Source organism: Pseudomonas sp. F01002 (assembly GCF_004402115.1).
GTDB lineage: Bacteria > Pseudomonadota > Gammaproteobacteria > Pseudomonadales > Pseudomonadaceae > Aquipseudomonas > Aquipseudomonas frigoris.
In genome coordinates this window covers 36684-94354 of the sequence record NZ_SOPU01000004.1, presented here as the reverse complement: position 1 = coordinate 94354, position 57671 = coordinate 36684, and the positions used below count along the sequence as shown (strand labels likewise).

The 57671-nt window shown below is 59.8% G+C and carries 43 protein-coding genes, 2 pseudogenes and 2 riboswitches (1 of these 47 only partly in view); of the genes and pseudogenes, 21 read left to right on the top strand and 24 right to left on the bottom strand.

Annotated features, from left to right (window positions below; translation table 11 throughout):
• The 6 genes from E3W21_RS03400 to E3W21_RS03375 all read right to left on the bottom strand — a co-directional run.
• Positions 1-219: the 5' end (the start) of an IclR family transcriptional regulator gene (locus E3W21_RS03400; protein WP_134418376.1), read on the bottom strand. It extends 546 nt beyond the left edge of the window; only the first 219 of its 765 coding nucleotides appear in the window; the start codon lies at positions 217-219; its stop codon lies beyond the left edge, outside the window.
• Between the two features lie 150 nt (positions 220-369).
• Complete coding sequence (locus E3W21_RS03395) at positions 370-759, bottom strand: RidA family protein (RefSeq protein WP_134418370.1); 390 nt, start codon at positions 757-759, stop codon at positions 370-372.
• Between the two features lie 30 nt (positions 760-789).
• Positions 790-1596 carry an amino acid ABC transporter ATP-binding protein gene (locus E3W21_RS03390; RefSeq protein ID WP_129443676.1) on the bottom strand — a complete coding sequence of 269 codons (807 nt, stop codon included), beginning with the start codon at positions 1594-1596 and terminating at the stop codon, positions 790-792.
• The gene (locus E3W21_RS03385; RefSeq protein WP_134418363.1) at positions 1593-2255 is read right to left on the bottom strand and encodes an amino acid ABC transporter permease; all 663 of its coding nucleotides are present in this window, start codon (positions 2253-2255) and stop codon (positions 1593-1595) included. Before E3W21_RS03385 ends, E3W21_RS03390 begins: the two co-directional genes overlap by 4 nt.
• Positions 2256-2263: 8 nt before the next feature.
• Positions 2264-2926 carry an amino acid ABC transporter permease gene (locus tag E3W21_RS03380; RefSeq protein WP_008015908.1) on the bottom strand — a complete coding sequence of 221 codons (663 nt, stop codon included), beginning with the start codon at positions 2924-2926 and terminating at the stop codon, positions 2264-2266.
• Between the two features lie 52 nt (positions 2927-2978).
• The gene (locus E3W21_RS03375; RefSeq protein ID WP_134418356.1) at positions 2979-3827 is read right to left on the bottom strand and encodes a transporter substrate-binding domain-containing protein; all 849 of its coding nucleotides are present in this window, start codon (positions 3825-3827) and stop codon (positions 2979-2981) included.
• Positions 3828-4275: 448 nt separating this feature from the next.
• Here E3W21_RS03375 and E3W21_RS03370 point away from each other — a divergent pair, with 448 nt between their 5' ends.
• Both E3W21_RS03370 and E3W21_RS03365 read left to right on the top strand, forming a co-directional pair.
• Complete coding sequence (locus E3W21_RS03370) at positions 4276-4689, top strand: hypothetical protein (protein WP_134418349.1); 414 nt, start codon at positions 4276-4278, stop codon at positions 4687-4689.
• An 84-nt stretch (positions 4690-4773) separates the two neighbouring features.
• Positions 4774-5205, top strand: coding sequence for a thioredoxin domain-containing protein (locus tag E3W21_RS03365; protein ID WP_134418341.1), 432 nt, complete (start codon positions 4774-4776; stop codon positions 5203-5205).
• Between the two features lie 149 nt (positions 5206-5354).
• On the opposite strand, the gene E3W21_RS03360 is transcribed toward E3W21_RS03365, so the two are convergent.
• Positions 5355-6224, bottom strand: coding sequence for a LysR family transcriptional regulator (locus tag E3W21_RS03360; RefSeq protein WP_134418334.1), 870 nt, complete (start codon positions 6222-6224; stop codon positions 5355-5357).
• A 103-nt stretch (positions 6225-6327) separates the two neighbouring features.
• Here E3W21_RS03360 and E3W21_RS03355 point away from each other — a divergent pair, with 103 nt between their 5' ends.
• The gene (locus E3W21_RS03355; RefSeq protein ID WP_134418327.1) at positions 6328-7890 is read left to right on the top strand and encodes an MFS transporter; all 1563 of its coding nucleotides are present in this window, start codon (positions 6328-6330) and stop codon (positions 7888-7890) included.
• Here E3W21_RS03355 and E3W21_RS03350 read toward each other — a convergent pair.
• Positions 7880-8284, bottom strand: a complete 405-nt coding sequence (locus E3W21_RS03350) for a MerR family transcriptional regulator (RefSeq protein ID WP_129443662.1) — start codon at positions 8282-8284, stop codon at positions 7880-7882. The two genes, E3W21_RS03355 and E3W21_RS03350, sit on opposite strands and share 11 nt — an antisense overlap.
• A gap of 77 nt (positions 8285-8361) precedes the next feature.
• Here E3W21_RS03350 and E3W21_RS03345 point away from each other — a divergent pair, with 77 nt between their 5' ends.
• On the top strand, positions 8362-9588 hold the full coding sequence (locus E3W21_RS03345) for an NADH:flavin oxidoreductase/NADH oxidase family protein (protein ID WP_134418320.1): 1227 nt from the start codon (positions 8362-8364) through the stop codon (positions 9586-9588).
• 152 nt (positions 9589-9740) lie between these two features.
• Here the strand turns inward: E3W21_RS03345 and E3W21_RS03335 are convergent, their stop codons facing one another.
• The 5 genes from E3W21_RS03335 to cobW all read right to left on the bottom strand — a co-directional run bounded on the left by E3W21_RS03335 (position 9741) and on the right by cobW (position 18241).
• The gene (locus tag E3W21_RS03335; protein WP_129443658.1) at positions 9741-11387 is read right to left on the bottom strand and encodes a phospholipase D-like domain-containing protein; all 1647 of its coding nucleotides are present in this window, start codon (positions 11385-11387) and stop codon (positions 9741-9743) included.
• A 97-nt stretch (positions 11388-11484) separates the two neighbouring features.
• Positions 11485-12024, bottom strand: coding sequence for a VWA domain-containing protein (locus E3W21_RS03330; RefSeq protein ID WP_305955664.1), 540 nt, complete (start codon positions 12022-12024; stop codon positions 11485-11487).
• Between the two features lie 119 nt (positions 12025-12143).
• Complete coding sequence (locus E3W21_RS03325; RefSeq protein ID WP_134418306.1) at positions 12144-13142, bottom strand: ATP-binding protein; 999 nt, start codon at positions 13140-13142, stop codon at positions 12144-12146.
• Between the two features lie 155 nt (positions 13143-13297).
• Entirely contained in the window at positions 13298-17164 is a 3867-nt protein-coding gene (gene cobN, locus E3W21_RS03320) for a cobaltochelatase subunit CobN (protein WP_134418300.1), read from the bottom strand.
• Between the two features lie 3 nt (positions 17165-17167).
• The gene (gene cobW, locus E3W21_RS03315; protein ID WP_134418293.1) at positions 17168-18241 is read right to left on the bottom strand and encodes a cobalamin biosynthesis protein CobW; all 1074 of its coding nucleotides are present in this window, start codon (positions 18239-18241) and stop codon (positions 17168-17170) included.
• Positions 18242-18340: 99 nt separating this feature from the next.
• Positions 18341-18556: riboswitch (cobalamin riboswitch) on the bottom strand.
• Between the two features lie 193 nt (positions 18557-18749).
• Positions 18750-18979: riboswitch (cobalamin riboswitch) on the top strand.
• A gap of 120 nt (positions 18980-19099) precedes the next feature.
• Between cobW and E3W21_RS03310 the strand changes: the two genes are divergently transcribed.
• The 4 genes from E3W21_RS03310 (at position 19100) to cobM (ending at position 21253) form a co-directional block, all read left to right on the top strand.
• Positions 19100-19294: a CbtB-domain containing protein gene (locus tag E3W21_RS03310; RefSeq protein ID WP_129443648.1), complete on the top strand. Its 195-nt coding sequence runs from the start codon at positions 19100-19102 to the stop codon at positions 19292-19294.
• An 11-nt stretch (positions 19295-19305) separates the two neighbouring features.
• Positions 19306-20013: a CbtA family protein gene (locus tag E3W21_RS03305; protein WP_129443646.1), complete on the top strand. Its 708-nt coding sequence runs from the start codon at positions 19306-19308 to the stop codon at positions 20011-20013.
• On the top strand, positions 20010-20423 hold the full coding sequence (locus E3W21_RS03300; RefSeq protein WP_134418286.1) for a cobalamin biosynthesis protein: 414 nt from the start codon (positions 20010-20012) through the stop codon (positions 20421-20423). Before E3W21_RS03305 ends, E3W21_RS03300 begins: the two co-directional genes overlap by 4 nt.
• Before the next feature lie 83 nt (positions 20424-20506).
• Positions 20507-21253 (top strand): precorrin-4 C(11)-methyltransferase, encoded by a 747-nt coding sequence (cobM, locus tag E3W21_RS03295; protein ID WP_129443642.1) that lies wholly within the window; start codon positions 20507-20509, stop codon positions 21251-21253.
• 147 nt (positions 21254-21400) lie between these two features.
• On the opposite strand, the gene nfuA is transcribed toward cobM, so the two are convergent.
• The 3 genes from nfuA to E3W21_RS03280 all read right to left on the bottom strand — a co-directional run bounded on the left by nfuA (position 21401) and on the right by E3W21_RS03280 (position 25497).
• Positions 21401-21985, bottom strand: coding sequence for a Fe-S biogenesis protein NfuA (gene nfuA / locus E3W21_RS03290; protein ID WP_008150988.1), 585 nt, complete (start codon positions 21983-21985; stop codon positions 21401-21403).
• Between the two features lie 57 nt (positions 21986-22042).
• Positions 22043-23077, bottom strand: coding sequence for an acyltransferase (locus E3W21_RS03285; protein WP_134418279.1), 1035 nt, complete (start codon positions 23075-23077; stop codon positions 22043-22045).
• Between the two features lie 125 nt (positions 23078-23202).
• Positions 23203-25497 carry a fatty acid cis/trans isomerase gene (locus E3W21_RS03280; protein WP_134418272.1) on the bottom strand — a complete coding sequence of 765 codons (2295 nt, stop codon included), beginning with the start codon at positions 25495-25497 and terminating at the stop codon, positions 23203-23205.
• 155 nt (positions 25498-25652) lie between these two features.
• Here E3W21_RS03280 and metH point away from each other — a divergent pair, with 155 nt between their 5' ends.
• Positions 25653-29363, top strand: a complete 3711-nt coding sequence (gene metH / locus E3W21_RS03275; RefSeq protein ID WP_134418265.1) for a methionine synthase — start codon at positions 25653-25655, stop codon at positions 29361-29363.
• Between the two features lie 139 nt (positions 29364-29502).
• On the opposite strand, the gene E3W21_RS03270 is transcribed toward metH, so the two are convergent.
• The gene (locus E3W21_RS03270) at positions 29503-36498 is read right to left on the bottom strand and encodes an NEL-type E3 ubiquitin ligase domain-containing protein (protein ID WP_134418258.1); all 6996 of its coding nucleotides are present in this window, start codon (positions 36496-36498) and stop codon (positions 29503-29505) included.
• Positions 36499-36650: 152 nt separating this feature from the next.
• Here E3W21_RS03270 and E3W21_RS03265 point away from each other — a divergent pair, with 152 nt between their 5' ends.
• Complete coding sequence (locus E3W21_RS03265; protein ID WP_129443632.1) at positions 36651-36869, top strand: DUF2970 domain-containing protein; 219 nt, start codon at positions 36651-36653, stop codon at positions 36867-36869.
• Here E3W21_RS03265 and E3W21_RS03260 read toward each other — a convergent pair.
• Positions 36866-37939: an ABC transporter substrate-binding protein gene (locus E3W21_RS03260; RefSeq protein WP_134418251.1), complete on the bottom strand. Its 1074-nt coding sequence runs from the start codon at positions 37937-37939 to the stop codon at positions 36866-36868. The two genes, E3W21_RS03265 and E3W21_RS03260, sit on opposite strands and share 4 nt — an antisense overlap.
• A gap of 525 nt (positions 37940-38464) precedes the next feature.
• Here E3W21_RS03260 and E3W21_RS03255 point away from each other — a divergent pair.
• On the top strand, positions 38465-40123 hold the full coding sequence (locus E3W21_RS03255; protein WP_134418244.1) for a nitrite/sulfite reductase: 1659 nt from the start codon (positions 38465-38467) through the stop codon (positions 40121-40123).
• Positions 40107-40601: a DUF934 domain-containing protein gene (locus E3W21_RS03250; protein WP_129443626.1), complete on the top strand. Its 495-nt coding sequence runs from the start codon at positions 40107-40109 to the stop codon at positions 40599-40601. The genes E3W21_RS03255 and E3W21_RS03250 overlap by 17 nt, the downstream gene beginning before the upstream one ends.
• Positions 40602-40684: 83 nt before the next feature.
• On the opposite strand, the gene sohB is transcribed toward E3W21_RS03250, so the two are convergent.
• The gene (gene sohB / locus E3W21_RS03245) at positions 40685-41707 is read right to left on the bottom strand and encodes a protease SohB (protein WP_134418237.1); all 1023 of its coding nucleotides are present in this window, start codon (positions 41705-41707) and stop codon (positions 40685-40687) included.
• A gap of 203 nt (positions 41708-41910) precedes the next feature.
• Here sohB and E3W21_RS03240 point away from each other — a divergent pair, with 203 nt between their 5' ends.
• The 6 genes from E3W21_RS03240 (at position 41911) to E3W21_RS03215 (ending at position 48607) form a co-directional block, all read left to right on the top strand.
• Positions 41911-42621, top strand: a complete 711-nt coding sequence (locus E3W21_RS03240) for a histidine phosphatase family protein (RefSeq protein ID WP_129443622.1) — start codon at positions 41911-41913, stop codon at positions 42619-42621.
• A 64-nt stretch (positions 42622-42685) separates the two neighbouring features.
• Positions 42686-43000: an SCP2 sterol-binding domain-containing protein gene (locus E3W21_RS03235; protein WP_008154977.1), complete on the top strand. Its 315-nt coding sequence runs from the start codon at positions 42686-42688 to the stop codon at positions 42998-43000.
• A gap of 306 nt (positions 43001-43306) precedes the next feature.
• The gene (locus tag E3W21_RS03230; protein WP_134418231.1) at positions 43307-45154 is read left to right on the top strand and encodes an amidohydrolase; all 1848 of its coding nucleotides are present in this window, start codon (positions 43307-43309) and stop codon (positions 45152-45154) included.
• A gap of 248 nt (positions 45155-45402) precedes the next feature.
• Entirely contained in the window at positions 45403-46266 is an 864-nt protein-coding gene (locus E3W21_RS03225) for a LysR family transcriptional regulator (protein ID WP_134418225.1), read from the top strand.
• 107 nt (positions 46267-46373) lie between these two features.
• Positions 46374-47519 carry an SRPBCC family protein gene (locus tag E3W21_RS03220; RefSeq protein ID WP_134418218.1) on the top strand — a complete coding sequence of 382 codons (1146 nt, stop codon included), beginning with the start codon at positions 46374-46376 and terminating at the stop codon, positions 47517-47519.
• Positions 47516-48607: an SMP-30/gluconolactonase/LRE family protein gene (locus E3W21_RS03215; protein WP_134418211.1), complete on the top strand. Its 1092-nt coding sequence runs from the start codon at positions 47516-47518 to the stop codon at positions 48605-48607. Before E3W21_RS03220 ends, E3W21_RS03215 begins: the two co-directional genes overlap by 4 nt.
• A gap of 161 nt (positions 48608-48768) precedes the next feature.
• On the opposite strand, the gene E3W21_RS03210 is transcribed toward E3W21_RS03215, so the two are convergent.
• Positions 48769-49026: a hypothetical protein gene (locus E3W21_RS03210; RefSeq protein WP_129443616.1), complete on the bottom strand. Its 258-nt coding sequence runs from the start codon at positions 49024-49026 to the stop codon at positions 48769-48771.
• 110 nt (positions 49027-49136) lie between these two features.
• The gene (locus E3W21_RS03205; protein ID WP_129443614.1) at positions 49137-49379 is read right to left on the bottom strand and encodes a hypothetical protein; all 243 of its coding nucleotides are present in this window, start codon (positions 49377-49379) and stop codon (positions 49137-49139) included.
• A gap of 217 nt (positions 49380-49596) precedes the next feature.
• Between E3W21_RS03205 and E3W21_RS03200 the strand changes: the two genes are divergently transcribed.
• Positions 49597-50118 carry a DUF4142 domain-containing protein gene (locus tag E3W21_RS03200; RefSeq protein ID WP_129443612.1) on the top strand — a complete coding sequence of 174 codons (522 nt, stop codon included), beginning with the start codon at positions 49597-49599 and terminating at the stop codon, positions 50116-50118.
• 48 nt (positions 50119-50166) lie between these two features.
• Here the strand turns inward: E3W21_RS03200 and E3W21_RS03195 are convergent, their stop codons facing one another.
• Positions 50167-50355 carry a hypothetical protein gene (locus tag E3W21_RS03195; RefSeq protein ID WP_129443610.1) on the bottom strand — a complete coding sequence of 63 codons (189 nt, stop codon included), beginning with the start codon at positions 50353-50355 and terminating at the stop codon, positions 50167-50169.
• Positions 50356-50516: 161 nt separating this feature from the next.
• Here E3W21_RS03195 and E3W21_RS31575 point away from each other — a divergent pair.
• Both E3W21_RS31575 and E3W21_RS03185 read left to right on the top strand, forming a co-directional pair.
• Positions 50517-50666 (top strand): annotated as a pseudogene (locus tag E3W21_RS31575) (ATP-binding protein); the annotation flags it as partial.
• A 37-nt stretch (positions 50667-50703) separates the two neighbouring features.
• On the top strand, positions 50704-52647 hold the full coding sequence (locus E3W21_RS03185) for a response regulator (RefSeq protein WP_129443608.1): 1944 nt from the start codon (positions 50704-50706) through the stop codon (positions 52645-52647).
• 84 nt (positions 52648-52731) lie between these two features.
• Here the strand turns inward: E3W21_RS03185 and uvrA are convergent, their stop codons facing one another.
• Together uvrA and E3W21_RS03175 are read right to left on the bottom strand one after the other, a co-directional pair.
• Positions 52732-55362 carry an excinuclease ABC subunit UvrA gene (gene uvrA / locus E3W21_RS03180; RefSeq protein ID WP_134418203.1) on the bottom strand — a complete coding sequence of 877 codons (2631 nt, stop codon included), beginning with the start codon at positions 55360-55362 and terminating at the stop codon, positions 52732-52734.
• Positions 55363-55512: 150 nt separating this feature from the next.
• Positions 55513-57613 (bottom strand): annotated as a pseudogene (locus E3W21_RS03175) (PAS domain-containing protein).
• Positions 57614-57671: the final 58 nt, after the last annotated feature.

Below are 57671 nucleotides of genomic sequence, written 5' to 3'. Positions count from 1 at the left end.
CTGACGGCCGAGGTAGACGTGACCGTCCTTGCCCACGGCCTCCAGAATCCGTCGCTCCAGCAGGGAGGCAACCAATTCGTAGACCGTGGATTTCGGGCTGCCGATGCCGCTGGCGATTTCGTTCGGGCGCAGGGGCTTGCCGACTTCCTTGAGGAAATCGAGGATATCGAACGCCCGGTCCAGACCGCGAGCCCGGCGCTTGATGGTGTCTTCGGTCATGTCTGTGTTCCCATTCAAAGTCGCCCCCGTAGGAGCTGCCGCAGGCTGCGATCTTTTGATCTTGATCCTGCTCTTGCGGCGCATCCAAAAACGCCAAAAGATCGCAGCCTTCGGCAGCTCCTACAAGGGCCAATCAGCCGCGCTCTCGGTTCAGGCCTTTTTCTTGTATGCGATGCAGTCGATCTCAACCTTGCAATCGACCATCATGTTCGCCTGCACACAGGCCCGGGCCGGTGCGTGCTCGCTTTTGAAGTATTCGGAAAACACCTTGTTGAAACTCCAGAAATCCCGCGGGTCTTCCAGCCACACACCGGTGCGCACCACATCTTCCAGGCCATAACCGGCCTCTTCGAGAATCGCGATCAGGTTTTTCATGGTCTGATGAGTCTGTTCGACGATGCCACCCACAATGATTTCGCCATCCAGCGCCGGTACTTGCCCGGACACGTGCAGCCAGCCATCGGCCTCAACGGCGCGGGCGAAAGGACGGGGCTGGCCGCCACCGGCGGAGCTACCGGTGCCGTAACGAGTAATGCTCATGAATAATTCTCCTGATTGAAAAGTGGATATTTAAAAACGCGTGTTCTTGAGAAATTCCGCCAGTCGTGGCGATTGCGGGCGTTCGAACAGTTCCTTGGGTGGCCCCTGCTCTTCGATCCGCCCCTGATTCATGAAAACGATTTTGTCCGAGACTTCAAACGCAAAACGCATTTCGTGGGTCACCAGCAGCATGGTCATGCCGTCCTCGGCCAGGCCTTTGATCACGCTCAGCACTTCGCCCACCAGTTCCGGATCGAGGGCCGAAGTGACTTCGTCGAACAGCATCAGGCTCGGGTTCATCGCAATCGCCCGGGCAATCGCCACGCGCTGCTGCTGACCACCGGACAACTGACCGGGGAAGTGATCGCGCCTTTCCAGCAAGCCAACCCGCTCCAGCCATTTTTCCGCCAGGGCCACCGCTTCATCCTTGTGCAGCTTTTTGACCTTGAGCAAACCGAGGGTGACGTTCTGCAACGCCGTGAGGTGCGGAAACAGGTTGAACTGCTGGAACGCCATGCCAGTCATGGCCCGATGCCGGGCGATGACTTTTTCCGGGTGCCGCACGCGCTTGCCGTTGACCTCGTCATAACCGATGGACTCGCCATCGAGCATGATCTGCCCGCCCTGAAACTCTTCGAGCATGTTCACGCAGCGCAGCAACGTGGTCTTGCCCGAACCGCTGGAACCGATCAGCGTCACGACGTTGCCGCGCTGCATGGTCAGGTCGACGCCCTTGAGTACTTCGAGCTGGCCGTACTTTTTGTGCAACCCGCGAATGTCCAGCAGGGGCTGACCGTTTTGAGCATCTTTTACGTTAGAGAGCGAAGATTGAGTCATGGCAAGGCCACCCGCTTTTCAATGTGCCGGCCGAGTAATTCGATGGCGTAGTTGATGACGAAAAACAGAAATCCGGCGAACAGGTAAAACTCGAGGGTCATGAAGGTCCGGGCGATGATCTGCTGGGTGCTGAGTAACAACTCGGCGACACCGATCACCGACAGCAGCGTGGAGGCCTTGACGATCTCAGTGGACGAGTTGACCCAGGTCGGCAAGATCTGCCGTAACGCCTGAGGCAACAACACGTAACCGAGCGCTTGATAAAACGTCAGGCCGATGGCCTTGCTCGCTTCCATCTGACCACTGGGCAACGCTTGCAACGCGCCGCGAACAATCTCGGCGACGTGAGAGCCGCAAAACAGCGTCAGCCCCAACGCACCGGCCTGAAAGGCACTGATCTGCCAACCTAGTGCGGGCGCCATGTAGAAGCAGGCGAGTACCAATACAAACACGGGAGTGCCGCGAATCAGGTCGACATAAAACCGAAACGGCGCGCGCATCCAGAACTTGCCGTACGTCAGCACCAGACCGGCGACGATGCCGACCATCGTACCTAACAGAATCGCCAGGGCCGAGACCTGCACACTCGTCAGAAAGCCTTGCCACAACACTTCACGGGCAACCCACAACTCATGCAACCAACTGGGGGATTCGTACATGTGGCCTCCTATCGGCGAATCGCCAGACGCTGCTCGAGGTAACGCAGCATCATGGCAATGAGGTAACAGGCCGCCACATAGAGCGCTGTGGTCACCAGCCAGGTTTCAATCACCCGGTAGCTCTCGACATTGATCTTGCGCGCGTAATAGGTCAGCTCCGGCACGGCAATCGCCGCAGCCAGCGAGGTGTCCTTGAACAGCGAGATGAAATTGTTCGACAGCGCCGGCAACACATTGCGCAGCATCACCGGCACCGTGACGTACGCCTTGACCTGCCACTCGCCCAGACCAATCGCCAACCCGGCTTCGCGCTGCCCCTTGGGAATACTCAACAGCCCGCCGCGGAACACTTCGGTCAGATAGGCCCCGGCATACAGCGACAGCGTGATGATGAACGACGGGATCTTGTCCAGACGGATCCCCAGGCTCGGTAAGGCGAAGTAGATCAACAGAATCAACACCAGAATCGGCGTGTTACGGATCACCGTCACATACACCGACGCCAGCACCCGCAACGCCCGGTGCTTTGACAACAAAGCAAACGCCATCATCAGGCCGATCACGCAACCGATGGCGATCGACACCAGCGCCAGTTCGAGGCCCAGACCGAGCCCCGCCAGCAAGGTGTCGAAATCGCGCCACACGGCGGCAAAGTTCAACTGATAGTTCATGGTCAGCAGTACCTTGAACGGGGCGATTTATGACCGCCCCGCTCTCACGGGATCATTTGAATTCGATGGGGAAACCGATGGCGGGCGACGGCAGATCGACACCGAACCACTGCTTGAAGGAGGCTGCGTACGTCGGGAATTCAACGCCGGTCATGGCTTCATGCAATGTGGTGTTGACGAAGTTCAACCAATCCTGATCGCCACGTTTGACGGCACAGGCGTAGGTTTGCGGACTCCAGGCGTAGGCCGGGCTGCGATAGCGCCCCTGGTTCTGCACCATCAGGTATTTCACCGACGACTGATCGGTGGCCGCGGCGTCGGCACGGCCAGAGTTCACTGCCTGATACATCAGGTCCACGCTGTCGTACTGATCGACCTTGGCCTTGGGCAACGCCTGATGCACCAGCTCTTCGGCGTACACGTTCTGCAACACCGCCACGGTGACGCTGTCGTTGGCGGCTTTGAGGTCTTCGATTTCCTTGTACTTGCTGTTGGCCGGCAGCAGCAGGCCAACACCTTCGCGGTAGTACGGCAGCGTGAATGCCACCTGCTGCGCACGACTGGCGGTGACGGTAATGAACTGACAGCTCATGTCAACCTTGTCGGTCAGCAGGTTAGGAATCCGCGCATCGGACGACTGCACCACGAACTCGACCTTGCTCGGGTCGTTGAACAACCCTTTGGCCACCATCCGCGCAATATCGATATCAAAACCCTGCAACTTGCCGTCCGCTCCCTGGAAGTGCCACGGCGCATTGGTACTGCCCGTGCCCACAATCAGTTTCCCGCGGGCCAGCACGCTATCGAGCTTGCTGTCCGCCGCCTGGGCCACGCCCATGGCAGCAGCCGAAGCCGCGAGAACAAAAACACACGCATTAAACAAGGAAGGTCGGCGATGCATGGCAAGCACTCCAGGGTGATGTTATTCCGTTATACCGGACGTAGGTATGTAACAACGGAATAGACAGCAGAAAGTGTGCCACAGGATTGACGGAAAATCTTCGTGGATCCGAAAAGGCTATTAATTCAAGGGGATAGAAAAATCTGACGTGAATACTGCGCACTATCTACCGCGGCGAGGCTGCTACCGCGGGCTACACCCATGAGTAGCAAGGCCACAAAAGGTGCGTGGCGCACCATAAAAACACGGCGCATGCCTGTCCGTTCGCACTAATGCGCCAGGCTATCAGTTTATGACCGTTCATCGGTTTTCAGGGTTGATCTGTCAGATCTGACAGTTGTGGACCGCAGGTTATGAGCGCTCAATCCGTGCAACCGCTCAAACCTTCCCTCACACACGATTGGCTGGGCTTGCGGCTTTTTGACAAACCACTTACAGGAGTTTTCACATGTCTCAACCATCCTCAACCGCCAATTTGCTGCTCAATGGTGATTTCTCAAATGGAGGCGAACATTGGAGCCCGACCAATGTGGACAAAGTTCGGTACGCAGATGGTTATTGCGCCCTTCAGACTCCAGGTTCGATCACTCAAGAGGTAAAACTCGACAAAGGTGGGGCGTTCCGATTTTCCGCAAAAATGCGTACTCACCAGGATGCTTACGGCAGAGTACGACTGATGATTGAACCCTCATGGTCAATCATTGATCTCGATTTGGGAAACGGCGAGGACTGGACTGTCGACTACAAAGATTTCTTCGTGGGGGATGACGCTACCAGTTTGAAAATCAAGCTCGAAGCGGCCGATGGCTCATTTGAGGATTTCGGGGTGTATGTCGACAACGTAGTTCTCGAACGGCGTTGAAATTTGACCAACTGGTAGCCAATCATCTGGCTACCAGTCCCTTTACCGCTACAACACGTGCCCATATTGAAGACGGATATTTCAATGAGCTCGATAAGCACTCATACAGCACTGGCCCCGGTCTACCAAAAGGCCCTGAGAACCTGGCGCCCGGTAATCCTGTACTTCGGCAATCAACACTGCCCGGCCTGCGAAACGGCCGGGCCGATTTTTCGTCAGATTGGCGAACGATATCGCCATCACGCGAACATCTACATGCTCAATACCAGCGAATCCCCCCGCCACCCGCACGTCACCGGCACTCCGACCGTGCTGTTTTACAAGGATGGGAAGCTGCTGAAGAAGCTCAAGGGAATTGGCACTGAGCAAACCCTGCAGGAAGACTTCGCCAGGTACATCGGCAAGGTGAATCCCCTATACGCAGCACGGAAACCAGGCCATGACCTGGCGTGGTTGCGTCGAACGCTACGGAACCTGTGCACTGTGCCTCGGGCACGCACGTTGATCAGGGTTTGAGAAGTCTGCCGTTTGACAGACAGCTATCGCGAGCAAGCTCGCTCCCACAATTGACCGAGTTGGCCGGACAGACACGATCTAATGTGGGAGCGAGCTTGCTCGCGATGGGCTCTTAAGGTCAGCGAAAACCAGAAGATCTATATTTCCATTCACTCACGATTTTTGACCTGTTCGATATACCGGACTACCGCCGCGGACTTCTCGAACCGACGATAAATCAACGACAACCACGAACTCGCCTCGCACCCTTTGATTGCCCGGTACAACACGCCGGGCAACCCCACATGACCGACCACTGATTCGGGCACGACGGCAACGCCCTGCCCCAACGACACCAACGCAATGACCGCCACCAACCCACCCGGTTGCGCACCCAGTTTTGGCGCAAACCCACCCTCGGCGGCGACTTGCAAGGTGCCGCTGATTTGCTCCGGCAGGATGAACGTCTCGTTCTGCAAGTTTTCCGGGGCAATTTCTGGCAGACGGCATAACCAGGACTCGGCCGACACCGCCAGCACAAAGCCTTCTGCATCCAGGCGAATGGCTTCCAGGCCTTCAGGCAAGGTCATGGGTGAGCGGACATAGCCAATATCGAAACGCCCCTCGACCACCATCATCGGCAATGACGCCATAGGACTTTCCCGTACGTTCAGGCTGACGTCAGGACACTCGCGGCCGAAGGCTTGCACCTGTTTCTGCAGCAAGCCCGAATACACCGCCGAAGCCACGTAACCCAGTTCGATATGGCCAATATCCCCGCGCCCGGCACGCTGGGCGTTGTACTGAGCGTATTCGAATTGTCGCACCGTCGCCTCGGCCTCGATCACCAGCGCGGCGCCGGCCTCGGTCAGGCTGACTTCACGTGTCTGGCGCACGAACAATCGCGTGCCGAGTTCGTTCTCCATGTCCTGGATCTGTCGAGTCAAGGTCGGCGGTGCGATACCGAGTTGTTCGGCGGCGCGGGTGAAGTTGCCTTGCCGGGCAACGGCGAGGAAATAGCGAAAATGGCGAATATCCATCGGTGCGTTAGCTCAAAGGTAATGAAGTGACAAGGCGTACCTAACAAGGAAAGTAGCGACCGGCGATATGCTGCACCGACGTCCACAGTAGAGAAACGCTGCCATGCCCGTCAAACCCAAGGTGAGCCCGCGACTGACATTACTCACAGCCTCAGGCGTTTGCTCGCTGATCGTCCTCGACACCAACATCGTTGCCGTGACGCTGCCCACGATCGCCCGCGACCTGGGCGCTAACTTTGCCGACATCGAATGGGTAGTCAGCGCTTACATGCTAGCCTTCGCCGCTCTTTTGTTACCGGCTGGCAGCATCGCCGACCGCTTCGGCCGGCAGAAAACCCTGCTCTGCGGGCTGGGCATTTTCATCCTCGCGTCCATCGGTTGCGGTGCCGCGCCCAACGCGCTGTTCCTCGACATCGCCCGGGCGATCAAGGGTGTCGGCGCGGCCTTGCTGCTGACCTCGGCCCTCGCCTCCATTGGCCACACCTTTCACGATGAAGTGGAACGGGCCAAGGCCTGGGCGTTCTGGGGCGCGTGCATGGGGGTGGCGATGACCGCCGCGCCGATGGTCGGCGGGCTGATCACCGAATACATGGGCTGGCGCTGGATTTTCTACCTTAACCTGCCCGTCGGATTGTTCCTGATGGTGATGGTCTGGCGCGCCGTGCCGGAGTCCCGCGACACTCAGTCCGCACGCCTCGACCCGTGGGGCAGCCTGGCGTTCAGTGCGAGTTTGCTGTGCCTGATCTGGGGCCTGATCGAGGCGAACCGGATCGGCTGGAGTAACCCGCTGACCTACGCCCGGCTGATCGGCGGCGCTCTGTTGCTGGGACTGTTCGTGGTGATTGAACGGATGCAGCGGCGGCCGATGGTTGACCTGCAACTGTTCAAGCATCCGCGTTTCATCGGTGCGCTGTTAGGCATGTTTGCCTACGCCGGTTGCGCCCAGGTGATGATGACCCTGCTGCCGTTTTACCTGCAAAACGGCCTGGGTTTCTCGGCCATCGATTCAGGTCTGGGGATGTTGCCGTTTGCCCTGACCATGCTGATTTGCCCGCGTATCGGCGTACGTCTGGCGAGTCGATTTGCCCCCGCCCCATTGATGGCCGCCGGTTTGACCCTGGTCGGCAGCGGCAATCTGCTCAGTGCCTGGGCGGTCAGCAGCGGCGGTTACCTGCCCTTCGCCCTGGCGATTGCCGTAACGGGTGCCGGTGCCGGGCTGCTCAACGGCGATACGCAAAAAAACATCATGGCCTGCGTGCCACGGGAGCGCACCGGCATGGCCTCAGGCATGAGCACCACCATGCGCTTCAGCGCAATCGTGCTGGCCATCGGCGTGTTCGGGGCGTTGTTGTCCAGTCATACCGAGCTGTTGTTGCGCACCAGTCTGTCGGACCATGGCGCGCAATGGCTCGGCCAAACTCAGGGTATCGCCTCGCGGGTGGTGGCTGGCGACATGACGGCGGCGATGAGCCTGCTGCCAGAAGCCGCTCGCCCGATGGTCGAGCCGTTGGCCCGGCAAGCCTTCGTCGGTGGTTTCAGCCTGCTGCTTTGGGTGGCGGGTTTGCTGGCCTTGTTGGGGGCGCTGGTGGTGGGCACGTTGATGCGTAGTCCGATCCCCACCGCGACAAGCCCTTCGGTGAAAGCGACCGACATGACTAATGCTTGAATGTCGCCAATACCCGCTGGGCATTAGCATCGCAACCCATGCCCTCGGGTCGTACCTGAATGGTGTCGATCACCTCCAACAAGCGCGCCTTGCTCTGCGCCAGGTGCAACTGCATCTCTTCGATCTGTTCGACTTTGCGCCCCAGGCCCGCCACCAGTTCTTCGTGCTTGAACTGACCGGTCGCGCTGTCCGGCAATAGCTGCTTCAACTCTTCCAGACTGAAACCAGCCTGTTGGGCGCACAGGATGATCTTCAGGGTTTGCAACGTTTGGTCGGGGTAATGCCGGTAACCGTTGGCCCGGCGTTCCACCTGACGAATCAAACCCTGAGCCTCGTAATACCGAATGCGCGACGCGTTCAACCCGCTCAATTGCGCCAATTCACCAATCTTCATCTCAGCCTCATTTGCCTGCTTGACATTAAAGTTAACTTTAAGCTTAGCCTCTGCTCATCACTGATGAGGAGTCAGGCATGTCGCCCTTCCAAGCATTGAATTTGCCCAACGGCCAGACCATCGGCAACCGCATCGCCAAAGCCGCGATGGAAGAGAACCTCGCCGATACCGAGCAGGCACCCGCGGATGCCTTGTTCCGGCTGTATCAGGCGTGGGCCGAAGGCGAAACCGGACTGTTGCTGACCGGCAACGTGATGATCGACCGCCGCGCCATGACTGGCCCCGGTGGCGTGGTGCTGGAAGATGAGCGGCACCTTGAACGCTTTCGCCAATGGGCAAGCATCGGCCGGGCCGGTGGCGCGCAGTTCTGGATGCAGCTCAATCATCCTGGCCGTCAAACCATGGCCAATCTCGGCCAGCAAGCGTTGGCGCCTTCGGCGGTGGCGCTGGACCTGGGTGGGTTCTCGAAGATGTTTGCCGAGCCCAAACCCATGAGCGAGGGTGACATCGAAGAGGTCATTCAACGCTTCGCCACCAGCGCCGCCCTGGCGGAAAAGGCCGGCTTCACCGGGGTGCAGATTCATGCCGCACACGGTTATCTGATCAGCCAGTTCCTCTCGCCGTTGACCAATCGCCGAACCGACCGCTGGGGTGGTTCCCTGAAGAATCGTGCGCGCCTGCTGATCAACGTGGTCAGCGCCGTGCGCAAGTCTGTGTCGCCGACATTTTGCGTGGCGGTGAAGCTCAACTCGGCGGACTTCCAGCGCGGCGGTTTCGACGCAGACGATGCCCGGCACGTCATCCAGTGGCTCAACGATCAACCGATCGATCTGCTGGAACTCTCCGGCGGCAGCTACGAAGCCCCGGCCATGCAAGGCGAGGCCCGGGATGGTCGGACCTTGGCGCGTGAAGCGTACTTTCTGGAAATGGCCGGTGAGCTGGCCAGCGTGGCGAACATGCCGGTGATGGTCACAGGCGGGATTCGACGTCTGGCGATCGTCGAACAGGTACTCGACAGCGCCATCGCCATGGCAGGAATCGGCACAGCACTGGCGATTGAACCTCGACTGGTCAAACGCTGGCGCGAAGGTCAGAACAGTCACCCGCAACTGCCGCCGATTCGCTGGAAGCGCAAACCCCTGGCGGCACTGGCGAGCATGGCCGTCGTGAAGTTCCAGCTCAATCGCCTGAGCCGTGGGCGCAAGACCCGTCCCGACGTTTCGGCGCTATGGGCGTTGATTCTCGACCGCGTGTACATCGCCCGGCGGACTCGACAGTACCGGCAGGCGATGGGAATGAAGTGATTAAGTTGTCGAAAATCCAATGTGGGAGCGGCGGTGCGGCGATCCGACTTGCTCGCGAAAGCGGCCTTCCAGTCAACAATGATGTTGTCTGACACTCCGCCTTCGCGAGCAAGCCCGCTCCCACAAGGAGTGCGTTTGCCCCCCGAGTGTGTTTACCGTCCGGAAAAATGCAATCTGGATAGCTGACGCAAATCCCCGTCGAGGTAATAGTCATCGGTCCAGCTGTCATCCGCTGCCAACGGCTGGACCTGCTTGAGCGCGAGTTTTTTGGCGAAGTATCGAAACCGGTAATGCTCGTAGAACCGCAGCAGCTCCAGGCCATAACGGTCCGCCAGATCGGTATTACCGCGAATGATCAGGTAGTTCTCGTCATTGCCATTGCTGGCCGCGGCACTGAGGTTATGGCTGCCGCTGATGATCGTCGGCGCATCGCTGGTGAAGTCCGTCACCACGGCTTTGGTGTGCACCAGCAGGTTGCCCTTCTGGCCTTTCATGTTCTCTCTGAGCCAGCCTTCCAGCCCGGTGTTGAGCAGCGCGGTGGTGGCGAATTCGGCGGTGCGGTCGGCGTGGAAACCGGTGATGCGGCTGGCGGTGTTTTGCAGGCCGTAACGCAAAATGTCGTCGTGGGGCTGGCCGAGCAAACCGTTCAGGATATCGTCGGGCAAGGCGAACGCGGTGACGAACAGCACGTCCTTTTTCGCGGCGTTGATGATCTCGACAAACTCATCCAGATCCCCTTTGCCCGAGCGCGGTGAGAACCCGGCGAACATCGGTTGCAGCGGATCCATCGGGTTGTTGTGCGTGAGCCAGTTTCTGGTGGCACCGACATCCGCAGGGTTAGCCCAGACCTGCTCGAAGGTGTGCAGATAGCTGGCGCTGACGCGTGTGTCGTCCAGCACATGCACCACGTTGGCCTGGCGATAAACGCCGTTGGGCGTGAAATTGGTGCTGCCGCACAGCACCGCTTCCGGTTGACGCTGCCCCGCGGCGTCGAGCCGGCTCAGGACGATGAATTTGTTGTGGAAGATGTTGTGGGTGACCCGCCCGCGTTTGTGCACCGCCGGGATTTTTTCCAGGCTGGCCTCGTTCAGGGTGGTGTCCTCATCGCCCGGTTGAGCGTGATACAGGACTCGAACGTTTACCCCACGCTCGAACGCGGCATTGACCGCATCGACAATGGCCTGCAATTCATACTCGTAGATGGCAATGTCCAGCGCCCACTGGCCATCCACCGCACGCTCGATAAACCCCAGCAGGCGCCCGAGCAAACCGTTTTCCAGCCATTGCCGCGGGGCATCCGGCCAGGCTTCGATGGGCAGGTTCTTGTTGGCGCTGATCAGCGCGTCGAGTTCGGGAAACTTGCGCTGGAACGCCTGGCTGGCAGCCACTGCGCGATTGAAGCTCACACTTTGGTTATTCGGCTGACCATTGTCGGAGGTGACCGTCACCTCCAGGTATTCGCCCAATTGCGGCGCATCAACGCTGCCGTAGGCCAGGTGGATTCGGTAATGGATCGTCATCCCCGGATTGACCGCGTAATCGGCCCAGCGAAATTTCTGCAACGGTGCGATATCGCTGGGGGTCGCGTGAAACTGGGGAAACGTATGCACCTTGCCGGGGAAGGTCAGGCTATTGAACAGGAACAGCCAGGGCTTGGGGCCTTGCTGTTTTTCGATGGCGAAACCCAAGAGGCCTTTGCGGCGGGGTTCGGCCAGGTCCATGGCCAATAGCACACCATTGGTGCCGGCGTAGGCTTTGACGCGGAAATCGTCCTGATTATTGACGGCTAGAACGCGCATGACTCACTCCTGTGAAGATCAAAAGATCGCAGCCTGCAGCTCCTACAGGTGTACGCCGTTCATTGTAGGAGCTGCCGCAGGCTGCGATCTTTTCGGCTCACTCCATATCATCGATATGCAGATACTCAGCCTGCAACTCGGTAGCCATCACCTTAGCCCGTCCAAGACGAATCGGCCCTCGTTCGATGTCGATCAGCAGCCCCGGACATTCAAGCGCCGGCAACGTCGACCAGTCCTTCAATCGGCCATCGGTCACCAGCAACAAGCGCTGCTGTTCCGCCGGAAAACGCTTCTGCCTGACCGCCAGCCAGCACCCCGCCTCACCCAGCGCCGCCAGCAACGGCGTACCACCGCCCGCTCCCAGCCCATCAAGCCAGTTGCGCAAACCCGCGGAGGCTTTCAACCCTTGTACCTGCCACTTCGGCACATGACCACTGGCGGTGAGCAACGCCAGGCGCGCGCGTTGGCGATAGGCATCGTCGAACAGTTGCGCCAGCAAGCCCTTGGCATCGCTCAACGCCTGATGGCGACGAGTCGAGGCCGAGGCGTCGACGATCACCAACCACAGTTCGTGAGGAGAACGGGTGCGCAGGTGAAACAAGACATCGTCGCGTTGACGCGGGCGGCCGTTCAACAATGTGCCGGGCCAATTGATCGAGCCGCTGCGCGCCGCGTGACGTTTACCCTGCTTGCCATTGTCCAGTCGTCCGGCGCGGGGTCTGGCATTCGCCCCCGCATCAGATCGAGGGCGAATGCCTAGGGCTTTTTTGGCCAGCTCGGCACTTCACGTCGTGCGCCGACCGGTAACGCTTGGGCGGGCATTTCACCCCATTGGCCCTGGCCTTCGCTCGAGTTGGAATGCTGGGTAGAAGGCGGCTGGCTTTGTTGCGGTGCCGGTGGTGATGGCTCGCGGCGGCGATGGCGCAGGGCAAATTCGGCGACGGCGTCGATGTCTTCCTCGGCGATGGCGCTCGCGCCACGCCACGCCCCGTGGGCACGCGCCGCGCGCAACCAGACCAGGTCGGCCCGCAAGCCATCGACACCGGCGGCAAAGCAGCGCTCGGTAATCTGCGCCAGCGCATGATCGTCGAGCGGGATGCTTGCCAGCGCGTTGCGCGCCTTCTGGCAACGTTCGCGCAGCGACTGCTGCTGGCTTTCCCATTCGGCGCAGAAGTTGTGGGGATCGCTGTCGAAATCCAGCCGTCGGCGGATGATCTGCCCGCGCTCGGTCGGTGCTGTGTGGCCACTGAGGGCGACGTTCAGGCCAAATCGGTCGAGCAGTTGCGGACGCAGCTCACCCTCTTCCGGGTTCATCGTGCCGATCAGCACGAACTTCGCCGAATGCCGATGGGAAATGCCGTCGCGTTCGATCAGATTGGTGCCGCTGGCGGCCACATCCAGCAGCAGGTCCACCAGGTGATCAGGCAGCAGGTTGACTTCATCGACGTAGAGCACGCCGCCGTCGGCCTTGGCCAGTACTCCGGGGGAAAACTGTGCGCGACCCTCGCTCAGGGCGGCGTCCAGGTCGAGCGTGCCCACCAGTCGTTCTTCGGTGGAGCCCAACGGCAAGGTCACGAATTGGCCGCTGGCGAGCAAGTCGGCCAGGCCTCGGGCCAGGGTCGACTTGGCCATGCCGCGAGGGCCTTCGATGAGAACGCCGCCGATTTTCGGATCGATGGCGGTCAGGTAGAGGGCGAGTTTGAGATCGTCGGCGCCGACCACGGCGGAGAGAGGGAAATGGGGGGTGTCGGTCATCTTTAATACTCGGTCATGGTCGGTAGCAGGCACACCTTGTACCTGTGGGAGCGTGGCTTGCCCGCTAAGGCGTCCGGTCAGTCAATATCAATGTTGAATGTGAGGGCCTCTTCGCGGGCAAGCCACGCTCCCACAGGGTTAGCGGTGCCGCAGAGTCAGCCATCTTCTTCTATGTCCAGCAACAAATTCTCCAATGCTTCGCGGTAGTCGCCCGGCTCCTTCCACATCCCCCGCTGCTGCGCCTCAAGCATCCGCTCAGTCATGTCGCGCAACGCATGCGGATTATGCTCGCGAACAAAATCCCGGGTCGCCGGATCCAGCAAATACGCATCCGCCAGCAATGCATACTGGTGATCGTCGATCAGCTGCGTTGTAGCATCGAACGCAAACAGGTTATCAACCGTCGCCGCCAGTTCAAACGCGCCTTTATAGCCGTGGCGCTTCACGCCGTCGATCCACTTCGGATTGGCTGCCCGGGAGCGAATCACCCGGTTCAGCTCTTCCTTCAACGTGCGGATCTTCGGCAAGTCCGGCTGACTGTGATCGCCATGGTAACTGGCCGCTGCTTCACCACTGAGGCTTTCCACGGCCGCGAGCATGCCGCCCTGGAACTGGTAATAGTCGTTGGAGTCGAGCAAGTCGTGCTCGCGATTGTCCTGGTTTTGCAGCACGGCTTGCACCTGGCTCAGGCGCTGAGCGAACTGCTCTCGCGCTACGGTGCCTTCGTCAGAACCGCCGTAAGCGTAGCCGCCCCAGTTCAGATAAACCTCGGCCAGGTCGTCGCGGCTTTGCCACAGACGACCGTCGATGGCGCCCTGCACGCCCGCGCCGTAAGCACCGGGTTTGGCGCCAAAGATGCGCCAACCGGCCTGACGCCTGGCTGCGTCTTCATCCAGCCCCGATTGCATCAATGCTTCGCGCTCGGCACGCACCTTGGCGGCCAAGGGGTTGAGGTCGTCCGGCTCGTCGAGGGCGGCGACCGCTTGCACGGCCGCGTCGAACAGGCGAATCAGATTGGCAAAGGCATCACGGAAGAATCCGGAGACGCGCAAGGTCACGTCCACGCGCGGACGGTCCAGCAGACTCAGCGGCAGAATTTCGAAGTCGTCGACCCGCTGACTGCCCGTCGCCCAGACCGGGCGCACGCCCATCAGCGCCATGGCCTGGGCGATGTCGTCGCCGCCGGTACGCATGGTCGCGGTGCCCCACACCGACAGGCCGAGCTGACGCAGATGATCGCCGTGGTCTTGCAGGTGCCGTTCAAGAATCAGGTTGGCCGACTGGAAACCGATACGCCACGCGGTGGTGGTCGGCAGGTTACGCACGTCCACCGAGTAGAAGTTGCGCCCGGTCGGCAGCACGTCGAGCCGTCCGCGACTCGGCGCACCGCTGGGGCCGGCCGGCACGAAGCGGCCGCTTAGGGCGTCGAGTAAACCGCGCATTTCCGCCGGACCGCAGGCGTCCAGCCTTGGCGCGACGACTTCGCGCAGGCTGTCGATGATCGCGCTGACGTCGGACCAAGTGGCCTCCTGTGGGAGCGAGCTTGCTCGCGATAGCGGTGGGTCAATCGACATCAATGTTGGATGCTCAACCGCTTCGCGAGCAAGCTCGCTCCCACAGGGGCCGGGGTTGGCTTGAGGTTGGTTTAGAGTTTGCGAGATCAGTTGCGTGGCGAACAGTTCCAGACGTTCACGGGTATCCCCGGCGGTGCGCCAGACTTCATCGGTGAGGGTTTGCAGTTCAATCGGACGTGGCCCGATCCAAGGTTCGGCAAGCGCACAATCCAGCGGATCGAAGCCCAACATAAACGCCTTGGCCAAGGCCCGCAGCAGACTCGATTGCGCACCACGCCCATCGCCACGCGGAATGCGCAACAACGCCAGCAAGGTGTCGATGCGCAAGCGCCCGGTCGGCGACTCGCCAAACACATGCAGACCGTCGCGGATCTGCGACTCTTTCAAGTCGCACAAATAGGTGTCCAAACGCGGCAACCAGATCGCCGCATCGGCACCACTGTCGAGTTTTTCGTCCAGTTGCAGTTCGCGGTCGATGTGCGTCTCGCGCACCAGTTGCAGGATGTCGCGCTGCAATTCCCGGGCACGGCGCGGATCGAGCAATTGCGCTTCGTAATACTCGTCGGCGAGTAATTCGAGGTTGCGCAACGGGCCGTAAGTTTCGGCGCGGGTCAACGGCGGCATCAAGTGATCGATTATCACCGCCTGCGTACGGCGCTTGGCCTGGGCGCCCTCGCCCGGATCGTTGACGATAAACGGATAGATGTTCGGCAGCGGCCCGAGCAGCGCATCCGGCCAGCAATTCTCAGAAAGCCCGACGCCTTTGCCCGGCAGCCATTCGAGGTTGCCGTGCTTGCCGACGTGGATCACGCCGTGGGCACCGTAGGTGTTGCGCAACCAGAAATAGAACGCCAAGTAACCGTGAGGCGGCACCAGGTCCGGATCGTGATACACCGCACTCGGGTCGACCTGATAACCGCGCGCCGGTTGAATGCCGACGAAGGTCAGGCCAAAGCGCAGTCCGGCGATCATCATTCGCCCGCCACGGCACATCGGATCGCTTTGCGGCGAGCCCCAACGTTCCAGCACGGCTTGGCGATTGGACTCGGGCAAGGCGTTGAACATCAGCAGGTAGTCGTCCATCGACAGACTTTGCTGACACGGACGCTGGTCGAGGGTGTCGAGGTCGTTGCTCACGCCACCGAGCAACTGCTGGATCAACGCGGTGCCAGTGTCGGGCAATTCGGCGGGTAGCGGATAACCTTCTGTATGCAACGCGCGCAGGATGTTCAGCGCGGCGGCCGGGGTGTCGAGGCCCACGCCATTGCCGATGCGACCATCGCGCGTCGGGTAGTTGGCGAGGATCAGGGCGATGCGTTTTTCAGCGTTGGGCACTCGCGCCAGATCAATCCAGCGCCGCGCCAGTTCGGCGACAAAATCCATGCGCTCCGGTTGTGGCCGATAGCAGACCACATCGGATTGGCTACGCTCGCTGCGCCAGGCCAGGTCCTTGAAGCTGATCGGTCGGCTGATGATCCGCCCGTCCAGTTCCGGCAATGCGATATGCATCGCCAGATCACGCGGACCAAGACCTTGTTCGCTGGCGCGCCAACCGGGTTCGTTGTCCTGGGCGCAGATCGCCTGGATCACTGGAATGTTGCGGCGAAACGGTCGCAAGTGCGGCGCTTCAGGGCTGGATTGCGCGAAACCGGTGGTATTGAGAATCACGCCGGCTTCGACTTCGTCCAACAGGTCCTCGACCACCGTCAGGCAGCCGGGCTCTTTCAGACTGGCCAGGGCAATCGGCAACGGGTTCAACCCTGCCGCCTGCAAACGCTGACAGAAAACATCGATGAATCCAGTGTTCGCCGCCTGCAAATGCGAGCGGTAGAACAGTACCGCCGCGACCGGTTGATCGGCCTGCCAATCGGCTTGCCAATCCTTCAGTTCAGCGGGGCTTTTGTGCGGGTGGTAAATCGCCGTGCGCGGCAGGGTTTGCGGCTCGGCCCAGGCGTAGTCGCGATCCAGCCAACGATTGGCGAGGCAACGGAAGAAATCCAGGGCATTGCTCATTCCGCCCTGACGCAGAAACTGCCAGAGGCGGTCGCGGTCGCAGGCAGCCACCGTGCTTAGCTCGCTGAGTTCCGGGTCCGGACGGTCATCGCCGGGCACCAGAATCAGTTGCACGCCGCGCTGTGACAATTCCACCAGACGCTCGACACCGTAACGCCAATAGGCGATGCCACCGTGGAGCGAGATCAGAATCACCTTGGCATGGCGCAGCACCTCGTCGACATACAGGTCGACCGAGGCGTGGTTCTGCACCTGCATCGGATTGGCCAGACGCACGCTGGGGTAATCGTCGGGCAACTGCTGCGCCGCTTCGGCGAGCAGCGCGAGGCTTGAGTCGCCGCTGCACAGGATCACCAACTCGGCGGGGGTTTGTCCAAGGTCGGCAATGTTGTCATCCGACACGAAACCGCCGGGCTGGGTCCTGAGCAGGTGCATGGCTTAAACGCTGAGCGCAGCGCGCAATTGCGCTTCAAGCAGAGTGGCGTCCAGCTCCTGACCGATCAACACCAGACGCGTGGTGCGCGCTTCGTCGGCGCCCCACTGACGGTCGAAGTGCTTGTCAAAACGAGTGCCCACGCCCTGGATCAGCAGGCGCATCGGCTTGTTCGGGATCGCCGCGAAACCCTTGACGCGCAGGATGCCGTGCTGGACCACCAGTTGGGTCAGCGCGTCCAGCAGCAGGCTTTCGTCGGCTTGCGGCAGTTCGATGGAGATGGAGTCGAAGGCATCGTGGTCATGCTCATCGTGATGGCCGTCTTCACCTTCATGGTGGTGATCGTGATGGCTGTGACGGTTGTCGATGTGTTCTTCAGAACCGGCGCCGAGGCCGATCAGCACGTCCAGTGGCACGCGACCGCTGCTGGCTTCGATGACTTTCACCGCTGGCGGCAGTTCTTCAGCGACTTCCAAGCGTACACGGGCCAGGTCTTCAGGGCTGATCAGGTCGGCCTTGTTGAGGATCACCAGGTCGGCGCTGGCCAGTTGGTCGGCGAACAGCTCGTGCAGCGGCGATTCGTGGTCCAGGTTCGGGTCGAGTTTACGCTGGGCATCAACCTGGTCCGGGAAAGCCGCGAAGGTACCGGCGGCGACCGCTGGGCTGTCGACCACGGTGATCACCGCGTCAACGGTGCAGGCGCTGCGGATTTCCGGCCATTGGAAGGCTTGTACCAGCGGTTTTGGCAGGGCCAGGCCCGAGGTTTCGATGAGGATGTGGTCAAGGTCGCCGCGACGGGCGACGAGTTCGCGCATCACCGGGAAGAACTCTTCCTGAACGGTGCAGCACAGGCAGCCGTTGGCCAGTTCGTAGACGCGGCCGTTGGCTTCCTCTTCAGTGCAGCCGATGGAGCACTGCTTGAGGATTTCACCGTCGATGCCCAGTTCGCCGAACTCGTTGACGATCACCGCAATGCGACGGCCCTGAGCGTTGTCGAGCATGTGCCGCAGCAAGGTGGTTTTGCCCGAGCCGAGGAAGCCGGTAACGATGGTGACGGGGAGTTTGGCCAGTGTTTTCATCGGATGCCCTTTGGCAAGGTGGCGGGCATACGGGACGACAATCGCTGCGACGGAGGCGCGCGCGTAAGAGTTCGCCACCGGATCACCCCGCCCGGTTGTAGTGAGAATCTGTGTCGAGGCAGGTCTCCTGGCTGACGGTTTGCCGGGCTTGTGGGCCTGGCATTCGCTGCGCCTTCCCGCGAACCCGTTGCACAGGGTTTGCAGTGGCGTGGCAGCGAACATCACCGTTCACAGTTGCGGGGGCAGCCGCGGCATCGACCGCGTTCCCTTCTTAGCTTCGACAGACGCCGAAGAACCTCGAAAGCGCAAGGCTACGCATCGTGTGGAGGCGGGTCAATGTTCACCTGACTTCTGTGGCGCTCCCTTCGCGAGCAAGTCGAATCGTCGCACCGCCGCTCCCACAGGGGAATGCATTTCAAATGTGGGAGCGGGCTTGCTCGCGAAGGGAGCGACTCGATATCCAAGTGAGAACCCTTGCCAATTGACGCCCAACCCCCGCCCATGCTCTCCTACACGCCTTGTTACGGGTGCCCTTCACAGGGTGAAACGGGAAACCGGTGAATCATGTGCTTTACTCTAAAGTCATGTCAGTCCGGTGCTGCCCCCGCAACGGTAAGCGAGCGAAGCGTCAGATCCACTGTGCCAGCAGTTCGGCATGGGAAGGTGATGCTTGCAGGTCAAGGCGAAAGCCAGCGCCCCTCGTGAGCCCGGAGACCGGCCCGCAACACAAAGTGACCATTACGATCACTGAATAACAAACCCGCGGTGGGCGGGCGCTGTTTGAACCTCTGCGTGCCCGACTCGCAGGGGTCTTCCATGCGCTCTATATCACCCGCTGACAGACCAGAGGGAAGCGCCATGTCGATCATCATCAGCAGCACCGGCCACACGACAGCCAGCACCACCAATACCCTGACTCAACGCCTGACCGCCGCCGTGTGTGCGTCGATCCTTGGCGCGTGCCTTGTGTATTTCGCCGGTTTCTCGCACATCGAAGCGGTGCACAACGCCGCGCACGATACCCGCCACAGCTCTGCATTCCCGTGCCATTGAGACCTGCCGACATGATCAAGCGTATTGCGCAAACCGCAGGGTTCACCGGGCTGCTGGCCGCCCTGCTGCTGACCCTGCTGCAAAGCTTCTGGGTGGCTCCGCTGATTTTGCAGGCCGAGACCTACGAAAAATCCGAGCCGGCGGCTGTTGAGGTTCACGAACACGCTGCGGGTGCTGTCGCCGCTCACACCCACGATGCCGAAGCCTGGGAACCGGAAGACGGCTGGCAGCGCGTACTGTCCACCACGGGCGGCAACCTGGTGGTAGCGGTCGGTTTCGCCTTGATGCTCGCTGGCCTCTATACCTTGCGCGCTCCGACCAAAACCTCCCAAGGCCTGCTTTGGGGCCTGGCTGGTTACGCCACGTTCGTGCTGGCACCGACCCTCGGTCTGCCGCCTGAGCTGCCGGGCACTGCCGCAGCTGATTTGGCGCAACGGCAGATCTGGTGGATCGGCACGGCGGCCTCCACCGCGGTCGGCATCGCATTGATCGTGTTCAGCCGTCACTGGCTGATGAAAGTGCTCGGCGTGGCCATTCTGGCCGTGCCTCACGTAATCGGCGCGCCGCAACCGGAGGTGCATTCGATGCTCGCTCCAGAAGCTCTGGAAGCCCAGTTCAAAATCGCTTCGCAGCTGACCAACATGGGATTCTGGCTGGCCTTGGGCCTGATCAGTGCCTGGTTGTTCCGCCGCAAAAGCGATGGTCAATACCACGCATGACTGAGATCAGCACAGCGCCGACTTTAGTGGTCGGCCTGGGCTGCCAGCGCGGCTGCCCTGCCAGCACGCTGCGGGCGCTGCTCGATCAGGCGTTACAGGCTCATAAAATCGCACTTCACCAGATCAAGGCCCTGGCCAGCATCGACCTGAAGCGCGAAGAACCTGGCCTGATCGAATTGGCCGAACAGCTTGCGTTACCATTGCAGTACTTCAGCTGCGAACAATTGGCCGTCTATCAAACGCAACTTAGCCATCGTTCAGACATCGCGTTCGAACGCACTGGCTGCTACGGCGTCGCGGAAAGTGCCGCCCTGGCCTTGGCCGAACAGTTGGCCCAGGCACCGGCAAAATTGCTGATTTCTCGACAAAAATATGCCCAGGCCACCTTGGCATTGGCCGGCGCCGCCTAAAATCCCCGATAATCCCCGTCTTTGCTCATGAGCAATCTTCATCTGAAGCCTTGCCCAGCCCCTTTTTCTCACAGGAACCGACGATGACCGTCTACTTCATTGGCGCAGGTCCCGGCGACCCGGAACTGATCACAGTCAAAGGCCAACGGCTGATTCGCAGCTGCCCGGTGATCATCTATGCCGGCTCCCTGGTGCCCGCCGCCGTGCTGGAAGGCCATCGCGCCGAACAGGTGGTCAACAGCGCCGAACTGCACCTGGAACAGATCATCGAGCTGATCAAATCCGCCCACGCCAAGGGCCAGGACGTGGCCCGGGTGCACTCCGGCGACCCGAGTCTTTACGGTGCTATTGGCGAGCAGATCCGCTACCTGCGCGAACTCGACATCCCGTTTGAAATCATTCCCGGCGTCACGGCCACGGCGGCCTGCGCGGCACTGTTGGGCGCGGAACTGACGTTACCGGACGTGTCGCAAAGCGTGATCCTGACCCGCTACGCAGACAAGACCGCGATGCCCGCCGGCGAAGGGCTCGGCAGCCTGGCGCAGCACGGGGCGACTATGGCGATTCATCTGGGGGTCAATCATCTGGAGAAAATCCTGGCCGAATTGCTGCCGCATTACGGCGCGGATTGCCCGATCGCGGTAATTCACCGGGCGACCTGGCCGGATCAGGACTGGGTGGTGGGGACGTTGGCGGATATTGCCGAGAAGGTTGAGGCCAAGGGATTTCGGCGCACGGCGTTGATTTTGGTGGGCCGGGTTTTGGGCAGTGATCACTTCAGTGAGTCATCGCTGTATCGTGCCGGACATGCACATCTGTATCGCCCATAAGATCAAAAGATCGCAGCCTTCGGCAGCTCCTACATGGGATGCGTACACCTGTAGAGCTGCCGAAGGCTGCGATCTTTAAAGACTTCACCCATAAAAAAACGGCGCTCACGGGGCGCCGTTTTTTTATGTTTGCAGCGAACACCTTACTTAGTAGTAGGCGTTTTCTTTCTGCGTGTGGTCGGTGACGTCACGAACGCCCTTGAGCTCGGGAATGCGCTCGAGCAAGGTGCGCTCGATGCCTTCGCGCAAGGTAACGTCTGCCTGGCCGCAGCCCTGGCAACCGCCGCCGAACTTCAGTACGGCGATGCCGTCTTCGACCACATCGATCAGGCTGACCTGACCGCCGTGGCTGGCCAGCCCCGGGTTGATCTCGGTTTGCAGGTAATAGTTGATACGCTCATTGACCGGACTGTCGGCGCTGACCATCGGTACTTTGGCGTTTGGCGCCTTGATGGTGAGCTGGCCGCCCATACGGTCGGTGGCGTAGTCGACTACCGCATCGTCCAGGAAAGCTTCGCTGAACGAGTCGATGTAAGCGGTGAAGCTTTTGAGCCCCAGCGCCGTGTCTTCAGGTTTTTCTTCGCCCGGCTTGCAGTAGGCAATGCAGGTTTCGGCGTACTGGGTGCCAGGCTGGGTGATAAAGACGCGGATGCCGATGCCTGGGGTGTTCTGCTTGGAGAGCAGATCAGCCAGATAATCGTGGGCGGCGTCGGTGATGGTAATAGCGGTCATGGAAACTCCTCGCAGGCTTGGGCGCAGTTTACGCCAATCATCGCGCCGTACAAAGTCCTAGTATTTTTGTCGGGAAAGAGCTGGGACTGCCTCGATAGCCAATTCGCCGTCAATTCGGCCTTTAAGCCACCGATAGCTGCATTTTTCCACCCATTCGTAACTTGCCCACGAGCCCAGACCGATTGTCGCGGCGCAAACGGCGAACATCACGTAGGGATTGATGCCATAAAGCTGTGCGACAAAACCACCCGCAGACAGCACCAACACATGCATCAGGTACACCGAGTAGGAGCAATCGCCCAGCAGTTTGAGCACCCGGCTGTTCTCGACAAAGCGCTCCAACGCCATGCACGCCATCACCAGCACCGCGCTCGGCAGGCCCCACGCCAGCAACCGTGGCTGCGGCGCCAGGTGATAAATCGCCAGCAACGCGCCGCCAATGCCCAGCAACGGTAGCCAGAATCCGGGCCTGATCCAGCCGCGACGGTAAATCATGCCGATGGCGATCCCCAGCAAGAATTCATAAACAATGTCCGAGCGGTAGAACTCGCTAATCCAGCCGTAGCCGGTCCAGGCCTGACACACCGCAAACAGCAGCGCCGCGACGATCAGCAGTCGAAACTGCAAGCGGAACAGCAGCGCCCAGGCAAACAGCACGTAGAAGAGCATTTCGTAGTTGAGGGTCCAGCCGACGTTGAGCGTCGGATAAATCCCGTAGCCGCCGGGGTTTTCAGTAGGAATGAACAACAGCGACAACAGGAAATGCGACCAGTCGACTGTCTGATCCGGCAGAACCGGCTGAGCGAACACCACCAGCAGCGCCATCAGCACCGTATACAGCCAGTACGCCGGAACGATGCGGAACAAGCGATACAGCAGAAAGCGCCCCGGCGGCAGTGATTTGCCCTCGGTGGACAGGAAAATCACCAGACCACTGATGACGAAGAAGATGTCGACACCCACCGCGCCCTTGTCGATGAACATCTGCCCCACCGGCCCACGGGCCTGGAAGTCGAAGAATATCTGCATGAAATGGTGGCAGACCACCGTCCAGGCCGCGAGCGCGCGCAGTGCCTGTATTGAAATCAACATCGACGGCCCTCCCGATCGCATTCCCCCAAATCACCACAGATCCCCTGTGGGAGCGAGCAAGCCCGCTCCCACATTGGATTGGCGGTGCCCTAAAGATCCGACACCAGCCAACAGTCAAAGGTCGATCAAAGATTCTCGTACCGGTTCATGTCCAGCACGCCCTCTTCCACCGGTTCGGTCTCATGGACGTACCGACTCAGGTCATGGAAGTAGAACCAGAACTGCGGATGGCTGCGACGAATCCCCCAGCGCTCGACGATTTTTTCAAACCGATTGGCGTCCTTGGCGTTTTCCATCTCGTCCACGAACTCAGGCACTTGCTCGGCCGGAATATTGAACATGAAGTTCGGATAGCTGCTGAGCACGCTCGGGAAAATGGTGATCGTGTCGAGCCCCGGTTGATAACGCAGGGATTCACCGAGCAGGAACGCGACGTTACTGTGCGCGCGATTGCGCAGCAGGCTGTAAACCTCGCGCTTGCCGCTCGCGGTTTCGATGCGCAGCAGGGTCGCTTCCGGCAACTGATCGATAACCTTCAGCCCGGCTGCTGGACGCGAAGTCAGGCGACTCAACGCCTGCTCGGCGCTCTGCAAGGCCGGGTCGATGTTCGGCCGCGAGCAATAAGCGCCGTCACAGCGGTTGATCGGATCAGGCTTGGCGTTGAGGTCGCCGTAACGGGTGAGCAACTGCATGGCGAAATCGCGTTTCGGGTCCTTTTCGTCCAGTACCAGCGCCGTCTCTTTGTCGTTATCGATGGACTCGTAGTCCAGCCACATCTTGAATTTGCCGCTGCTCTGGTACCAATCGTCGAGGTAATCGTCCCGCGAATCGGCCGGCATCAGGCGCAGGACGTTCTGCTCGGCACCGTTGCGGATCAGGTCGAAGTACAACCGGGTTTGCGCCTGATGGGAAACATTGCCGAACACGTCGAAGTTGACTGCCAACTGATAATACGTGCGTTCCAGCAACGGGAAGTCGAACAGCCACATCGTTTGCGGCACGTCACCGATCAGGCCTTTGTTCACCGAGGCACTGTCGAAATGCCGGAAGATCGTCAGCAAGGCGTTATCGTTGCCGGCCCATAAAGTCGACCAGCTCGGGGCTGGCGCATCGGCGTAACTGTCACGGCGCAGCGCTTCGTACTGGTTACGCTTGTTGCGGTAGTCATGCCACAGGCTCAGGACACTGCCGACATCGTCGTTCTGCCCCGGCATCGCCAGCAATGGCGTGGCCTGGCCGCGATACTTCGGATCGATGATGTAGAGATCGTGCTCAGGCGCCTGGAACATTGCCCAGAAGTTATCGCGGATCACGTCGGTGGCGATCTGGCCGCGGCACACCGGGCCGCGAATAAACGTACGGACGAAGTATTCGGCGTTATCGAGCATGAACTGATAACGCGCCTGGGCCGGGATCGCCTCGAACGTGGTGAACGGATTGGCCCGACGCTCCGGCCCGTAGCCCGGCAAGGCGTGGACCTGCCAGTTGCCGTTATAGAAGAGGCTTTTGATCCGTGCCATTTTCGCCGCGCTCAACGGGTAGGTGATGTGGGTCTTCTGCACAATCACGCCTTGCACCGGCCACAAGCGGTAATACACCTGAGTGCCCGGATCGTCATTCGGGCGGCGTGTGTTGATCAGATCTATCGGCTGGCCGGTCGGTGTGCGCGAACGCACCCACTGAAAGAAATGCCCCGGCTCGCCGTCCTTGAAATAGAGATGAGCGAGAAACCAATGCTCGAACAACCAGCGCCCCACCAGACTTTGCCGTGCGCCCGGTGCGTTGAGCAGGTTTTCCCACTGCACCACCTGCAACGCTTCTTTGGCGCTCGGCACAAGACCTTGCTCGTCAATCGGCGCGCCGGACGCCAGCCAGCGTTGCAGCGTCTGGTACTGCTGATCGGTCAGGCCGGTGACCGCGAGCGGCATGCCCTCTTTGGGATGCAAATTGGCGTAGCCGTCGAACTCGGCCGGCAGGGCGCACATGTTTTCCCGGTTCAGTCCAAGGACGATGTCCTCCGGCAGCTTGGCGTTGGGTTGCAAGGGGGTTTTGTGGCCCAACTCAAGCATCCGCGCCATCAACGCGGCCTGACTGCCCTGAGCGTCGAGTACCGAATAGAAGTCCTTTTGCTGCCAGGCGCGTCTGCCGAAGGCGTCATAAAACAGCCGGGTCGGCGCGGCAGCCTGGCGGCGTTCGCCGTCGTAGACCGGGATCTTGGTTGCGCCACGGGCAGCCCCTTCGCCACTGCCCAGGTTGAGCTGACAGGCGGCGTGGTAGCAGGCATGGCAGGCCACACACTTTTCGGTGAAGATCGGTTGTATGTCGCGGCTGTAGGAAATGGCAGAGGAAATGGCCGGATCCTGCGCGGCGGCGCCCCAGCTTAAAAACAGCAAAACCATGCTGATGACGCGATAAGACATATCCCTGGTCCCGATCTTGAAAAAACGCCGCGATTCTACCGGTCTGCACCCCACTCCAACATGAGCGATATTCATGCAAAACCGGGACATGCTCTAAAACCGCACAGGTTTGCTATTATCCCGCCCCTTCGTCATGGTCTTTCCGAGTAGTCCAAATGTCCGATCGCAGTGTTCGCCTTCAAGCTCTCAAGCACGCCCTCAAAGAGCGCATCCTGATTCTCGATGGCGGCATGGGCACGATGATCCAGAGCTACAAGCTCGAAGAGCAGGATTACCGCGGCAAACGCTTCGCCGACTGGCCAAGTGACGTCAAGGGCAACAACGACCTGTTGATCCTGACGCGCCCGGACGTGATTGGCGCCATCGAGAAAGCCTACCTGGATGCCGGCGCCGACATTCTGGAAACCAACACCTTCAATGCCACTCAGGTATCCCAGGCCGACTACGGCATGCAGGGCCTGGCGTACGAGCTAAACGTAGAAGGCGCACGTCTGGCGCGCAAGGTTGCAGACGCCAAGACCCTGGAAACCCCGGACAAGCCGCGCTTCGTCGCCGGCGTCCTCGGTCCTACAAGTCGCACCTGCTCGCTGTCGCCTGACGTGAACAACCCCGGCTACCGCAACGTGACCTTCGATGAACTGGTGGAAAACTACACCGAGGCCACCAAAGGCCTGATCGAAGGCGGCGCCGACCTGATCCTGATCGAAACCATTTTCGACACCCTGAACGCCAAAGCGGCGATCTTCGCGGTGCAAGGGGTTTACGAAGAACTCGGCGTCGAGTTGCCGATCATGATCTCCGGCACCATCACCGATGCCTCCGGCCGTACCCTCTCCGGCCAGACCACCGAAGCCTTCTGGAACTCCGTGGCCCACGCCAAGCCGATTTCGGTCGGTCTGAACTGCGCCCTCGGCGCCAGCGAATTGCGCCCGTACCTGGAAGAGTTGTCGAACAAGGCCAGCACCCACGTTTCCGCGCACCCAAACGCCGGCCTGCCGAACGAATTCGGCGAGTACGACGAACTGCCGTCGGAAACCGCAAAAGTCATCGAAGAATTCGCCCAAAGCGGCTTCCTGAACATCGTCGGCGGCTGCTGCGGCACCACGCCGGGCCATATCGAAGCCATCGCCAAAGCGGTGGCCGGTTATGCGCCACGTGAAATCCCGGACATTCCAAAGGCCTGCCGCCTGTCGGGCCTGGAACCGTTCACCATCGATCGCAATTCGTTGTTCATCAACGTCGGCGAGCGCACCAACATCACCGGTTCAGCCAAGTTCGCCCGCCTGATCCGTGAAGACAACTACACCGAAGCCCTGGAAGTCGCCCTGCAACAGGTCGAAGCCGGCGCCCAGGTGATCGACATCAACATGGACGAAGGGATGCTCGATTCGAAGAAGGCCATGGTGACCTTCCTCAACCTGATTGCCGGTGAGCCGGACATCTCCCGCGTCCCGATCATGATCGACTCCTCCAAGTGGGAAGTGATCGAAGCCGGCCTCAAGTGCATCCAGGGCAAGGGCATCGTCAACTCCATCAGCATGAAGGAAGGCGTCGAGCAGTTCATTCATCACGCCAAATTGTGCAAACGCTACGGTGCCGCCGTGGTCGTGATGGCCTTCGACGAAGCCGGCCAGGCCGACACCGAAGCGCGCAAGAAAGAAATCTGCAAACGCTCCTACGACATTCTGGTCAACGAAGTCGGCTTCCCGCCGGAAGACATCATCTTCGACCCGAACATCTTCGCCATCGCCACCGGCATCGAAGAACACAACAACTACGCTGTGGACTTCATCAACGCCTGTGCCTACATCCGTGACGAACTGCCGTATGCGCTGACCTCCGGTGGTGTGTCCAACGTGTCGTTCTCGTTCCGCGGCAACAACCCGGTGCGCGAGGCGATCCACTCGGTGTTCCTGCTATATGCGATCCGCAACGGCCTGACCATGGGTATCGTCAACGCCGGCCAGCTGGAGATCTACGACCAGATCCCGGCCGAACTGCGTGACGCCGTTGAAGACGTAGTGCTCAACCGCACCCCGGAAGGCACTGACGCCCTCCTCGCCATTGCCGACAAGTACAAGGGTGACGGCAGCGTCAAGGAAGCCGAGACCGAAGAATGGCGCGGCTGGGACGTCAACAAGCGTCTGGAGCATGCGCTGGTCAAAGGCATCACCACGCACATTGTTGAAGACACTGAAGAATCCCGTCAGTCGTTCGCTCGCCCGATCGAAGTGATCGAAGGCCCGCTGATGTCCGGCATGAACATCGTCGGCGACCTGTTCGGCGCCGGCAAAATGTTCCTGCCGCAAGTGGTGAAATCCGCCCGCGTGATGAAGCAGGCCGTGGCCCACTTGATCCCGTTCATCGAACTGGAAAAAGGCGACAAGCCGGAAGCCAAGGGCAAGATCCTCATGGCCACGGTAAAAGGCGACGTGCACGACATCGGCAAGAACATCGTTGGCGTAGTGCTGGGCTGTAACGGCTACGACATCGTCGACCTCGGCGTGATGGTCCCGGCGGAGAAAATCCTGCAAGTGGCCAAGGAGCAGAAGTGCGACATCATCGGCTTGTCCGGCCTGATCACACCTTCGCTGGATGAAATGGTCCACGTCGCACGTGAGATGCAGCGTCAGGACTTCCATCTGCCGCTGATGATCGGTGGCGCGACCACCTCCAAGGCCCACACGGCGGTGAAGATCGAGCCGAAATACAGCAACGACGCAGTGATCTACGTCACCGACGCTTCCCGCGCCGTGGGCGTGGCGACGCAGTTGTTGTCCAAGGAATTGAAGCCCGCGTTCATCGAGAAGACTCGCCTGGAATACATCGAAGTCCGCGAGCGCACCGCCAACCGCAGCGCCCGTACCGAACGCCTGAGCTATCCGGCGGCCATTGCCAAGAAGCCGCAGTTCGACTGGAGCACTTACGAGCCGGTCAAACCGACGTTCACCGGTGCCAAGGTGCTGGACAACATCGACCTGAAAGTCCTGGCCGAATACATCGACTGGACGCCGTTCTTCATCTCCTGGGACCTGGCCGGCAAATTCCCGCGCATCCTCACGGATGAAGTGGTCGGTGAAGCCGCCACCTCGCTGTACGCCGATGCCCGGGAAATGCTCGCCAAGCTGATCGACGAGAAACTCATCAGCGCCCGTGCGGTGTTCGGCTTCTGGCCGGCCAACCAGGTGCGTGAGGATGACATTGAAGTCTACGGCAATGACGGCAAGCCGATTGCCAAGCTGCATCACCTGCGTCAGCAGATCATCAAGACCGACGGCAAACCGAACTTCTCCCTGGCTGACTTCGTTGCACCGAAGGACAGCGAAGTGACCGACTACGTGGGTGGTTTCATCACCACCGCCGGTATCGGTGCCGAAGAAGTGGCCAAGGCCTATCAGGATGCCGGCGACGACTACAACTCGATCATGGTCAAGGCACTGGCCGACCGTTTGGCCGAGGCGTGCGCCGAGTGGCTGCACCAGCAGGTCCGTAAAGACTACTGGGGTTATGCCAAGGACGAGACGCTCGACAACGAGGCGCTGATCAAAGAGCTATACACCGGTATCCGCCCTGCCCCGGGCTACCCGGCCTGCCCGGATCACACCGAGAAATCCACGCTGTTCAAGTTGCTGGACCCTGAGGCCTCGGAAATGAAAGCCGGCCGCAGCGGCGTGTTCCTCACCGAGCACTACGCCATGTTCCCGGCAGCAGCGGTCAGCGGTTGGTACTTTGCTCACCCGCAGGCGCAGTATTTTGCCGTGGGCAAGATCGACAAGGATCAGGTGCAGAGCTACACGTCACGCAAGGGTCAGGAGTTGAGTGTGACCGAGCGGTGGTTGGCGCCGAACCTGGGTTACGACAACTGATGGTGGTCCCGGGAGTCGACTGGTGCGACTCCCGGGGTTCTTATGAAAGCTGCAGGTAAACGCTACAACCCCACCAGCGTCCGTTCTTTTTCAGACAATTCGCGCACCAACTTCCCTTGCTCGAAGAGAAGGTCTGCCTCTATCGCTGCATGGCGGTTTTGTACTGCTCCTGCGCGCCTTCGCCGTAATTTGGATACGCCTCGTCTACATCATGCTCTCTGCCTGCGAAACCCTCTCGCACCTGGGCGAACCGTTCAGGGTATTTGTCCTTCAAATAGTCGCTCCAGTACTTGCGGCCGACCAAATCATCAAGAAATGCCGATGATTGTTCTGCCGCGATCACTTCAGCATGGGCCGCATCCAGCATGGCAGACGAAACGTTGCCGCTGTAGCGCATACCTCTTGGTTGCCCCGGCAACTCAAGTCGCTCGGCAAGGCCGATGCGATAGGCTAACCGCACTTCCGCCGGATCAGTTGAACGGCGCTGTGCCTGTCGCTGGACAATGTCACGGCTAGCGATTTCCTCGACTTTCCCCAGGCGAAACAGGCTCCTGCCAAGTCTGAACAAGACGTTGCCTTGTTGGCCCGGGGAAATTGACTTCGCGGTCTCAAATTCGAAAGCCTTCACTTCGATATCGCTGAACAACAGGATTTGACCATCAACGCAGGTTGCGCCAGACCTCGCCATTTCGAATATCGTATCCCTCAGACCTGCGTCGCTATCGGCCACCCTCAGTACGGTATGGACCCGCCGCACAAGATCAGAACGTCCCGTCAGGAAGTCTGTCGTACCTTCCATTTTGGTCAGCAGATTGAAGAAGAACCGATTGTTTTGCGCTTGCTCGAAGTCATTCCATATCCGTATCAATTCCTCTGAGTCGGCTGCTGATGGAACGATCCATCGCTCACGGGCGCCGGTACCTGTCACCTCATCCATATCCACCTCTACGTCACTTGCGATCGAGTCATCACTATCGCTGTCGGTAAAGCCGCCGCTGTCGCTACTGCGGTTAAACGGCTCCAACGCCTCGTCAATCTCTTCAGGCGTCCATCCCACTATCTGCTCGCCCGCCTGCACCTGATTACGCAGCATTAGCAGGCTCGCGGCATCCAGAGTTTCGTTGCTCGCCAGATTCGTGCCCGCACGCAATACCCTGCGCTCGTCGGCCATCAGGAGCGGCGGAATGGACTCGATCATGTTGTCGCGCAAATCCAGTGCGCTGAGCGAGGGGAGCTGAAGCGCTCCCGGCGGCCACATGACCAGGCGATTGCCACTCAGATCGAGGGCCTGCAAACGGGTAAGAGGGCTGACATCCAGCGACTCAAGCCAGTTTTCCGCCAGGTTCAATGACTCCAGGTTGCTCAATCCTGCAAGCTGACGCTGGAGCTGAGGCGCATTGGACAAACGGTTATTGACCGCAGAAAGTCGCTTGAGGCTGTTCAATGAGGTCACGGACTCTGGCAAGGCACTCAATGCGTTGGCATTCAGCGCCAGGGTATGAACATGAGTAAATGCGCCGAGGAAATCGCTTAGCCCCTCTTCTCTCAGATACACGTTGTTCAGGTTCAACGCACCGACATGAGCGAAGTCGGCGGGTAGAGCCGGGAGATTGCCCAAGGGGTTATCGGACAGATCAAGGATATAACCTCCCGATGCGCTCTCCACGGCCTGCGCCCCGCGGAGGTTCTGCCTCCAGCACGCCATTATCCGGTCAGCCGCCTGACGACGCTCGGTGGCTGCAATCCACACAGAGGATTCACCCATCTGCTGTGGTGGGGTTTCGATCCATGTGTTCAGGGTCTTCGTCAATGCCTGATGTTGTCTGTCCCATTTGGCCAGTTGCTCATACAGGGGGCCAGCGCCGCCATGGCGTAACGTCAGTTCATCAATCATCTGTATCGCCTCGGCGCCTGGCAGATCCGGGTCAAGCCTTTTCAAGCGGGCTTGCGGGGTCAAGCGTGTCAGGTCATTGCCAGGTACAACGGGCAGCGGCAGTAACAAGTCCGGATTTTGCGCGACCAGAACCGGAAAATACTCTGGTTCACCCATGGTAATGCCCGCCTGCAAGCTGGCTCTGGAGATACCCATGGGATTTTCGGAAGAAGTACTCGCCAGCAAATCGGTGCGGGCCTTGGCCGTCAACCGACAGCCAATCATATCGATCCTTAGAGCGTCATGGCCGGTCAGGGCAGCCTCAGGAATCGTCGTGATCGCGCTGTTGTTCAGCTCGAGCCTGCCGAGGCCGGACAAGTCCAACGCACCTTTTGGCCAGTCTTTAATGGCGGTATGACCCACCCGCAGGGATTTCAAGCGGGTCATGGCGCTGACATCCAGCGAATCGAGCCGGTTATAGCGCAAGTCCAGGCTTTCAAGGGCTGACAACCGGTTCAAGCGTTGCTGCATACTCGGGGTAATTGTCAGGTGATTTCGGCTCAGCTTCAGATCACTGAGTTTTTCGAGGTTGCCCAATGCCGACGGAAGATCCTGCAGTTGATTGCCACTCAGATCCAACCCGCGAATGTCGGTGAAGCCACTCAAAAAACGACTGAAATCCTCGGATGAGGCCACCACACCCGACATTTGCAGGGTTTGCACATGGGCAAAATTCGTTGCTGACAGCGCTGGCAGTTCAGGCAGATCGCCCAGCGTCCAGCCGGACAAATCAAGATTCGATGAAATGATTTGTCGCGGCATGACAGGCCATGGCCGCACCGTTGAAGGTCCGGCCTGAGGTTGCGAAGATTGTGCCTCCTCCGTACCGCCATAGCGTTTACGCAGACCATCACGCCAGCACTCACGGATTCGCCGGGCAACGGATTCTCGTTCCCGAATGTTGACTTGCCGGCCATTGGCTCTTGGTGTTCGCTGTTGCCACGCCTCCAGTTGCTGTCGCAATGCCTGTCCATCCTGGCGCAGTGCATTGATCCGTGCCAGCAACGCCCGCCCTGCAAACCCCTCAGCCTTCATTTGCCCAAGGGCAATCTTCGAAAGCTCGTCGCTTGTCTCCAGGGCGCTGTGTAGCGTGCCTTGGCAATAACGATCCAGCATTTGCCCGGCATCCTGCAAATGCGCAGGATTGTCGTGCACATACTCGTATGCCTTCACGAAGTCCTCAGTGCTCAGCCTGGCCCAGTTGAGTTTCATGCCAGGCCACAGTGATTCATGACCGGATAGCCATTCAGGGGGAAGTGTCTTGACGTTTGAGTGGGTGAGATCCAGCGACCTGAGCTGCGGCAATTGCAGAGCGCCCGTCGGCCAGGCCTCTGTCGTTCCGTACACGCTCAACGAATGCAGTTGAGTCAGGCGACTGACATCCAGCTCGTCCGCCATGCCGATCACGTCCAATCGTTGCAGTTGTGGCATCGCGTCTATCACCGATTGGGCAGCTTCGGTGAATTGCGGACCCAGCGGCCCTGCCATCCGCAGTTCACGAATACTCGGCAGTGTCTTTAGCCTCTCGGCCAGTTGAACCCTATCGACGCCATCCTGGATCCCCAACCTTAGCGACCGGGCGTTGGGGAACTGGCGCACAAAGGCTTGCGGTGTCTGACTCAATACTCCACCAACGCTCATATTCAGACGACTTACGTGGGGAAAGTTGCCGGTCAGTTCCGGCAAGCTGTCTACAGCGCCCACGTCCAGATAAACACTGGCATCGCCATCGTAAATACCCCTCTGCTGCCAGACGTCTTTAATGTTTTGTGCGACTTGATGGCGGACAGTATTCTGGCCGCCGCTGTGTACCCATTGTTCGAGCTGCGCCGTCAGCGCCTCGTATTCCCGGCCCCGCATGTTCAGAAAATTGGCGATCTGCGTTTCGGTCATGCCATCCAGCGCAAGCTGGATGACCATCGATTCCGCCATCTCATCGGAGAAGTTCGGATAGACATCCCGCAACCTGGAGACCAACGAGGAATTCACCGTTGCCCCGGCACCTCGCCCACACAATGGGTAGCCGACCCTGCCGTCGGCCAGTCGCACCGGCGGACGGAATCGTGGCGTGGCGGCGTTGGGCACGAGGGTTTCCATCATCTGGTCACGGTGGCCCATGGCATAGGTGGTCAATGTCTTTTGTAACTTGGCACCCTGCGCCACATTGGGCATGCCCAACTGAGTGCGGACGTCGTCCGGCAACGCATGCATGACCGAAGAGAAAAAGTTGTCGCCTTCTTTGGGCACGCTGTTCAACGAGATTGTTTGCTGGTCGAAGGCCTGGAACTGGTTGGCTTGATGATGCTGATAGCCGTCCTTGACCAGGTATTTGACTTGCTCGGCCGTCTCGCTACCGATGCTGTCGAGCAGTTTTCCACCGCAATCGCCCTGACGAACTTCCAGGCGCAGGTTTTTCGGCCAGCCGGGGAGTTTTTCCAGGCTGTGCAGCGCCAGGCGCTGGCTGTCGGATGACGCCATGCTCTCCAGCTGCAATCCGGCCAGGGCCTTGTTCAGCCGAGTCACCCGGGCGCGCGCACGCCCCTTGAGCAACAGACTGCTCGGGAGTCGGCCGGTTTGTTTGATGTGCAGCCGCTCCTTGGCTGTGGCATTGGCCAGGACTTCTTGCGCCGCGTCCGTCGATAGACTGGGGAAAGTACGTTGCAGCGCCTGAATTTCACGCGATGTTGCCTTGGAGTCCTGGCTGAGTTTGTCGAACAATGAGGTTTTGTTGCCCGAAAGCTGGGCGCCAAGCTGTTGTCGAAAAACCGCTTCACGCTCTGCCTCGACCCGCGCACCTTCCCCCCCTAGCAAGCGAACAATTTCTTCCTCATCCAGTGCCGCAAGCACTCGTTCGGGCAATTTCCCGGCAGACACATCCTCACGGGAAATCCTGATGTTCGGCTTCACGGGCGTCGACGCCTCACCGTAGCGGGACGAAGCACCGCTCAGGCTTGCATTGTCGAACACGTCGATCACCCGCCCCTGCGGCCAGCGCGGCATATTGATCACTTGCGGCAAGACGTCGTTGTAGCGGCTGTCCGGCACCGACTGATCGAGACGAATCTGTTCAATCATGTCATTAAGCTGACGGTCGATTTGAAACTGCCGCAACGTGTCGGATAACGCTGATGGCAAGCGCAGGTTATCCGTATGGATCTTGCGCAGCACGCCGTCGTTAACGCCGCTGATATCGGCGATTTTCTCCAGCGTCGCCGCGTCAATACCGTCGGTGACCGGCCCAAGACGTCGTAACAAGGTGGCACGATCCCACTCCAGCGGGCGCTCGAAACGATGACGCCACGCGCCCTCACCATTGTGTTCAAGAACGGGGGAGTAAGCGTCCGGGGCCGTCGGGTGTTTGAGACGCCATTTGTTCAGCTTGGGGTCGAAGGTTTTTTCGTAGACATTACCTTCGAGCCTGATATAGGTCTTGCCGCCCACTTCATACTGCCCAAGCGTGTCGGGCTTGAGCCCCGCCGGCAAGACCCTGTCGCTCAGGTAAGGCGTCAAGCCAGGCCGCCACAACTGTTCGCTGCCAAACGGCAATTTGACCTTGACCAGGCCATCGACGATGGGTGTGGACAGCACTTTCGGCGCTTTACTGGCAACCGCGCCGACAGCCGCCATGAATGCGATGTTCACGGCCACTGACTTCAAATAGCTCCAGGCCTGATCCGTGTCCCCGATGCTCCAGGCTTCAACCCCGTGATAAATGTCTGTGGTCAGTTGCACAGCCATCACGGCCATCATTACCTCGCCCAGGCCGGGCACAAAAAATGCGGCCACGTTGAGTATGTTCAGTCCCCACTCGGCATAGCGGGCGAGTCGTTCATACCAGGCGTCATGATCGACCTTGGCCGTCGGCACCGCCAGTTGCTCGGCAGTCTCCTTGAGGCGCGTCTGGTGCCGCGTGTACAGCTCGCCGAACAGCTGCGTGTCAAAAAATTCTTCACTGATATCAAGAGCCGGCTCGTCCCGGTAAACATTTTCGTAGATTCCGTCCATGTGCCCCAAGAGGGTCTCTTTACGGTATGGGAAATCCGGGTTCCATTTGAGTGTTTGCAGAGCAGTCTTGATCTTGCCGAGGAACTTGCCCGCATCACCGTGGGGGATGAGCCTGAGGAAAGAGCGCTGGTAATTCACATCGCGCAGCCTGTAGCTCAGGTCATTTTCAAAGGACTTGAGCGAGGCATATTCCATGACCGGCGCCACCGGATCACCCGGAATACAGACGATGATCCGCGAGTCCTGGTAACCGAGTACGTCAAACAGGTTTACACCGGGATTGGTCCAGCTGAAGTTGACCTTTTTACCTTTGCGCCGGCTTGCGCCAATGACAAACAGCTCACTGACAGGCGACCCCAGCACATGTAACTGACTGAAAGTGACGCGCTCACCGTCCAGTGCTGCCGATTGGTCGCCGTTGAGCACGGCCAGCAATGTGCTGTAGGCCGATGGCGTGATCAGCGATTTGAGGCGGGCGATATGGGCATGCACCCGCAGACTGTCCTTCCACGCGTCGACCGTTTGGGTACGCACGGTGGCCGCCCTGTCCGCGGCGTCAAACATCGCCGTCAGGTGTTCCTGATACTGCTTGCCGATATCCAGTTCACGGCATAGCGAGGCGAAATCGGCGGGTTTTATCGGTAGCTTCTTGATCCTGTAGCGCGTTGAAGGGCCCTTTTCCGGATAGTCCCAACCGTAAGGTCCTCCTTGAGTTTCCAGATAGGCAGCCCTTATACCTCGTTCAGCAATGACGTCACCTTCATCAAACGCCTGGTCTTCTTCAAAATTGCGCAGTGCCAATTGCAGCAGGGTCTGGCGAGTGATCAGCGAGCCTGCAAAGGGCTCGTAGAGCCAGGTCTGCGCAACATCAACTTTCAACCCGAACTTTTTTTGCAACGCCGCTTCGAGCAACGGTTGCGCGAATTCGGTGACCCCTTTGAGCCCGGCGAGTGTTTTGGCCAGGGTTTCGTTGGAGGTTCGACTGCGCTTCTGGTCGTCCCGTACAGTTTGCCGTTGGTCGCTGGGGGCCTTCTGAAACCAGTCCGGCATGGCATTTTCGGCCAGGCCTCCTGGTGTTCTCGCCCGATCCAGGGCCCGGATGTTTGCCGGGGTCAGGTGGCGTATCCGATGGTGCAGTTTTTTTTTGATGAAATGGTTGTGAAGGCCCTTTTCCTGGGCCGATGGGACTCCACTCATGTGGCAATACCTGATGCTGTTAAATGAAGCACCAGTCAATCAGCAGGCTTGTCGTCCAGGGCGGTACATATTTATACCGGGTGGCGCCGGAGGCGATCTTCTTTCCGTGGGTTGTCTATGCTTGTCTTACTCAAACGGGAGACTAGGGGTTTATGGACGATCCAGGCGACAACAAGCCGCCCACTTTCTGGCAGATGCTGCACAGCGTCATAGCGGCAGCGTTCGGGGTGCAGAGCGGGAAGAACCGGGCGCGGGACTTCACTCACGGCAAGCCCAGTCATTTCGTGATTCTGGGGATTTTGTTCACCGCGGTGTTCGCATTGACGCTGTATGGCATCGTGCAACTGGTGGTGCACCTGGCCGGGGTTTAGCGCATCAAGGTTTGCAGGTTGAACGGATAGCGATACGACGTCGGCCGGCCCTTGGCTGAAAGACGGCGGAAGTTCACGCCGTAATCCGGTGATTCTCCCATGGCCAGCAATCGCTTGGCCTGGGCCTTGTCGATCAGTTGCAACAACGGGATTCGCCGGTCTCGGCCGCCGTAATGGGTGAGATCCACGCCCTGCTCAAGATCATGTAACTCCACCAGCGCCCAGCCGCCCAATGTGAAGTGCCCGCCCAACAGCACGCTGATGCGTCCGTCGACCGTCGCCTGCAACGCCGCCGGCGAGGTGTTGACCGCACTGAACAACGCATCCTTGCCGGGTAGCCCACCCGCCTCCGAGTACGCCTGCATGGCGCCAAACGCCATTTCGTCATTGGCTGACCACACCAGCGAGACCTTCGGGTAACGCTTGAACAGCAGTTTGGCCTGTTCATACGCCCGTTCCCGGGTCCAGCCACTGTAAACCAGTTGGCGCAAGTGCACTTCCGGGTGTTCGGCCAAGGCCCGCATCATGCCTTGCTCGCGCAGTTGCGCCGAAGGGGTGATCTTCAGGCCGGAAAACGCCAGCAACTCGATGACCTGACCGGGCGCCGCGGGCGGATGCTGGCGAATCAGTTCCTTGAGCATCAGGTAGCCACCCTCCTCGTCGTTGGGCACCAGGCTGCCCAAGCGCTCAGGGCGCTCACCCAGCAGGCTCATTTGATTGGCCGTCAGGGACGCGTTGACCATAAACAGCTTCACCCCGCTGCCCTGGGCCAGGCGAATGATCTGTGGGGCGACGTACTGTTCGTTGACGAAAACCAGATAGTCCGGACGCTCGGGGCCTTGCAGCGCCTGACGGGCTTGCGCCAGCGTGAGCTCCGGCATGCGCCGGGAATAGAGAATTCGCAGATCAATGCCCAGATCCGTGGCTGCCGCCTGCATGAATTGCGAGTAACTGACCCAGAAGGCTTCCTGAGTGGCTCCGGGATTCAGGAACAACACCGATTCCGCGCGCGCACCGGGTCCATAAACCGCGCCGCACATCAGCAGGAATGAGTAGAAAAACTTCAACATTGATCGTCCGAGCCCCCCGGCAATTCGCCGCGCATTATAGCCAGCGAAGTCCCGGAAAACGGCGTTTATTCGGGTTATTGTCCGACAATCGTCGGAATGGGGCCCGGACGGGGTCGGTTATTGATGGCTGACCCAAAATACCGCTGTGCTCACGACCAGGATGATCAGGAACAGAATGGCCCAAGCATCGACCGTGCTATCGGGTTTTGACGTTTTGGTAGGGTTGCTCATTGCATCGCCTCTTGTCGGTTTTATCGGTGATTGCATAAAGACTCGAGCACAGTTAAGACGATGATTGCCCGCACCACAAATGTGGGTTTTACCTCATTGGCCTTCATTAGTCGTTTTGGTTCTTTACATATACTCAAACATCACTTTTGCGCATAACTGCAAACTGGTATCTTGCCCCGGCTCCGTTGGGAGTGCGCGGCCGTGCGCGCAGAATTGCCGAGGCAGTATCGGAGACTTCAGCTAGCGAAAAACGCAACTGGATCCGACCGGCCCAAGCCTGAGAACAGGACTTATATGTACGTATACGACGAGTACGATCAGCGGATCATCGAGGACCGCGTCAAGCAGTTCCGTGATCAGACCCGACGCTATCTGGCAGGCGAGCTGAGCGAAGAAGAATTCCGCCCTCTGCGCCTGCAAAATGGCCTTTATATCCAGCGCTTCGCGCCGATGTTGCGGGTGGCGGTGCCTTACGGCCAACTGACTTCGCGCCAGACGCGAATGATGGCCAGGATTGCCCGTGACTTCGACAAGGGCTATGCCCACATCAGCACCCGGCAGAACGTACAGTTCAACTGGCCGGCGCTGGAAGACATCCCGGACATCCTTGCAGAGCTGGCGACCGTGCAAATGCACGCTATCCAGACCAGCGGCAACTGCTTGCGCAACGTCACCACTGACCAGTTCGCCGGTGTCGCTGCCGACGAGCTGATCGATCCGCGCCCGTGGTGCGAGATCGTCCGCCAATGGACCACGTTCCACCCTGAATTCGCTTACTTGCCGCGCAAGTTCAAGATCGCCATCAACGGTTCGACTTCCGACCGTGCGGCCATCGAAGTCCATGACATCGGCCTTGAGCCGGTGCACAACGCTGCCGGCGAGCTGGGCTTCCGTGTGCTGGTGGGTGGTGGTCTCGGCCGTACCCCGGTGGTGGGCGCGTTCATCAATGAATTCCTGCCGTGGCAAGACCTGTTGAGCTACCTCGACGCCATCCTGCGGGTCTACAACCGCTACGGCCGTCGTGACAACAAGTACAAGGCGCGGATCAAGATTCTGGTCAAGGCTTTGACCCCTGAAGTCTTCGCGCAAAAAGTCGACGCAGAGATGGAACACCTTCGCGGTGGCCAGACCACGCTGACCGAAGCCGAAGTGCATCGCGTGGCCAAACACTTCGTCGACCCCGAGTACAAGGCGCTGGACAACCAGCCCCTGGCGTTGGCCGAACTCGATAAAGAACACCCGGGCTTCGCGCGCTGGCGCACCCGCAATACCCTGGCTCACAAGAAGCCCGGTTATGTAGCCGTGACCCTGTCCCTGAAGCCGACCGGCGTTGCACCGGGCGACATCACCGACAAGCAGCTCGATGCCGTTGCCGACCTCGCCGACCGTTACAGCTTCGGTCAGTTGCGCACCTCCCACGAGCAGAACATCATTCTGGCCGACGTTGAGCAGACTCAACTGTTCGCAATGTGGGGCGAGTTGCGCGAGCAGGGTTTCGCCACGCCGAACATCGGCTTGCTGACCGACATCATCTGCTGCCCGGGCGGCGACTTCTGCTCCCTGGCAAACGCCAAGTCGATCCCGATCGCCGAGTCGATCCAGCGTCGCTTCGAAGACCTGGATTACCTGTTCGATATCGGCGAACTGGACCTGAACATCTCCGGCTGCATGAACGCCTGTGGTCACCACCACGTCGGCCACATCGGCATCCTCGGGGTGGACAAAAAAGGCGAAGAGTTCTATCAGGTGTCCCTCGGTGGCAGCGCCAGTCGCGATGCGAGCCTGGGCAAGATCCTCGGCCCATCCTTCGCCCAGGAAGCCATGCCTGATGTGATTGAAAAGCTGATCGACGTGTACATCGAACAACGTACCGAAGACGAGCGTTTCATCGACACCTATCAGCGTATTGGCATCGACCTCTTCAAGGAGCGCGTCTATGCAGCGAATAATTAAGAACAACGAAGTCGTCGACGAAACCTGGCACTTGCTGCCCAAGGACTTCAACATCGACGAGGTCAGCAACTGCGACGACCTGATCGTCCCGTTGCAGCTGTGGCGCGAACACAGCCGCATGCTCAAGGCCCGCGATGGCGGCCTGGGCGTATGGCTGGATGCCGATGAAGAAGCGGAAGAAATCGGTGACGACGTGGAAAATTTCCAGGTGATCGCCCTGAATTTCCCAGCCTTCACTGATGGCCGCAACTACTCCAACGCCCGCCTGCTGCGTGACCGTTACGGGTTCAAAGGTGAACTGCGGGCAATCGGCGATGTGCTGCGCGACCAGCTGTTCTACCTGCACCGCTGCGGTTTCGACGCCTTTGCGATTCGCGCCGATAAAGACCCCTATGAAGCCCTGGAAGGTCTCAAGGACTTCTCGGTGACCTATCAGGCTGCTACCGACGAACCGCTGCCGCTGTTCCGTCGCCGCTAAGTACGCGTAAAACAAAAAGCCCTGAATCGGAAATCCGGTTCAGGGCTTTTTTGTGTCCGGCGTAAACGATTACACGACGGTGCTTACCAGAAGCGTTGCTGGGTCAACCGACTCCACCAGCTCAGCAGCACACGATCGACCGAGCTGCTGGCCGCCATGCCGATGCGTTCCTGCAGGCTTTTACGTTCGGCGTAGTGCAAGTGGTACAGCTCGGACTTCTTGGCACGTTCGGCGAGGTATTCATCGCTGGTTTTCAGCTCGTCCACCAGTTGTTTATCCAGCGCCGCGATGCCGAGCCAGATTTCACCGGTGGCCACTTCGTCGATGGCCAATTGTGGGCGATAGCGGGAAACGAAGTTCTTGAACAACTGGTGAGTGATGTCCAGGTCTTCCTGGAACTTCTCACGGCCCTTCTCGGTGTTTTCGCCAAACACCGTCAGGGTGCGCTTGTACTCGCCCGCGGTCAGCACTTCGAAGTCGATGTCGTGCTTTTTCAGCAGGCGGTTGACGTTAGGCAGCTGCGCCACGACACCGATCGAGCCGAGGATCGCGAACGGCGCGCTGATGATCTTCTCGCCGATGCACGCCATCATGTAGCCGCCGCTGGCCGCGACCTTGTCGATGCACACGGTCAACGGCACACCGGCATCACGGATACGCGCCAGTTGCGAGGACGCCAGGCCGTAGCTGTGAACCATGCCACCGCCGCTTTCCAGACGCAGCACCACTTCATCCTTGGGCGTGGCGAGGGTCAGCAGCGCGGTGATTTCATGGCGCAGGCTTTCAGTGGCCGAGGCCTTGATGTCGCCGTCGAAATCCAGCACGAACACCCGTGGCTTGGCCTCGGTTTTCTTCTTTTGCTTTTTCTCGGTTTTAGCTTCGACCTTGCGCAAGGCCTTGAGCTGGTCCTTGTCGAGCAAAGTTTGCTCCAGGCGTTCGCGCAGCCCTTTGTAGAAATCATTGAGTTTGCTGACTTGCAACTGGCCGACCGACTTGCGTCGACCTTTGCTGCGCAACGCCGCGAAACTGGCCAGGACCACCAGAATGGCGATCACCAGTGTCACGGTCTTAGCCAGAAAAACTGCGTACTCCGCAAAAAACTCCACAGGGACTCCTTTAATACGATGCGCTGCAAAAATGCGCGCGGGATACGTCCAGCATACCCATGCGCCGCCCCGGCGACCAGCCGTGAAACCTCTGGCAACAGCCCTGTAACGGGCATTTCAAACAAGCGTATGTTTTTTCATTGACAGCTCACCCTCATCCTCATAACCTCGCCGAACCTTCAACGTACCGGGATGACGCGGACGTGGGCAGTATCTATTTGATTCGACATGGCCAGGCCTCCTTTGGTGCAGACGACTATGACGTCCTGTCGCCGACCGGTATTCGCCAGGCAGAAGTCCTCGGCCAGCACCTCGCCGAGCTGGGTATCAGCTTCGATCGCTGCCTCTCGGGCGATCTGCGCCGCCAGCAGCACACGGCCAACAGCGCACTGGAACAGTTCGCTGCGGCAGGCCTGCCGGTTCCCGCGCTGGAAATCGATTCCGCTTTCAATGAGTTCGACGCCGACGCGGTGATCCGCGCGCTGCTGCCGGCCATGTTACCGGACGAACCCGAAGCGCTGCACATCCTGCGTAACGCCGCGCAAAACCGCGGCGAGTTCCAGCGCATCTTCGCCCTGATCATCGAACGCTGGCTCGCCGGCACCTATGACACACCGGGCCTGGAAAGCTGGCTGGGGTTTGTCGAACGGGTGCAGGCCGGTCTGCAGCGAATCCTCGAAAGCGCCGACAACACCCAGAAAATCGCCGTGTTCACCTCCGGCGGCACTATCACGGCCCTGCTCCACCTCATTACGCAAATGCCTGCCAGGCAGGCGTTTGAACTGAACTGGCAAATCGTCAACACCTCGCTCAACCTGCTGAAGTTTCGCGGTCGCGAGGTGGCTCTGTCTTCTTTCAACAGTCATGCGCACCTGCAACTGTTGAAGACCCCGGAACTCATCACGTTTCGCTGAGTCCGGACTATTGTGACCCTGGCTGTATTCACCCAGCTCTAATTACCCAAGAAAGGATCGAACCATGACCTCCGTAGCTGATGCCGTACAAGCAATGAAAGCCAAGTTCAACCCAGCCGCTGCTGCCGGTCTGGACCTGGTATTCGGTTTCCGCATCGACGACACCAAGAACTTCTCGCTGATCGTCAAGGACAGCACCTGCGAGCTCCAGGAAGGCGAAAACCCGGACGCCCAGGTGACTCTGGTCATGGACGGCGAAACCCTGGAAGGCATCGTCAGCGGCGAAACTGACGGCATGCAAGCCTTCATGGGCGGCAAACTGCGCGCCGAAGGCGACATGATGCTGGCCATGAAACTGTCCGAACTGTTCCCGGCCTAAGCGCGCCGCTCCCGACCTTCGGGGGCACGCCTGGCTGCAAACGAATCCCGCCCTCGTGGCGGGATTCGTCGTTTTTCGCCATTGGAAAACGGCTACCTGTGGATTTGCCGTCTATATTCCTTCTGGCCGCATGCGTCAGACATCGGCTGTTTGCCCTCGCTTTTTTATGAAGATCCTTTGCGCGGAGCACTGCCCATGAGCCCACCTGACGACCACGACGGATTTAACCGCCGACGTGTACTGCAAGGCCTTTCGGCAGGCGCCGTCGGTGCCTGGATCAGCCCGCTAATCGCAGGGAGTAAAACCATGCCCGACGCCCCCGCCGACCTCATCCTGTACAACGGACGCCTGCACACTGTCGACCGCAAAAAACCTCAGGCCAGCGCCGTCGCGATCAAGGACGGACGCTTCGTGGTGGTCGGCAGCGATGCCCAGGCCATGGCCCTGCAAGGTCCCGGCAGCCAAATTATCGACCTGCACGGTCGCACGGTGATTCCCGGCCTTAACGACTCGCACCTGCACCTGATCCGTGGTGGCCTGAACTACAACCTCGAACTGCGCTGGGAAGGCGTCCCTTCACTGGTCGACGCTCTGCGCATGCTCAAGGATCAGGCAGACCGCACACCCACGCCGCAATGGGTGCGAGTGGTCGGTGGCTGGAACGAATTCCAGTTCGCCGAAAAACGCCTGCCGACGATTGATGAACTGAACAAGGCCGCGCCAGACACCCCGGTGTTCGTCCTGCACCTCTACGACCGTGCCCTGCTCAACCGCGCGGCATTGAAAGTGGTCGGTTATACCCGTGACACACCGAACCCACCGGGTGGCGAAATCCAGCGCGATGCCAATGGCGACCCGACGGGCATGCTGATCGCCCGCCCCAACGCGATGATTCTCTACTCAACCCTGGCCAAGGGGCCGAAACTGCCGCTGGAATACCAGGTCAACTCCACCCGCCAATTCATGCGCGAACTCAATCGTCTGGGTGTCACCAGCGCCATTGATGCTGGCGGCGGTTATCAAAATTATCCGGACGACTATCAAGTCATCCAGCAACTGGCCAAAGACCAACAGCTCACGGTGCGCATTGCCTACAACCTGTTCACGCAGGAACCCAAGGAAGAGCTGACCGACTTCAAAAACTGGACCAGCACCTCCCACTACGGTCAGGGCGATGACTTTCTACGGCACAACGGTGCCGGGGAAATGCTGGTGTTCTCTGCGGCCGACTTCGAAGACTTCCTCGAGCCCCGCCCCGACCTGCCGCAAACCATGGAGCAGGAACTGGAACCGGTGGTCCGCCATCTGGTGGAGCAGCGCTGGCCGTTCCGTTTGCACGCCACGTACAACGAATCCATCAGCCGCATGCTCGACGTATTCGAGAAGGTCAATCGCGACATTCCGTTCGACGGTTTGCCGTGGTTTTTCGACCACGCCGAAACCATCACCCCGCAGAACATCGAACGGGTCAAAGCCCTCGGTGGCGGCATCGCGATCCAGGACCGCATGGCATTCCAGGGCGAATACTTCGTCGACCGTTACGGCGCCAAGGCTGCCGAAGCCACGCCGCCCATTGCTCGTATGCTGGCGGAAGGCATTCCGGTCGGCGCCGGCACCGATGCCACGCGCGTCTCCAGCTACAACCCCTGGACTTCGCTGTACTGGCTGATCAGCGGCCGTACCGTCGGTGGTCTGGCGCTGTACCCGCAAGGTTTGAGCCGCGATACCGCGCTGGAACTCTTCACCCACGGCAGCGCCTGGTTTTCCTCCGAGCAAGGCAAAAAAGGCCAGATCAAGGTCGGGCAACTGGCGGACCTGATTGCGCTGTCGGCGGACTACTTCCACATCGAGGATGAAGCGGTCAAATGGATCGAATCGGTACTGACCATCGTCGACGGCAAGATCGTCCACGGCAGCGTCGAGTTTGAAAAACTCGGGCCGCCTCCAGTCCCCGTGGTGCCTGAATGGTCGCCAGTCGCCAAAGTACCGGGTCATTGGAAACCCCTGGCGCCGCTGACCGCGCAGATTCATCAATGTGTCGGGGCTTGCGCGGTGCATGCCCATCGCCATGAACGGGCGCGGCTGTCCTCGGCACCTGTCAGTGATTTCGCCGGTTTCTGGGGGGCCTTTGGTTGTTCGTGTTTTGCGTTTTGAAATGAACCGCTAAAAGACCGCAGCCTGCGGCAGCTCCTCGATCCGGGTAGCAGCTGCCGAAGGCTGCGTTCGGCTCGTGCCGCGTTCGGACGCAGCAGTCGTGAATCCTGCTGCACGGTCTTCCTGACACACCGCATGTGCCGACTTTACGGCTGCTACGCAGCCGAACGCAGGCTTCGCCAGCTGGTACATGAACTGATCCGGCGGTATCCGTTTACAATGCCTGCACTTCCCGCACCGGCCGCCCCATGGACATCGATCTCGCCCGCACCTTTCTGGAAATCGTCCGCCACGGCAGCCTTGCCGCAGCCGCCGAAAAACTCCACGTCACCCAGACGGCGATCACTGCGCGCGTGCAGAAACTCGAAAGCCAGCTAGGCAGTACGTTGTTCGTGCGCAACCGCGCCGGTGCGCGCCTGACACCTAACGGTGAAGCCTTCGTGGTCTACGCCAATCAACTGGTCGAAACCTGGGAAGCGGCGCGACGGGACTTGCCGTTGCCCGAGGGTTACCGCGACGTGTTGCACATCGGTGGCGAAGTCAGTCTGTGCAACCCGCTGATGCTCAGCTGGGCCGGCGCGCTGCGCGAGAAGATCCCCAGCCACGCCTTGCGCATGGAAATCCGTGACGGTGAAAACCTGCTGCGCCAACTGGAACTGGGGGTTCTGGATGCGGCGCTGGTTTACCAGCCCGAGTATTGGCCACGCCTGCAAGTCGAACAGGTGCTGGAAGAAAAACTGGTCCTCATCCGTCTAGCCGCAAGACCCGATCCCTACGTGTACATCGACTGGGGCCCGGACTTCCGCCGTCAACACGATGCGGCCCTGCCCGAAAAAGCCAAAGCCGCGCTGAGCTTCAACCTCGGCCCACTGGGTTTGCAGTACATTCTGGAAAACGGAGGCAGCGGCTACTTCCGCACCCGGGTGGTCCAGAGTTATCTGCAAAGCGGTGTGCTGGAGCAAGTGCCCAAAGCCCCGGAATTCAGCTACCCGACTTATCTGGTTTACTCCCGCGACCGCGACTCGGCGACCTTGCAACAAGCCTTCGACCTGCTACGCGAAGTGATCAACTCCGACGATGACTGGTCGCAACGCTGGAACCCGCTGACCTGAATCCGGTTTGCACCGGCCCATGGCATTTGTGACCTCACGGTTCGGCCCGCCTGAAACGCCGGGATCGTCTAATCTGCTGGAGATAACAATAACTACAGGTGATTGCAGTGAGGCAGACCACCGAAGCATTCCGCGCCCGCTACCGCGCTGCTATTCATCCGCTCTACAACCCATGGCTGCACGGCGCTTTTGTGCTGCTGTTCGGGGTGCTGGCCATCGGCGGATTCTGGAGCACCGTGCACCAGGTTCAGCCACTGGAATGGCTGGCGATGCCGTTGACGTTGTTGTTCTTCAACTTCGGCGTGTACATGGTCCATCGGCACTTGGGGCATCATAAAAAAAACTTCGCGCGAATGTTCTACGCACGCCATGCCGGCGACCATCACAGCTTTTTCGCCCCTGCCCACATGACCTACGACAGTGCCCGGGACTGGCGGGTGATTCTGTTTCCAGCCTGGCTGATCGTGCTGCACACGGTCGTCATCACCCTGCCCGTCTGGTGGCTGCTTGAGCAGTTCGATGCCAACGTCGCCGGGTTGTTCGGCGGCTGTCTGGTCCTTGGTTACCTGACCTATGAAGTGTTCCATGCCTGCGAGCACCTGCCACCGGAGAACCCCTTCACACGCTTGCCGTGGATCCGCCAGATGCGCCGCCTGCATGAACTGCATCACCGTCGTGAGCTGATGCAGGAACGCAATTTCAATATCGTTTTTCCGCTGATGGACTACCTGTTTGGCACCCTCTATTGGGAACCGGAGCCGACGGACCTGCACCCGACGAGAACGACCATGACCCGCATGCAGCATCAGATCGATATTGCTGGAGACCCGATTGACGTGCTCGCCTATGCCAGCACCGTGACCCGTTGGCCGGAGTGGCATCCCTCGTCCCTCAAGGTCGATGGCCAGAGCGGTCCGCTGCATGCCGGGGGGCGGTTCGAGGAAGACATAAAGGCGGGGGGGCGTGAGGGACACTTGCACTGGGAGGTTAACGAATACCTGCCTGGACGTCGCTGGAGTGCCTGGGCCCATGACGATCACGGGTTGTCTTTAGTGGTGACTTACGAGTGTGAGGCCCTGAGCCAAGGCACACGCTTTGTGCGCACTCTGGAGTACCAGTTCAGCGGCCTGGCGATGCGCATTGCCAATCGACTGCTGCTCAAGCGCCGCATCGATCGTGAGTCGGCAGCTTCGATGTTGGCATTGCGCGAGATGGCGCAAAAACAGTTGGCCCCGGCAGGAGTCAGCGCGTGAGTCGAACCGTCAAGTTTCGCCATATGCTGTTGCTGGTGATCGTCGCCATCGGCGCCTTTCTGCTGCTGATGCCGACCAAGGTTCAACCGGTGGCCTGGACACCGCCACCGGCGCCCTCCCTCACCAGCGGCATCTACGCCGACAATCAGCGCCTCAACGGTGTGGAGCGCGTCGGCGCCGCTGATATCGAGGGGCCGGAAGCGTTGCTGCTGGAGGGAGACGTCCTCATCACGGGTTTGAATGACGGCCGATTGATCCGTACCAGCCTCGACGGCAAGGTCACCAAGGATCTGGCCGATACAGGCGGCAGACCCTTGGGCCTGGCCCGTCATCCCAACGGTCTGCTGGTGATTGCCGACGGGGTCAAGGGCTTGCTGTCACTGGATGCCCAGGGCCGATTGATTCCATTGACCACGGCGGCCAACGGCGTGCCCTTCGGTTTCACCGACGACGTGGCGATCGACAAATCCGGGCACTACGCCTATTTCAGTGATGCCTCCAGTCGCTTTGGCTACGGCAGTGACGGCGAAGCGATCATCGAGCACGGCGGCGATGGCCGCTTGCTGCGTTATGACTTCCAGACCGGCAAGACCGCGGTCCTGTTGGATAAGCTGGAATTCGCCAACGGCGTGACGTTGGGACCGGACGATGGCTTTGTATTGGTCAACGAAACGGGCGCCTATCGCATCAGTCGTTACTGGCTGAGCGGGCCCAAAGCCGGCACCCACGATCTATTCATCGATAATCTGCCAGGCTTGCCAGACAACCTCGCGTTCAATGGTCGCGACCGTTTCTGGGTGGCGCTCTACGCACCGCGCAACGCATTGCTCGATGCCACCGCGCAGCATCCATTCGTGCGCAAGATGATCGTGCGGGCCATGACTTTCCTGCCGAAACCGGTGGAGAAGCGCGCCTTCGCGCTGGGCCTGGATCTGGACGGTAAAGTGATCGCCAACTTGCAGGACGGTAGCCGCGACAACTACTCGCCGATCACGACCGTTCGCGAGTATGGGGATTGGTTGTATTTCGGGTCGTTGAAGGCCAAACATATGGCGCGATTGCCACTCAGTACGGCGTTACATAAGTAAGCTCAATAATGTAGCAGCTGGCGAAGCCTGCGTTCGGCTGCGAAGCAGTCGTGAAATCAGTTCACTCGGTGTGTCAGGAAGGTCGCGTGCTCAGGTTTACGACTGCTTTGCAGCCGAACGCAGGCTTCGCCAGCTGCTACAGAAGCGTCGGCGGTCTCGATCTAGCGGGGAATCTCACCATCGCGCACCGCATTATCCGTTTCCTCAAGCACCCTTTCCGGGTCCATGGCGGTGGAGTCATCCTCGTCCATCGGGATGGCACCTTCGTTGTTCGGCAGTTCGTCGATACCCGGTTCATCTTCCGGATTGACGGTGGTGCGTCCCGGACTCAAAGGCTCGGGATGTGTCGGAATGGGATCGTAGCCACCCTGCTCTTCGCTGGGGAACTTTTCTTTACCGGGGATGAGTGGTTCGGTCATGGGGCACCTCGCATGGAGCCGTAAATTCGGACTCTGAACATTCGAGGTGCCGGTATTTATCGCCGTTCCAATTTTTCAGTCACCGATCGTCGGTGACCAGACAGGGCGCGTCAGGACGGCGTCTGGAGCCGATCAACGATCTTTTGCTTAACCTGCACGCGCTTCTCCTTGAGTTTCTTCAATGCGTCATCGCTGGGCGCATCCGATTTGGCGGTTTCGGCCTTTACGACGTCGGCGTCCGCCTGCGAATACTTGTTGATCAGTGAATCCAATAACGGATCCTTGGTGCGTTTTTGCTGGATATCTTCCTTTGAAAGTTTGAGGTCCTGATAAAGGTCGTGTGGCACCGGCATGGAACACCTCCGTTTGTTGATCGGAGGCAAACGCGATCAATTGCGTTCACCAACTATCAGAATGGCCTTGGTTAGCCGGTTCTGTCGACCGCCTATCAGACCAGCGGTGCCCGTTCGTCGCCCTGCCGTAAACGCAATAAAACCTTTGTCCGCTCGTAAACCTCCACACGTTAACGATCAATCGATCGCCCATGAAAACCTGTGTGGAGAATAACCAATGGACCGATTTACCCTGCGCCACCTCACGTTGGCCGTTGCCTTGAGCACCAGCATGGGCACGGTATTCGCTGCCACTTCCAATGACTTCGTCGACAACGCGGCCGCGGGCGGCATCGCGGAAATCGAAACGAGCCGATTGGCCCTGGAAAAAAGTTCATCGGCGGACATCAAGGCATTCGCCAATATGATGATCACCGCCCATTCCAAGGCTAATGATGAACTGGCGGCACTGGCGAAAAAGAATGACATCGAGGTACCGGACAGCACGACGCTGGTCAAACAGGCGAAAGAGAAAATCCTCGACTTGCGCGATGAATCTTTCGATGCGGCCTATGCCAACAATCAAGTGAAGGCTCACGAAGACACCATCGAGCTATTCAAGAAAGAAGCCAACACCGTGACGGACGACAAAGTCAAAGGCGCCACGGACCTGAAAGGTTTCGCGCAAAAAATGCTGCCGGCGCTGGAGAAACATCTGGATATGGCGAAAAAACTCCAGGCTGCTCACCCCAGTAAATAACGCCCACAAAAAGGCCGCATCGATTGATGCGGCCTTTTCACGACTTGGCTAGCCGCCATCGGTGTCGATGTCGGCATCGGTGTCATCCCCGGGTTTGGGCCGGTCGGGATTCGGCTTGAAACCCGGGCTGAACTCATTGTCGTTATCGGTGTGGAGTTGCTTCTGGTCGACCGCTTTGTCTGCGCTTTCCGGTTCGGCGGTTTTCGCCTCTTCCTCAAGATCACTGTCATCTTGCATAAGTACCTCGTTCATCACTGCATGTGCGCGGCTGAAACAGTCGGGCCTTGAAGATTCGAAGCCGCCCGGGGGACAGGGTTCCATCGCAAGGCCGAATCAAAATCAAAAGATCGCAGCCTTCGGCAGCTCCTACTGGAGTCCATGTGCGCCGGGGCCTGCCTATTACGCCCGACAAATCCCGCGGCCTGGCCTCCCACCCCGGCATCGGCGGCGGCCAATATCGAAAGGCGCAATCCTTTGACTATGCTCAAGTGAACGGACACTTATTGATCATGTACAGCGACGGCCTCCAGCCCCGTTGGAACCTGCAAAGCTGAACCCCGCTGGCTATCGCCATGGAGCCCGTCGATGAAGCGTGACATCCGTTTGCTGATCGTCGACGACAACATCGCCACGCGGGACGCCCTGCGCCGTCGCCTGGAGCGTCACGGCTATGAAGTGCTCGAAGCCGGCACCGGCACCGAGGGCCTGGAGCTGATCGACAGCGTGGCGATCGACGCGCTGATCCTCGACGTCAATCTGCCGGACATGAGCGGCTTCGACATCGTGCGCAAACTGCGCGCCGAACCTGCCACGGCCCTGCTCCCGGTGATTCACGTCTCGGCGGCCTCGATCCAGACCGGCGACATCATTACCGGCCTGGACGCGGGTGCCGATGCCTACCTGATCCACCCGGTGGATCCGGATGTGCTGCTCGCGACCTTGCGCACCTTGCTGCGGGTGCGTGAAACCGAAAATGCTCTGCGCGAAAGCGAGGCGCGGTTTCGGGAAATCTTTGTCAATGTCTCGGCGCCCATCGCGGTGCTGGATGCCGAGTTGAAGGTGCATGAATGCAACCATGCCTTCGCGCAGCTGATTCAGGACAACCTCAACCCGGACACCCTGCGCGAGTGCTTTGCCGAGGATCAGGACGTCGTCATCGAGGAACTGCGTCTGCGTCTGGCCTATGGCGAACGTTGGAAAGGCACGCTGAGCATGCGGGTCCACGGCGAGGCTCGCGAAACCGAGTGGCAGATTTCGCCGTACCGCACACCGGAACTGAGCCTGGTGTTTGTCGAGGATGTCACTGAACACCGGCACCGCGAACGCTCGCACCTGGCCCGGCTTGACGACGCCACCACCCAGTTGGCCAAAGAAGTCGCCGAGCGAGCGCGAACCGAAGCGCAACTGCTGCAAGTGCAGAAAATGGATGCACTGGGCAAGCTGACCGGGGGCATCGCCCACGACTTCAATAACTTGCTGACCGGCATCATCACCAGCCTGGAACTGATCCAGAAACGTATCGCCGCCTCACGCACCGACAAGGTTCAGTTTTACGCCGAAGCCGCCTTGAACTCGGCCATGAGTGCCGCGTCCCTGACCCATCGCCTGCTCGCCTTCGCGCGCCAACAGCCTCTCGATACCCGGCCCGTGGACATCAACGAGCACGTGCGTTCCCTTGAAGAATTGCTGGTGCGCACTATCGGCGAGCGCATTACCTTAAAACTCGAATTGACCTCTAAAGCCGCCATCGCCCTGGTCGACCCCATTCAGCTTGAAAGCGCGATGCTCAATCTGGTGATCAACGCTCGCGATGCCTTGCCCCAAGGCGGCAACATTTGGGTCAGCACCTATGCCGCCTACTCCCATGGCGATCCCAATCTGGCCGATGGTGCGTATGTCGCGTTGTCTGTGCGCGATGACGGCACCGGTATCGAACACAGCGTGATCGACAAGGTGTTCGACCCGTTTTTCACCACCAAGTCGCTGGGCCAGGGCACGGGGCTGGGGTTGTCGACCCTCTACGGTTTCGCCCGGCAATCGGGTGGCGATGCACACATCCGCAGCGTCGCCCGGCGCGGCACCGAAGTCACCATAATGCTGCCGGCCAGCTCTGACCCCACCGACTGCGAAGCCGAGTCAGCCACCGTCGATCTTCAGGGTGCCGGCGAACATGTATTGATCGTCGAGGACACGCCGTCGGTGCGCATGTTTGTGGCCGAAGTGTTGGTGGATGCCGGTTACCGTTGCACGCAGGTGGGCGACATCGAAGGTGCCCTCGAGCGCCTGCAAAACGATGAGTCTATCGACCTGCTGCTGACGGACGTCGGACTACCGCGCATGAGCGGCCGCGAGCTGGCCGATGTGGCACGGGGCTGGCGCGAAAAACTGCCGATCCTGTTCATGACCGGTTACGCCGAAACCGCAATCAACCGTCAGGTGTTCCTCGGCGATGGCATGGAGATGCTGATCAAGCCGTTCCAGATCAATGAACTGCTGGACAAGGTGCGGCGCACGCTCGACAGCGTTTAAGATCAAAAGATCGCAGCCTTCGGCAGCGCCTACAGGTGTACGCCGATCCTTTGTAGGAGCTGCCGAAGGCTGCGATCTTTTGATTTACCCTAGGGTTCTGGCCAAAAACGGTGCGGTCCGGCTCTTTTTGGTGTTGGCGACTTTCTGTGGCGTGCCACTGACGACTATCTTCCCGCCCTGATCCCCCGCCCCCGGGCCGATGTCGATCACCCAGTCACTCTGCGCCACCACGCGCATTTCATGTTCGACGACGATCACCGTATGCCCCGCCGTCACTAGCGTATTCAACTGTTCGAGCAAGCGATCGACATCCCTTGGGTGCAAACCAGTGGTGGGCTCGTCGAGCACATACAGCGTGGCCCCGCGCTGGTTGCGTTGCAGCTCGGTGGCCAGTTTGATCCGCTGGGCTTCACCGCCCGACAGCTCGGTCGCCGGCTGGCCGAGGCGCAGGTAACCCAGGCCGATATCGCGCAGCACCTCCAGAGAACGACGAATACCCGGTTGCTCGGTAAACACCGTGACCGCTTCGTCCACCGTCAACTGCAACACCTGGGCGATGTTCAACCCTTGCCAGATGATTGCCAGCGTCTCGGGGTTGTAACGCGCGCCGTGACAGGTCGAGCACGGTGCATAGACGCTGGGCATGAACAGCAATTCGACGCTGACGAAGCCTTCACCTTCGCACGTCGGGCAACGGCCCTTGGCGACGTTGAAGGAAAACTGGCCCGCGTCGTAACCCTCGGCCTGTGCCTCGGGTGTGGCGGCGTACAGTTTGCGCACGTTGTCGAAGAGACCGGTGTAAGTCGCCAGGTTCGAGCGCGGTGTTCGGCCGATGGGTTTCTGATCGACTTGCACCAGGCGCTTGATCGATTCCAGTCCCGCCGTGACCTGACCGCCGCTGACTTGCGGTGCGTCGTCCTCCAGGCTCAACGCTTCGGGTTCGCTGTCACTTGCCGAGCGCCCGAGATGCGCGCCCACCAGTTCCAGCAGCGCCTGACTGACCAGGCTTGATTTACCGGAACCGGAGACGCCCGTCACCGCGGTAAAACAGCCCAGCGGAAACTCGACGCTGAGGTTGTTCAAGTTATTGCGAGTGATGCCTTCCAGCCGTAGCCAATCGTTCGCCTTGCGGCTGGCTTGGGGCTGAGTGACCTGCTCGGCGAACAGATAAGCGCGCGTCTGCGAGTTCGTCACCTGCGCCAACCCTGGCGGCGGTCCGCTGTACAGGACTTGCCCGCCATGCTCGCCGGCCGCCGGGCCCACGTCGATCAACCAGTCGGCGCGGCGCATGGTTTCCAGGTCATGCTCGACCACGAACAAGGTGTTGCCGGCAGCCTTCAGGCGTTGCAGCGCTTCGAACAATGCTTCGCCATCCGCCGGGTGCAGACCGGCCGACGGTTCATCCAGCACGTAGATCACGCCGAACAGCTGCGAACCCAATTGTGTCGCCAGACGCAGACGCTGCAACTCACCGGACGACAGCGTCGGCGTGCTGCGTTCCAGCGCCAGGTAACCGAGCCCCAGATCGGTCAATGTGCTGACCCGGTCCAGCAAATCCTGTGCGATCCGCTGCGCGGCCAGGCGTTTCTCCACTGACAGGTTCGGTGTGTGGCGTACATCCGGCGCGTTGGCGTGACCACTGGCGCCGTGGGCCACTCGTTGCTCGCGGGCTTCGCGGGTCTGGTCGTGCGTCAATACCTCACCCGCCGCCTCGGTCTGTTCGAGGTAGCTGTGAGCGGCCACTGGTTTCAAGACTTCGGCCACTTGCAGCAACGGCATCTGCGACAACTCGCCGATGTCGTAACCGGCAAAGGTCACCGACAACGCCTCGCGCTTGAGCCGTTTGCCATCGCACAACGGGCACGGGCTGCCGAGCATGAATTGCGCGACGCGCTTCTTCATCAGCGCGCTTTGGGAATGGCTGAAGGTGTGCAGGATGTAGCGCCGGGCGCCGGTGAACGTGCCCTGGTAACTCGGTTCCATGTTGCGTTTGAGCGCAATTTTGGTTTCTTCGGGAGTGAGCCCGGCATACACCGGCACCGTGGGTGTTTCTTCGGTGAAGAGAATCCAGTCGCGCAGTTTTTTCGGCAGATCGCGCCAGGGTTTATCGACGTCGTAACCCATGGTCACCAGGATGTCGCGCAGGTTCTGTCCCTGCCAGGCGGTGGGCCAGGAGGCGACCGCGCGCTGGCGAATGGTCAGGCTCGGGTCCGGGACCATCAGGGCTTCGGTGACTTCATACACCCGCCCCAGCCCATGACATTCAGCGCACGCGCCCTGGGGCGTGTTGGGCGAAAAATCTTCCGCATAGAGCATCGGTTGCCCCGGCGGATAACTGCCGGCCCGGGAGTACAGCATGCGGATCAGGCTCGACAACGTCGTCACGCTGCCCACCGAAGAGCGCGTGCTCGGCGTACCCCGTTGTTGCTGGAGCGCCACCGCGGGCGGCAAGCCTTCGATGGAATCGACGTCCGGCACCCCGACCTGATCGATCAGACGCCGCGCATAAGGCGCCACGGATTCGAAATAGCGGCGTTGCGCTTCGGCGTAGAGGGTCGAGAACGCCAGCGACGATTTCCCCGAGCCGGACACGCCAGTGAACACCACCAGGGCATCCCGGGGGATGTCGACATCGACGTTTTTGAGATTGTGTTCCCGGGCGCCACGCACCCTGACCATGCCGGAGGGGGGATTGGAAGTGCGCTTGGATGTCATGAGCGGCCTTAAAGGAATGATGTGGATGAACGCGATACAAATGTAGGAGCTGCCGCAGGCTGCGATCTTTTGATCTTGATCCTGGCAATGTCAAGACCGCCATAAGATCAAAAGATCGCAGCCTGCGGCAGCTCCTACAGGGGGCTGTTCTCAGCCGTTTAGCACGGTGCGGACCATTTGGGTCAGCGCCTCGGGACCATAGGGTTTGCTCAGCAAGTAAGTGTCGGGGCTGAGTTGGTGATTGCGCGAAATAATGTCACGGGTGTGGCCCGAGGTGAACAGCACGGCCACCGGCGGCGGGCCCAGGCGGCCAGGTCCGAGCTTTTGATCAGGCCGGGCATGACCACGTCGGTGAAAATCAGGTCGACCACGGCGCCATCCAGCAACATCTGCATCGCGGCGTCGCCGTTGGCCGCCGTCAGCACTTGATAACCCTCTTCACGCAGTAACTCCACCGCTGCGCTGCGCACCGCCTCGTTGTCCTCGACCACCAGAATGGTTTCGTGTCCGCCTCGCTGTTGCGGGTCATGACGTGTCGTTTCGTTGAGCATCGGGCGCAGGCTGCGAGGGAAATACAGCTGCACTCGAGTGCCCTGCCCGACCACGCTGGAAATCTCGATATGCCCACCACTTTGCTTGACGAAACCGAACACCATGCTCAGGCCCAGACCCGTGCCCTGGCCATCGGCCTTGGTGGTAAAAAACGGTTCGAAAGCCTGCGCGAGCACCTGTGGCGACATGCCGATACCCCTGTCAGCCACCGCTACGCAGACATAGTCGCCGGCGACGATGCCCTTGCCTGCACAAAACTTGCTGTCAAGGGCGATGTTCTCGGCGCTCAGGTCAATGGTCCCTCGCCGTTCATGGCGTCCCGGGCATTGATCGCCAGATTGAGGATGGCGTTTTCCAGTTGATTGTGGTCCACGTAGATGTGCCAAAGAGCTTCCGCAGCGGTGAAGTTGATCTGAATGGTTTCCCCCAGCGCCCGCTGCAACAATTCCCCGAGTCCATCGAAGACCTGCCGCAGGTCGCAGACCGCTGGCGACAAGGGCTGACGACGGGCGAACGCGAGCAATTGCGAAGACAGTTTGGCGCCGCGCTCGACCGCGGCAATCGACGCACTGACGCGGCGCTGCACGTTGGCATTGTCCGGCTCATGCCGCGCCAGCAAGTGCAGGTTGCCGGCGATCACCTGCAACAAGTTGTTGAAGTCATGGGCCACGCCGCCGGTGAGGCCACCAATGGCTTCGAGTTTCTGCGATTGACGCAATTGTTCTTCCGCGGCCAGCCGCGCCTCGACTTCGTCGGCAACGCGTTGCTCCAGATTGCGGGTGAACTTGAGCAGGGATTCTTCGGCGGTCTTGCGTTCGTGGATGTCGATCAAGACCCCGGGAAAACGGAACGGTTCGCCCTGCTGATTGAACTCGCAGCCACCACTCGCCTGCACCCACAGATAACTGCCATCCGGGCGCAGGACCCGATACTCGGCGTTAAAGGGTTCGCCGGTTTCCACTGATTGGTTGATCTGCTCCTGCACCCAGCTGCGGTCATCGGGATGGATCCGTGCTTCGGCGATGTCCGTTGGCAGGTCGGCCAGGTTCTGCTCCGGCGGGTACGAAAAGGTGCGGGCGAAACGCTCGTCACCGGAGAGCGCATTGCCCTTGATGTCCCAGACGAACGAGCCGAGCAAAGCCCCGGCATTGAGCGCCAGGCGCACCCGTTCGTTGTCGGCGTGATAGGCGTCCTCGGCGGCCTGACGACGGCGTTCGGAAATCACATGCTCGGTGGTCTCGACCACTATCGCCATGACCCCGGCCGGTTTCCCGTCGTCATCAGCGACCGGGCTGTAATAGAGGTCCAGCCAGACGTCTTCGGGAACCCCGTCGCGCAGCAACTCCAGGACTTTGTTGCGATAGGACAAGGTGCCGCCGGCCAGGCAGGTATCGACCACATGCCGATTGAAGTCGGCGACTTCCGGCCAACCCAGTTCCACCGTGGAACCCAACAGGTAAGGATGGCGGCCACCGGCGAACGTCGAGTACGCGTCGTTATAGATCATGTAACCCTGCCGGCCCCATAGCATCACCATCGGCAGTGGCGACGCGAGCATCAACTGCACCGCGCTGCACAGGCTTGCGGGCCAGGTGTCCATGTCCCCAAGCTCAGTCAGGCTCCAGTCGAACGCGCGGATGCGCCCAGCCATTTCACCGTTCCAGCCTGCACACCCATGGCTATCGTCTAGAAACTGCATCGACTGACTCTGTATCCCTGTAGAGGACTGGCTTAAGGGATCGCAACGGCATGAGGAC

Coding starts and splice junctions, on each gene's coding strand:
- E3W21_RS03195 (WP_129443610.1), bottom strand. CDS start 50,355: ATGCAAGATGACAGTGATCTTGAGGAAGAGGCGAAAACCGCCGAACCG.
- E3W21_RS03360 (WP_134418334.1), bottom strand. CDS start 6,224: ATGGATATTCGCCATTTTCGCTATTTCCTCGCCGTTGCCCGGCAAGGC.
- E3W21_RS03270 (WP_134418258.1), bottom strand. CDS start 36,498: ATGAGTGGAGTCCCATCGGCCCAGGAAAAGGGCCTTCACAACCATTTC.
- nfuA (WP_008150988.1), bottom strand. CDS start 21,985: ATGACCGCTATTACCATCACCGACGCCGCCCACGATTATCTGGCTGAT.
- E3W21_RS03255 (WP_134418244.1), top strand. CDS start 38,465: ATGTACGTATACGACGAGTACGATCAGCGGATCATCGAGGACCGCGTC.
- E3W21_RS03385 (WP_134418363.1), bottom strand. CDS start 2,255: ATGTACGAATCCCCCAGTTGGTTGCATGAGTTGTGGGTTGCCCGTGAA.
- E3W21_RS03285 (WP_134418279.1), bottom strand. CDS start 23,077: ATGTTGATTTCAATACAGGCACTGCGCGCGCTCGCGGCCTGGACGGTG.
- E3W21_RS03365 (WP_134418341.1), top strand. CDS start 4,774: ATGAGCTCGATAAGCACTCATACAGCACTGGCCCCGGTCTACCAAAAG.
- E3W21_RS03260 (WP_134418251.1), bottom strand. CDS start 37,939: ATGTTGAAGTTTTTCTACTCATTCCTGCTGATGTGCGGCGCGGTTTAT.
- E3W21_RS03200 (WP_129443612.1), top strand. CDS start 49,597: ATGGACCGATTTACCCTGCGCCACCTCACGTTGGCCGTTGCCTTGAGC.
- E3W21_RS03230 (WP_134418231.1), top strand. CDS start 43,307: ATGCCCGACGCCCCCGCCGACCTCATCCTGTACAACGGACGCCTGCAC.
- E3W21_RS03300 (WP_134418286.1), top strand. CDS start 20,010: ATGACTGAGATCAGCACAGCGCCGACTTTAGTGGTCGGCCTGGGCTGC.
- E3W21_RS03345 (WP_134418320.1), top strand. CDS start 8,362: ATGTCGCCCTTCCAAGCATTGAATTTGCCCAACGGCCAGACCATCGGC.
- E3W21_RS03265 (WP_129443632.1), top strand. CDS start 36,651: ATGGACGATCCAGGCGACAACAAGCCGCCCACTTTCTGGCAGATGCTG.
- E3W21_RS03235 (WP_008154977.1), top strand. CDS start 42,686: ATGACCTCCGTAGCTGATGCCGTACAAGCAATGAAAGCCAAGTTCAAC.
- E3W21_RS03205 (WP_129443614.1), bottom strand. CDS start 49,379: ATGCCGGTGCCACACGACCTTTATCAGGACCTCAAACTTTCAAAGGAA.
- E3W21_RS03390 (WP_129443676.1), bottom strand. CDS start 1,596: ATGACTCAATCTTCGCTCTCTAACGTAAAAGATGCTCAAAACGGTCAG.
- E3W21_RS03305 (WP_129443646.1), top strand. CDS start 19,306: ATGATCAAGCGTATTGCGCAAACCGCAGGGTTCACCGGGCTGCTGGCC.
- uvrA (WP_134418203.1), bottom strand. CDS start 55,362: ATGACATCCAAGCGCACTTCCAATCCCCCCTCCGGCATGGTCAGGGTG.
- E3W21_RS03210 (WP_129443616.1), bottom strand. CDS start 49,026: ATGACCGAACCACTCATCCCCGGTAAAGAAAAGTTCCCCAGCGAAGAG.
- E3W21_RS03280 (WP_134418272.1), bottom strand. CDS start 25,497: ATGTCTTATCGCGTCATCAGCATGGTTTTGCTGTTTTTAAGCTGGGGC.
- E3W21_RS03335 (WP_129443658.1), bottom strand. CDS start 11,387: ATGCGCGTTCTAGCCGTCAATAATCAGGACGATTTCCGCGTCAAAGCC.
- cobW (WP_134418293.1), bottom strand. CDS start 18,241: ATGAAAACACTGGCCAAACTCCCCGTCACCATCGTTACCGGCTTCCTC.
- E3W21_RS03185 (WP_129443608.1), top strand. CDS start 50,704: ATGAAGCGTGACATCCGTTTGCTGATCGTCGACGACAACATCGCCACG.
- cobM (WP_129443642.1), top strand. CDS start 20,507: ATGACCGTCTACTTCATTGGCGCAGGTCCCGGCGACCCGGAACTGATC.
- E3W21_RS03325 (WP_134418306.1), bottom strand. CDS start 13,142: ATGACCGACACCCCCCATTTCCCTCTCTCCGCCGTGGTCGGCGCCGAC.
- E3W21_RS03310 (WP_129443648.1), top strand. CDS start 19,100: ATGTCGATCATCATCAGCAGCACCGGCCACACGACAGCCAGCACCACC.
- E3W21_RS03370 (WP_134418349.1), top strand. CDS start 4,276: ATGTCTCAACCATCCTCAACCGCCAATTTGCTGCTCAATGGTGATTTC.
- metH (WP_134418265.1), top strand. CDS start 25,653: ATGTCCGATCGCAGTGTTCGCCTTCAAGCTCTCAAGCACGCCCTCAAA.
- E3W21_RS03375 (WP_134418356.1), bottom strand. CDS start 3,827: ATGCATCGCCGACCTTCCTTGTTTAATGCGTGTGTTTTTGTTCTCGCG.
- cobN (WP_134418300.1), bottom strand. CDS start 17,164: ATGCACCTGCTCAGGACCCAGCCCGGCGGTTTCGTGTCGGATGACAAC.
- E3W21_RS03250 (WP_129443626.1), top strand. CDS start 40,107: ATGCAGCGAATAATTAAGAACAACGAAGTCGTCGACGAAACCTGGCAC.
- E3W21_RS03225 (WP_134418225.1), top strand. CDS start 45,403: ATGGACATCGATCTCGCCCGCACCTTTCTGGAAATCGTCCGCCACGGC.
- E3W21_RS03395 (WP_134418370.1), bottom strand. CDS start 759: ATGAGCATTACTCGTTACGGCACCGGTAGCTCCGCCGGTGGCGGCCAG.
- E3W21_RS03380 (WP_008015908.1), bottom strand. CDS start 2,926: ATGAACTATCAGTTGAACTTTGCCGCCGTGTGGCGCGATTTCGACACC.
- E3W21_RS03355 (WP_134418327.1), top strand. CDS start 6,328: ATGCCCGTCAAACCCAAGGTGAGCCCGCGACTGACATTACTCACAGCC.
- E3W21_RS03350 (WP_129443662.1), bottom strand. CDS start 8,284: ATGAAGATTGGTGAATTGGCGCAATTGAGCGGGTTGAACGCGTCGCGC.